The sequence below is a fragment of the Microcoleus sp. D2_18a_D3 genome (assembly GCF_036702455.1).
In the GTDB taxonomy this organism is placed as follows: domain Bacteria; phylum Cyanobacteriota; class Cyanobacteriia; order Cyanobacteriales; family Microcoleaceae; genus Microcoleus.
Genome location: NZ_JAUBTK010000030.1, coordinates 1 through 57,671, shown reverse-complemented (window position 1 = coordinate 57,671; position 57,671 = coordinate 1). Strand labels below are relative to the sequence as shown.

The window sequence follows — 57,671 nt, the reverse complement described above, 5'->3', positions numbered from 1 at the left end:
CCGTTTTGCGATTAGCGCAAACTCTACGAATTGCGTGAATCGTCATTTGAGCAGACAGCCCAGAATGCGATCGCGCTTCCTTGTAAATCAAGGACTGAACAGCAATCTGATTCGTCAGCTTTTCGGGTGTATGGGTGTTCACGTACTCACAGCATTTTGCAAAGGCAGTCAGTACCGCATTCAGCTTTTCAACCTGCTGCTGCGATACTTCCAATTTGCAAGAGACTGTAAGAACTTGGGACATTTTCAAAAAGTGAAGTTTTGCTGTTGTTATTGTAGCGTATTGGCAGCTTTCGGGGTATCGAACCCCTCAATTTGCCGCGCATTCCTCCCGACACTCACCTTTCAGGTAGAGTGCGGGACTCCTGCTGTTCTAGTTGATTTTTACATTACGCCGATAGTCATCAGTCATGGCAAATCTCAAATCTCAAATCTCAAATGGCGAAGCGCGCGTTAGCGTTGCCCGCCCCTACGGGGGCTACGCCAACGAAGAGGATCGTACTGCGCGAACCCGCAAATCCCGATTCTGTCGCACTGCGGGCGGGAGTTGCGGGGTTTTAGTGGTAGCGGGTGCAGATAAAGTGCGATCGCGCTCTTGCTGCAATTTTAGAGTTAAATTTAATAGGTTGTGTAAGGTTGTGTACGGTTTTTTCTTTACCTTATACCCCATGAATTACCGCAGAAGCAAGCTCTAATTCCGAGTCAAATATTTGTCCTGCTCGTTCATCTTTTTTGATGTGTTGCCATTCCCAGGCAAAGCAAATTTATTCCTTCTCATATCAATTCCGCGCTTCATCGTCGGGCGTAAAGTCGAATCAAGCTGCCAACAAATAATTCGCGCCATTTTCATTTTTTTGACTCACAGTCAACAGTCAACAGTCAACAGTCAACAGTCAACAGTCAACAGTCAACAGTCAACAGTCAACAGTCAACAGTCAACCGTCAACAATGATAAGGAGTGCAACCGGAATCGATTGCTAATTGCGGACAATCGGCAGAGTAATATGTACCGTAGTTTCCTTTTTATAGATACTGGTCATTGAGAACTCTCCTCCTGCCAGTTCGACAATTTTCTGGACAATTTTTAAGCCGATACCGGTGCCCTGTTGCTCATACCTCTTGCGTTCAAACTGCATGAAGGCACCAATTTTAGCAATTTGCTCTTCTGTCAGGCCATGCCCGGAGTCATGTACAGATAAATGCAGCATCTCCCCTACGACTTGACTACTAACTTTAATGGTTGTCTCTGGTGAGGAGAATTTCAGTGCATTATCAATTAATTCATGGAGAATAGTTGATAGAGATCGCTCTGATAGAGCGATCTCCGCTTCCTCAAGAGAGAACAACAGATCGTTGCTACGGTCGACCTTCTGAGCCTGGTATTTCAACTCGGTTTCAATGGCGGAAGCTGAAAATTCAGTCCGGGCAGATTCCATCTTGTGTTGTTGGCTTGCCGATAGTTCTAATCCTAAATAAATCAGGAATTTATTCGTTAATTTTTCTAGGCGACGGGCAGCCTCATGTGCCCAGCCTAAGAGCTCACGAATTTGGGTCATATCCATGTCTTCGAGCTCGTCCTTGAGCCACCCGATCGTGCCTAAGATGCCATTGAGGGGCGTATTCAGTTCGTGGGATAGAGTAGAAGCTAAGTTGCCACGCAGCTCATTGAGGGTGCTTTCCAAGACACTGATGGTATTTTCTTGGATGTGGTATAAGTTCTGGATATTATCATACTGTTGCTTGATTCTGAGCATTGAATGCACGCGAGCACGCAGTTCAATAGGATTTACAGGTTTACCGATGAAGTCGTCGGCTCCGGCAGTTAGACAATAGGCAAGGTCTGATTTTGAGCTTAATGCTGTCACCATAATGATGGGAACGGCTTGCCATTTTGACATGGCTTTGATTTGCCGACAAATCTCGATGCCGTCTATTCCCGGCATCATCACATCCAGCAAAATAAGAGCCGGATCAAATATGTCGAGGGATGCGATCGCTTCTTGCCCGCTGGCAGCATAATGCAATTGATAATCCTGCTCTGATAACAGGATTTCAATCACATCAAAGTTATCCGGCTCATCATCAACAATTAAGAGAGAGAATTGAGACATAATTGCCACGCTTTTAATAATGTAAAATTTTTGTTTTATGAGTTGATCTGATAGCCATGAGCTAGGCTGCCAAAGTTATTTCAAAAATGGCACCTTTTGGTTGATTGCTTCTGACACCAATTTCGCCCCCATGTGCCTCAACGACCATTTTGCAGAAAGCTAAACCCAACCCTATTTGAGATATCTCCGACATCAGATTTCCAATCTCGTATTTCTCAAAAATCTTGTGCCGCAATGTATCAGGGACACCTGGTCCAGAGTCTATAACCTGGATTTTGGCAGTGCCAGATGTGAGGAATTCTACAGTCACTATGATTTGACTATTGGCTGGGGAAAACTTAATGGCATTCGAGAGGAGATTATCCAGCGCTCGATGTATCATGGTGGCATCAACCGAGACTTTCCTACTGGTTTCTTCTGGTAATTGAGCGACCAGCGACTGATTTTTTTTAGCAGCGAGCGCTTCAAAGTTTGATATGGCAGACTCTATCAGCTCGCACAGATAAACCTCTGTGTAATTGAGACGAGTTTTACCGGATTCGAGTAAAGCCATTTGCAATAAATCATCAATTAATACCTGTATTGCTTGTGCTGACGAGTAAAGTCGATCCAGTTGCCTTTGTTGTTTTTCTCTAGAATACTCTACGCTTTTTAGGAGTTCCAAGCCAAGCAAGATACCAGCCAGGGGATTGCGTAAATCGTGGACTACCATTTTAACCATATCTTCCCGCAATTTTAGTAAGCTTTGCAGGTCGTCATACTGGTGCTTAATTCGCAGCATGGAGTGAACTCTGGCACGCAGTTCAATAGCATTTACAGGTTTACTAATGAAGTCGTCAGCGCCGGCTGTGAGACACTGGGCCAGGTCTGATTTTGAGTTTAATGCTGTCACCATAATGATGGGAACGGCTTGCCATTTTGGCATGGCTTTGATTTGCCGACAAACTTCGATGCCATCTATTCCTGGCATCATCACATCCAGCAAAATAAGATCCGGATCAAATATGTCGAGCGAGGCGATCGCTTCTTGCCCGCTGTCAGCGTAATGCAATTGATAGTCTTGCTCGCTTAAGAGGGTTTCAATTACATCAAAATTATTGGGATCGTCGTCAATGATTAAAACGGATGGTCTGTTCACGGGTTATCTTTAGTGAGAAGCTAAAAGTTGTTGAATAGTGCTTGCCAATTGCTTCAGCTTAACGGGTTTGGTGAGGTAATCATTGGCTCCGGCGGCAAGACAACGATCGCGATCGCCAGTCATGGCTAAGGCAGTTAGGGCAATGATCGGCAGATCAACTAAGTTTGGATCGCGGCGGATCTGCTGCATAGCTTCTAGACCATCCATACCAGGCATTTGAATGTCCATCAAAATTAGATTGGGGTTTTCAGACTTTGCCAGGGCGATCGCCTCTTCTCCATTCTTCGCCAAGAGAATGCGATAGCCTTTAGCTCTCAGGTAGCTCGAAACCGTACTGATATTGGCTTCGTTGTCTTCGGCGAGCAAGATTAAGGGAGAGCCTCCCTGCTGTTCGGGCTGGCTGGGTTCGATGCGGGGCTCTGTCTGGGGTTCCAGGGCAACAGAGGATGGCGCACCAGTAGGGGCAGTGCCCCCGTGCCTGCCCTCGAATTCGATCGCGAAGCAACTTCCTACACCCACAGTGCTGGTGAGCAACACCTGGCCGCCGTGGAGTTCGACAATGCGTTTCACCAAGGCAAGCCCCAAGCCAGTGCCTGTATATTGACGATTCAGCGCGCCATCGATTTGGATAAATGGCTGAAACAGTTTGTTGATATGTTCTGGCGCAATACCAATACCTGTATCGATGACGGCAATTCGCAGAGTCTCTTTGACCAAAAAATGGGGTGGGGAATCGGCAGAATCTGGGTCGGCCCGGCGCTGTTGACCACTAACTTCTACGGTGATGCGTCCTCCGTTAGGAGTGAATTTTACCGCGTTGTTGAGCAGGTTAATCAAGACTTGGCGCATCCGCCGTTCATCAATAAATAAGTCGGCCAGATTGAGTGGGACTTTAATCTCTAGCTGGATGCGTTTTTGCTGGGCTTGTTGTTTGATAAATGCCAGACTGGACTGACAGAGATGATTGATTGAAACTGGGGTGCAATCGAGTTCCATTTGACCCGATTCAATTTTGGCGACATCCAAAATGTCGTTGATTAACTCTAGCAAGTGAGAGCTACTGCGATCGATGGTTTGTAAAGCTTTGATTTGTTGTTCGTTCATGATGCCAAAGACTTGCTCTTGTAGCCCCTCACTCATGCCCAGGATGGCGTTGAGGGGAGTGCGGAGTTCGTGGCTCATGTTGGCGAGGAATTCGTCTTTGAGGCGGGTAGCACGGGCCAGTTCTTGGTTAGAGACTGCCAGTTGTTCGTTGCGCTCGGTGAGTTGCTGCTGGGCTTGTTGCCGTTCGGTGAGTTCTTGCTGCAACTGCTCAAATAGGCTAGCTTGTTGAACCGCGATCGCCAACTGGTTAGCAATTTGTTGCAGGAGTTGCGCTTCCGACTCTTGCCAGACTCGCTTTTCTCGGCAAGCATGGACAGCTAAAACCCCCCAGAGCTTATTGGTTTGCCCAGGGGCAACCCATCTATGGCTTTCGCTGCTTCGGACTTCTTGCAGGATAGGTGCAACGATTTTGGACTGGACTTGACCAACGCTTGCGTATTCCACCAAGCAATTAATCCCCATATCGGTCATTGTATCGGCGACGATACGGGGCTTGCCCTGATAATAGTGGTTGAGGATTTCTTGAGACCAGAGTTGGTCGTCCCAGTGGAGGTTTTTGAGCGGGGAAAACTCGGTCAACACAGATTCTTCAACTATTTGACTTCTGCCATTGCCAAATAGCCGGATTACGATGATTCGATCGCCTTGCAAGATTTCTTTGACTTGCTGTGTCACAGTCGCCAAAATTTGGTTAATATCCAACGATTCGCGAATTTGCTGGGCGATCGCTCCCAAAGTTCGCTGCCGTTCCAGTTGTAAAGCGATCGCCTTTTCTGTTTGCTTGCGGATAGCCAGTTCTGATTGTACCTGTTCGTAGAGGTAAGATTGCTGAATTGCGATCGCTAATTGGTTAGCAATTTGTTTAAGTAAATTGATTTCCCCGTCTTGCCATTGGCGCGGGCGATCGCATTGATGAACAATCAGCAACCCCCAGAGGGCTTGATTCTGAATAATTGGAACTACGAGTTTGGCTCTGACCTGGATGTCTGCTAGAAATTCGACTAAGCAAGGTATGATTGACTCGTTTTCATCTTCGCTATCGTTGAGGGCATAAACTCTTCCTTGGATATAGCGATCGTAGATCTCTTGGGGGAAAACCTCTTCTGGGAATAGAATATCTAGGAGCTTAAGCCTATTTGGCGAAACAGATTCAGCAATGGCAGCCCCCGTCCCTTCAGGAAAAACCCGATAAACCAGCGTTCTGTCTGATTGCAAGAGCTGATGGATTTCCTCAACAGTGCTATTGAGAATCTCGTCCAGATTCAGAGACGATCGCATCCGTTTAGTAATCGCTCCCAGCAAACGTTCCTGTTTTGCTTGTTGTTGCAATCTCAGTTCGGCTTCTTTGCGATCGGTGATATCCTGAAACGTGCCTACCAGACCAATAATATTACCTGAGCAGTCTCGCAGGGGAGCCTTGTGGGTTTCGATAAATAGTGGTTTACCATTCGGTAGGGTTAGCGTTTCTTCGATGCCTAATATAGATTCACCCGTTTCCATTAACCGCCGATCCATCGCACAATACTCATTCGCCTCGGCTTCTTCCTCGCAAATATCTAAATCTCTTTTACCTATACTTTCGGTCGTAGATGGCAAGCCTAGAGTTTTGGCAAACTGCTGATTGCATCCTAAAAAAACAGACTCTCGATTCTTCCAAAACACGGCGAGCGGGATAGTATCAAGTACCGTTTGCAGAAACTGCTGAGATTCCTGCAAGGCCTTCTGGGCCTGTTTGCGATCGCTGATGTCTACTAATACACAAATAGTTTGATCCTCCGAGCCTGGAAGAAGTGCGGCTCCGAGCAGGACAGAAATCCGGCTGCCATCCTTACGGTAGTATTCCTTTTCCAAGGACTCGATCTCGCCATCCTGTATCAGGCGCTCCATCGCTAAAACATCAGCGGGGAGATATTCGGGGGGGGTCATGACATCCCAATGAATCATCCCAGCATTTAGTTCCTCCCTAGTGTAGCCAACCATGTGTAAGAAGCGATCGTTGGCATCGATAATGTTCCCCTGAAAATCGGCAAACATCATGCCGCTCACACTGGAATCAAACACCCGGCGGAAGCGCATTTCACTGCTTTCCCTGGCGAGTTCAGCTTGTTTGCGATCGCTGATATCCGATAAAATTCCCTGGATGCTAATCAAATCCCCTTCAGCATTTATAACGGGTGTGGCGCTGCTTCTCACCCAGAGATAATTGCCATCTCGGTGGCGGTGTCGGAACTCATAATCACTTGACTTTTTACCAAATTTGATATTCTCCCGATAACCAGTAACCACCAAAGAGCGATCGTGTGGATGCACCAGAGATATAAACGACTTACCAATCCATGCACCCTCCTCCCAGCCAAACATCGTCTTGAATTGCGGTGACACATAAGTGAGTATGCCATCGGGTTCACATGACCAGATCAAATCCTTAGCGCCTTCTACCAGCCGCCGGAATTTAGCTTCACTCTCTGCTAATTCGGCTTCGATCTGTTTGCGATCGCTGATATCCCGGCATACACAAATCAATAATCCATCGTCTGTGAGGGTCAGGGATAGCTCTTGGGCAAAGGTAGAGCCATCTTTGCGGAGGGCGATCGCCTCTCCCTCCCAAGCGCGATCGCGCCTCAGCACCGGAAGGACTTCCCGCTCAAACCGTTCTAACTCCTGTTGGGAATACAAAAGTTTCCAAGATTTGCCCAACAATTCTTCAGGGCGTTCGTAGCCCAACAATTCTAGATGGGCTTGATTCAAATAGAGGTAGGTATCTGCTTGGAGAATCGCAATGCCCTCGATCGCCGCCTCAATTGCCGCCCGTTGTATTTTTAGGGTTTCTTCGGTTTGTTTGACATCGCTAATATCGGCAAAATAGCCAACAATCTCGGTTGGGCGACCTTGTTCATCTCGCACCAGGCGCATTCCATCCCGTATCCAAACGTAGTAACCATCGCGATGCAAAAATCGATATTCATGCTGATGAGTGTCGTACTCAAAGAGAGCCGATAGATCTGCCAAAACTCTAGGGGCATCTTCTGGGTGAAGATGGTTAGTCCAGAAGCTGGGGGTCGATACAACTTCTTCTGGCTTGTAGCCCAAAATAGTTTCGATATTTTTGCTGATGAAGGTTGAGTCATAGTCGCGATAGGGCTTACAGCTATAGATCATCGCGGGACTGGATGCCAGAAGAAATTCGAGGCGTTCTTTCAACAGGCGATTTTCTCGCTCTGTCTGTTGGCGATCGGTAATGTCTTGGATCAAAGCCAGCGAATAGAGATGTCCATCATCACCCGATAGGACAGAGATGGAAATGGAAATAGTGCGCCGCTGTCCATCTTGACGCTGGATTTCCTTTTCCACAGCGATCGGCTCCATCTGTCTACAGTTGACGATCGCCTGTTCTGGATCTTCTAGATTCGGGTACCAGGTTTGATACCACCCCAGACGGTTAATTTCTTCTAAGGTGTAACCCGTAATCACTTGCATTTGCTGATTCCAGACTGTGAAGCGGACAAAGGGAAACTCCTCAACTTGATGGAAAACGCACAGCCCTTCTGCCATGTTTTCTACAATTTGTTGACGGAAAGTATTTTCCTGCTGAAGCGTTGCTTCGGCCAACTTGCGATCGGTAATGTCGAAGCGAATGGCTAGATACTGAAAAGGTCGCCCTTGTTCGTCCACAAAGGGGACGATGGTGGTGGCAACCCAGTACAGCCTACCGTTTTTTGCCCGATTGCAAATTTCACCGCGCCAAATCTGACTGCTGTTAATGGTGCGCCACAAGTCTTGGAAGAAAGCAGGGGGATGATAGCCAGAGTTGATAATGCGATGGGTTTGTCCGAGCAGTTCATCGCGGGAGTAGCCAGAGACTACACAGAAGCGATCGTTGACGTAGGATATCACCCCTTCGCGATCGGTGATGACCACAATGGCAGACTGATCCAAGGCCTGTTTAAAGGCTGATAATTCTTGAATTAACTGCTGTCGTTGGAGTTCAGCCTGCTTGCGTCTGCTAATATCCAAGTTGACCCCAATCATGCTCTGGGGATTGCCTTGGGCATCTCGCAGGATCATACCAAAGGTTTTAATAAAGTGGAGGCTGCCATCGGGATGCAACACTCGAAACTCGGTATTAAATTCTGCCTGTCCTAAGACGGCTTGCTGGAGCAATGTTTCGGTGGCGGTGCGGTCTTCGGGATGTAGCCGGTTTGCCCAAATATCGTAAGGCTGAGGGGAATCAGATTGTTTTGTGACACCGTACAGTTCGTACATCCGCTCATCCCAAAAGACGGTGTTCTGTGCAATATCGAAGTCCCAACAGCCGATCGCCCCTGATTTGAGAGACAAAGCGAGGCGATCCGATACTTTCTTTAGTTCCACTTCTGCACGTTTGCGATCGCTAATATCTTTGGCGATGCCTAAAAAGCCGATAATTTGCTGATTGACATCCTTGAGGGCGGTGACGGATAGCGACATAGGAAATCGACAACCATCTTTGCGGATATAGCTCCACTCTTCTTCGCTGACAATACCTTGGCGTGCTTTGGCAACAAGAACCTCAAAGCCGGGGGGAATATTTTGCCCTAGTTCGGCAGATAGTGATGCTGCCCGGTCAATTACCTCATTTGCATCGTGGAAGAGTGCGGGGGAGGCTTTGCCGATGATTTCTCGAGCACTGTAACCCAGCATCTTTTCGGCTCCAGCATTAAAGGTCTGGATGATGCCAGTTGGGTCAGTGGAGATGATGGAGTAATCAGTACCATTGAGGATGGCGCGTTGCAGGCTGTTGACTTGCCAAAGCTCTTGGGTGCGTTCTGCGACTTTGGTTTCTAGCTGTTGGTTGAGTTCCTGGAGTTGTTGTTCGGCTTGTTTGCGATCGCTAATGTCTGTAGTAGTTCCTACATACCCGACTACTTGCCCGTTTGCATCCAGTTCGGGAACGGACTGCCCATATACCCAAGTCACAAGACCGTCGGGATGTTGAAAGCGATATTCGAGTTGGAAAGAGCCCTTTTCTTGGATAGATTGCTCCCATTCGGCGATGACCCAATCGCGATCGTCGGGGTGTAGCCCTTGTTGCCATCCTTCCCCGATGGCGGTTCTTGGGGTGAGTCCGCTGATCAGACACCACCAATCGTTAACATAGATGCACTTGCCCGCAGCATCAGCGCGGAAAATCCCCACTGGTACGGCTTCCACTAGGCTGACGTAGCGTTCTTCGCTTTCTTGCAGGCGGACTTCAGTTCGTTTGCGATCGCTAATGTCGGTAATGGTGCCTATATAGCCGATCCGATGTCCATTGGCATCGAGTTCGGCGACGCACTGCCCATAAACCCACGTTACCGTACCGTCGGGACGTTGAAAGCGATATTCGAGTTCAAAAGAGCGGTTTCCTTGGATAAATTGCTTCCATTCGGCAATGACCCAATCGCGATCGTCGGGGTGCACTCCTTGTTGCCATCCCTGTGCGATAGTGGCTCGTGGTCTGAGTCCGCTGAGCTGAAAGCAGCGATCGTTGACATAGGTGCATAGCCCCTCGGCATCGGTGCGAAAAATCCCCACCGGAGCAGCAGCGGCAAGGGCGGCGTAGCGTTGTTCGCTCTCGATCAGGGTGGCTTCGATGCGCTGTCGCTTTACCAGTTCATTCTGCAATTTTTGCTGGATCGTGGCTTGCCCAAGGGCGATCGCCACCTGTAGAGAAACTTGTCGCAGGAGTTCGATCTCGTCAGTCGTCCAAGAGTGTGCACTGGCTCGATAACTGGCGATCATTAATCCGCGCAGTTGTTCCTCAATCACGATCGGCACCATCAGCTTGGCGCGAATATCAAACCCCACTAACATTTCCTGATGGCACTGGGTCATTGCTTCGCCGTAGATGTCGTTGATGACGCGAATTCTGCCCTGGCGATAGGGTTCAAGCCATTCGGGGTTCATGCAAGGATCGCGGGCTTCCCTATGGAGCACCGATCGCGCCGTGTCAGTAATCGCTTCCGCAATCACCGTGCCGCTAAAGTCAGGTCGAAACTGGTAAATGATGACGCGATCGCACCCCAGAAGCGAGTGAATTTCCTGCACCGTAGTATGCAGAATATCTGACAAATTCAGGGACGAGCGGATCTGCTCGGCAATGGTATTGAGAAGTTGCTCTCGATCTGCCTTTGCTTTGAGGGCGGCTGTCCGAGCTTCCACCTGCTGCTCGAGCTCAAGGTTGCGATTTGCCAGCAGCGCCACTTTTTCCGCCTCTAGGCGCACCACTTTCTCTTCCCACTTCTGGGCCAGCTTGTATAGCTCCAGCGGGTTGAGGGCTTGCAGCAAACTGGTCTGGGTGACGATGCCTAATAGTTCTCCTAGCTCCCCTGTCACCGCCAACCGACGGATCGATCGCTGCTCCACGATCTCTTGCACAGTCCAGAGCGACTCGTCTGGCTTGACCTTAAAAATCGGTGTACTCATCACCGCTTCAGCCAGACAGGTTTCCAGGTTCAAACCCAATGTCTGAAATTGCACAATATCCCGCTCGGTGAGAATCCCCACTGGAATTTGTAGCGGTTCAGTAGAGATTCCGCCTGGGTGTACAATCATCACGGAACTGACGCGATGCTCTGCCATAAGTTGGGCGATCGCCAGTAGGGAAGAATCTGGCGCAGCACAAATCACTTCGCGGGTCATCACTTCTGCTACCATACGCAACCGCAGCAGGTCGATCGGTCGAGAGGTTTGGCGCAGACTTTCGTGAGTCACTAGGCCCACTAGGCGATCGAGTTCGTCCAGGATGGGCAAATGGCGAATCTGGTGCTGCTGGAGCAGGTTAATCGCCAAAAATAAATCGGTGAAGGCGGACTCGCGGAGGGTGACGACTGGATATGTCATCACCTCCCGGAGCGCCAAAGTCTCCAAGGAACGCTGCCCAGCACTCAGCCGCACCACGTCTCGCTCGGTCAGTACGCCGACCAATTGCTCGTTTTCCACTACCAACACGCAGCTCGATCGCGCCTCTAGGTGGAGGTCGTCGAGTTGACCGTCGGCCGTTCTAGGGGTGTTGCAGAGCGATCGCACGCCGCTCATTTGGGCGATCGCATCCATCACCGTCGTATCGGGCGAAACCACCAATGGTTCCGGGACGATCGCAGTCCTGAGTTCTATTGGAGTGAGAGCCGTAGTACGCATGAACATGAGTTTATAGGGTTTTATTGCTGATTATTTTTTTAAACTCTTCGCCTTAAAAACATGAGCTGATAGCGTAGCCTGGGGTCAGCGATAGTAACGAGAAGAGTTACTATCGCTGCACGACATTCTCTAAATATTATATTTACTTACAGTTCGCTTTTGCATGAAATGAGTTAGGGAATTTATGCAACTCTAAGGTAATGCTTTTTCCTCAGTTTCATGAGATAATAAAAAGAGGAAGTACCGCTTTTTAATCAGTTTCATGAGATAATAAAAATAGAAAATGCCGTAAACCCTTTACTCGACTATATTGAAGCTCGGAGAACCCGCCGTAACGATAAATTTTGTTGACGATTGACGATGACTGTGAATTATACAGAGCATACAGAACACTATTCCCAGAAGTGAGAACTTGTGATGCGTTTAATTACTTTCATAGAGGAATTTTCTGATATTAAGCGTAAAACACTACTAGCAATATTTCGTGTACTGGGATTAAGCAATGAACAAAAAATATGGCATTCTCTAAGCAAATTACTTGAAAATTAGAACGCTTGAGAGAAGCTAGGTTAAACCTTATTCTACCCGAACTAGCGGGACAATAAATTTTTATAATAATTATTGTTGATAAAGTAGCAAATTCAAAGAAAGGGAAGACAACCGATTATCTGAAACGATGTCACCAATCAAATAGAGTTTAAGTAAGTCGGCGAAAAAAAAACGAACTCTGTTAAACAAACAAGTGAATACACAGAATGTTTCTACTGAGGCAACTCAATAGATGGGCGCTATATTAACAGAAACCCGGTTTTTTGACACCAGTGCCTCCTGGAAGATCCGAAAGTAGAAACGAGAAACCCGGTTTCTTAGGCAAGGTAAGAGCGCCCTAATTTACAAAAATTATCACATTAAATATCAATGCGGTGCTCTCAAATCAGCCGCGAGTTAAGTTAGACTGAATTGTCAGTGCGTGAATTATTCACAGGTTAGCATCTATGCAGCTCAAACATCTAAATCAGCCTTCAAAAGACCTCTCTACCTCTTGCGAGCATCACATCAAAGACAGCCAGCCACCACAGCCCAATTATTTCGCTGACATAGCCCGTTCCTTCCGCAACCTGAGTATTCACGACAAAATCTGCCGTGGGTACGCACTGGCTCTTTGTGTTGCGATTGGGGGAACGGCTGTCGGGATGTTGGTGGGCACTTATTACTATCGAATAACTAATAATCAAGTACACATCGAGCGAGAAAGTCAGCTTTTAAATAAGTTACAGGTGGCTTTACTGCGGACGCAAAATAGCCAAGAATGGCTGATTTACGGGCTAGAGAATCCCCAAACCTTTGACCGTAAATACCAACAGTTACAAAACAATATTTCCACTTTAAAACTGTTGTTTTCAGAATTTAAAAAACCTAACAATCTAGAACAAATTGAAGGGATAGAAAAAATTAGAAAAACTGGCGATTCGCTACTAGCAAATTATATTTTTCCACTAGAAATAGTTAATAAAAAAATTAGTAAGTTGCCAAACAACCCCGCTCAACAAAGTATTAAACGTAAGTTGCTGTTGAATTTCGAGCGAGATAAGATTGGGTTGCAACTAGATAGGGCGGTTAATGATATAGCAGCAATTATCGATCGCGCCCAAGTGCAAGAAGATGCAGGGCGGAAGGAACTGCTGCGAGCGCAGGCGCTGCGGGTGCAAATAATTTTGGGTAGCATGGGACTGTCGATCGTCGTTGCAGCAGTGCTGGCGGGCTTCACCAGTCGGGCGATCGCCAAACCCCTCGCCGCTGTAACTAAAATCGCTCAGCAAGTGACGGAAGAATCTAATTTTCAGTTGCAAGTACCAGTTACCAGCACCGATGAAGTGGGAGTATTAGCAGCTTCGCTGAATCAACTGATTCAGAAAGTAAATCAGTTGCTAGAAGAATTGAAATCTGAACAACAAAGCAAGATACTTCAAAATGAGAAGATGGCAACTTTGGGGCGGATGTTAGCCGGCGTTGCTCACGAAGTTAACAACCCAATCAATTTTATCTATGCCAATATCGATCCTGCCAGAAATTATGTTGAAGATATTTTAGATTTGCTCAAAACTTACGAAACAGAAATTTCCAACCCCCCTGCCGCAGTGATCGCCAAAGGCGAAGAAATAGACATCGATTTTCTCAAAAAAGATTTGATCAAAATATTGGACTCAATGCAAGTAGGCGCTGAAAGAGCAAAAGCTATTATCTTAAGTTTGAAAGATTTTTCTCGCCTCGATGAGGCAGCCCCTCATCCCGTCGATTTACACGCCTGCATAGACAGCAGTTTGCTCATTCTCAACAGCCGCATCAAACAGGGCATTGAAGTGGTGCGACATTACGGGAATATTCCGACTGTGGAAGGCTATATGGGTTTGCTTTACCAGGTATTTGTGAATCTTCTCAACAATGCACTAGATGCTGTGGAAGAGAAAGCAAAAATGGAGAAATCCAGCTCTGAGAAGGCGAAAAAACGATCGGCTTCCGAGTCACTCCAGGAAGCACCGAGTTTTTCGCCGAGGATTGTGATTGCTACAGAATACTTGGACGACGACTCAGTGGTAGTGCGAATTTCTGATAACGGTACGGGAATAGCACCAGAGAGCCAAGAAAAAATGTTTGAAACATTCTTTACTACTAAACCGAGAGGTGTAGGCACTGGTTTGGGATTGGCAATTGGTCGCGAAATTATCGTCAAGAAACACGGGGGGACAATTAACTTTTGGTCGGAGGTTGGAACGGGGACGGAATTTTCGATCGCCCTGCCGATTAAGCATGAGAATTTAATGCAAAATACGCTCTTACAACCTCCAGTTGCTCGTGAATATAATTCCCTCGGCAACGAGAACGTGCCAACCAATCCCAAAAAAAGAGGAACTGTAAAAACTTAAAAATTATATCATTTCCGGTTACACCGGAATGATGTTGACTGTTGACGCCGTGAACAGTGAACAGTCAACCGTCAACAGTGAACAGTGAACTCGAATTTACTATTCCGATGCTAACGGATTTGATATTATTCGTTTTTATCCCTGTTTCAAAAAAGAATGCAACTGCAAGCAAGCTCCGCAATCTGATGTCATAATTCATTCCACATCTAAAATCTAAAATGGTATGAGATTGCTTACTGACTGGCTGTCGCTCCCCCACTCAAGGAGTGATAATACCCAACTCAAAACTATAGCAGTTCTCAATCTTGGTGAGGTAGGCCCTATGCCCTATGCCCTATGCCCTATGCCCTATGCCCGCTTATCAAGCGTGCACCTCATGTTACGCTCGAAAGGCTATATTTTCAGTAATCTTGAAAAACAGGAGTTGCTATAATTTTAAGTTGAGCAATCACTGTACGGAGCGAAAATGATGGGACTATTTGACCAAATTTTGAGCGCGATCGACAATCCCAACCAACAAGCAAACCCCAATCAGTTGGGCAACATTGTCGGTGCGGTAGAGCAGTTGAGCAGCAACCAGGGCGTCAATACGGGTACGACTCAGGTAGCAATGTCGGTTTTGGGCGGATACGTGCGATCGGCATTGCAAAACGTGCGATCGCAGTCAGGAGACGCACAAGCTCAACAAGTTGTCAACCAATTTAGCGGCACAAATCCCAATCCGCAAGCGGTACAGAGTTTGTTCGGCGCTGGCCAACTCACGCAGATAGTGAACGATATCGCCCACAGAACCGGTTTGAATAACGCCACAGTGCAGGCGATGATACCTGTTTTGGTGCCGCTGGTGCTGAATTTGCTAAAAACCGGCAGCAACGCCCAAAACCCAGGCCAAGGCAGCAATCCCGTTTTGAATACGTTTTTAGATTCAGATGGAGACGGTGATGTAGACATTACTGACGCCATGTCGATGGCAGGCCGCTTTTTGAATCAGCGCAGTTAGCGTTAAGATGTGGGGATAGAGATTGGCGGGCGCTCGCTCTAAATGGCAGAGTTTGACATGATGGAAAGTCTGCTCGCATAATTAACACAAATCAATGTGTAATTTCGCTCTATTATGCTTTTTTAGTGGGAGGTGACTTAGACTACTCCATCATCAGTTAAACTCTTGCTCTTTCTCTCTCTCTCTGGGCCATCTGGTTTTGCATACGATTATATAAATCAACTTGAGGATCGGAATGGGTAATGCAAGCAACTAACGCATAACGTTGCATTTCGATTTCATCGGGCTTTGCCCATTTACGATTACAACTCACAATTAGCGTCATCGAGCCGTCATCATATTTTGTGGATTTCGACGTTATTTCTACTTGTCCCCTTTGGACTGTTCCTTTCTTGCGAAGATTGGAGCCTGGAGATAGTTTGACTTCAATGCCAGAGCCATATTGTTTTATTAACTTTCCTTTTGTATTGTCTGTGGACTCATCAGGAGAACTCGTCTTGCTAGCAGCTTCATAAGCTTTTCTAACCAATTCACGATCGATTCCTTTAAAAAGTTCAAATTCCATTGTGACTCCTAGATATGAGTCTCCGCGAGTTGGGCGAGTTGGCGGATCAAATGCCAAGGTAATTGACAACATACGAGTACCTTTTACTTTGAAAAATTCAGGTGGTAACTGGGGAATTTCGTAAACATCAAAACATCCTACTTTGATCCGAACATTATCTTCTGACAGAACAACATAGTTTTCAGCAGAATACATTGCACGTTCTAAGTCAGCCTGTCCATAACCATAGATGGCTAACTGCTTTTTAATTTGTTTTGTATTTATACTTTGAGACTGCTTTTTGTTACATTGAAATTGGGGAGGAATTTCTTTAGGAAGAAGCGCAGAATTGACAATAAGCGCCCGAATTAAATTAGAACTGGCATCTGGATATTTTGTAAAAAGTTGAGCAGCCAGGTTAGCAACACGAGGAGCCGCAAAGCTTGTACCACTACAGATTTGAAATAAAGAACTTTTTAAATCTTTGGATAGAGTCACAACAGAAACACCAGCTACAGAATCTGGTAGTTGCAATTTTGATTTAGGTAAATCCAGACCTTCTTTATATTTGAGGTTTATTACAACATCTCCGCCAAAATCTACAACATCAGGCTTAATCATTCCATCGACCCCAAAACCTGTTCTAGTGAACGGAGAGGGGTATCCTGGTAGTTTGGCGATCGCCTGACGACGAACATCAGAGGGTTCTGTAATACTACCGCGACCTAATGATAAAGAACCTACCGTTATTGCAATTGCTGAAGTCGCTGGATCGATAATTCGAGCGCTCTTTTTCAGCAGATAATTTGGGTAATCAGTCCGTAGTTGCTCATCTGATTTTGCCTCTTCATAAAAAGCATTTCCTGCTGAAATCACAAAAACAATATTTTTGTGTTGGTAGTCATAAGCAATTTCATCTATTTTGGCAGCTAATCGAAACTGCTTGAGCCCCTCTCGGTAAATTTGGTCAGCGTTACCTAGCGAGATATTGATAACCTTGCAATTGGGATACTGTTCAACAAAAGCACGAATGGCTTGATCGAGTTGAGTTTCTACGAGAAGGTCTTCATCATATGCGTTTTTTTCGTTTGTCACACGGGCAGAGAATAGCCAAGCCGTTGGCTCGAATGAACGTTTTTTAATGCAGTTTTCAACATTTCCATAGATAGCAATTCCAGCGACATTAGTACCATGTCCATTTACATCATCAGCGCCGCCTTTTATAAATTCCCTTTTTACATCTGGGAATACTTCAGTTTCACCCAACACCGGAGCTATCAACGGATGACCACGCTGTACACCAGAATCAATAACCAGAATGCCACAATTATCTTCAGGTGGGGCAAGAACTTCGGGAAAATCAGAAATTGGCAGATTATAATCAGCAGTTCTTTCAAATGCAGGTTGGGGAGGGCGATCGATTTCTTTAACGATTTTCTCTTCCAGCAAAAGCTCTAAAACTTCGTGGGTGACTTTAATCCGAGCAATACACAGATATTCACCTATGTAGCTATCGCTCATTCTCATAGGAGCAGTATCGCTGGGTAAGCTCTCTAGCACTTCGGCGATATCATCTAAATACTTTCGCATCTCTGTGCGATCGCCTGTGTGCCAAAGTTCCAAATCTAAGGCGGTAAGTTCACCTAATTGTACAGGCTTTAGCTGCAACAAACGACCAATACGATCTTCACGTTCGAGGGGAACTAGCTCATCAATCGCTCCTAAGTATTCATACTTTGGGCCCTCTTGAATTTGACTATAATTTTCTAACCGTCTCTTGAATTCAGTTAGCTGATTGTCCGATGAAAAGACAACAATGGCTTTATTGGGTTCACAAGCTAGTAAATTTAGTCCTGCTTGAGTCACCATGTCTTCTGAGAAATAGCCTTTTTCAGCAATTTTGATCTTAAAAATCAATTTTGGGTCAAGACGGAAGGGGCTGGTCTTTTCCTTAACAGGCTCAATCAAGGGAGAAAGTTGATTTAATAAACGCCTACCGTGTTCGCTGACATCACGTTTTGTACCACCAAAGCCACCCCTAGCAGCAGAGCGCCGAGGTAATTCGATGTTGATTCTGGGTAATTTCAGGTGGTCAAACTTACTTACCATTAGGATTAGACGTAAATAATTACTTTGAGCTTGCTATTACACTTTGTCTCTCTAGAAAGCGCCCAATCGCCACCTCTAAATCATCAGCAGTCAGGGTACGTTCTCCTCGCAAAACCACGGCTTTAATTGCATCGGAGCAGATGCGTTCTATATCTGCTCCAGTAGCATTCTCAAGCCGATCTGCAAAAGTAGATAGATTAATTGCAGTATAACGGATTGCAGACAGATAGCGACTTAAAAGCGCCGTCCGCTGTTCAACCGTTGGATTATCGAAGAAAATAACTTCATCAAATCGTCGCCATACGGCACTATCCAGTAGTTTTTCGTGATTAGTAGCAGCAACAAATATACTTTGATTAGTCGCATTATCTATGAGCTGTAGTAAGCTATTCACGAGGCGTTTAACTTCACCATGTTCATTTAAGTTATCACGATCGCGGGCTATAGCGTCAAACTCATCGAACAAAACCAGCCACTCACCCTTTTCAATGTAGGTAAAAATTTTCTGAAGATTGGTTGCAGTTTGACCCAAGTAAGAAGAGAATACTGCTGTCAGGTTCACGTAAACAAGTGGGAGCCCCAAGGCGCTAGATAGGATTTTTGCCGTTTGGGTTTTACCACACCCAGGGGGACCACAGAAGAGTAATTTGTTTTTGGGCTTGAGGTTATAGGCTGCAAGGATATCTTGTTTACGGTTTTCGAGGACGATTTCTTGCAGGATATCAAAAATTTTTTCACTCAGGACGATGTGATCCCAAGTAAGGTCAAATTGTTTGACATCAAGCAAGGCAAGTCCAGTATCCTTGTCTTTAGGAGGCTCAGGAAATTGGTGCCAGGGAGTCGGGTTAGCAGCTAGGGGTTTGATGTATCCATTGCCGTTTTGAAGCAGCTTTTCCAAATCTCTAGCAAGTAAGAGGTGATTTTTATTTCTTTCTTCTTCAATAATTTCCATAGCGGCAGCCAAAAACCCTTCTCTCTCGTTATGAGAGAAGCTTTTGAAGAGTTTTCTGAGGGTTTCGCCACGCGCCATACTTAGAATGGGAGTTAAACAGTTTATCTACCTTAATTAAACATACTACATATTTCCTAAAAAGTCAACATTTAAAACCTAATATATATATCGATTTATTGTAGAGCTTAAATATCCACTTTAATAGCAATTAAAACTCTTTCTTTATAACTATATAAGATTTTTATTGTGAACTATTTTATGGCCTTACCCGATATTTTTTGGTATGTAAAAATTTTTAAGGAATAAAATAGCCTCAATCAAAATTAAAATACACTCACTAATTACAAGGATTGGATAAACTTTTGATGGTGCCTTTATGATATCCCGATCGTCGCTCGTAGCCAATTAATTAGATTGGGCTTTTTTAACCGCAGATATCAGCGGATGAGCGCAGATGAACGCGGATGGTATTTTATCTGCGTTTATCTGCCTTCATCTGCGGTTAAAAAAATTCCTACTTTAACCCAAACCTAAATCAGTCACAGCACCGATACTGCTAGAAGAAACCAACTTAGCATATTTAGCCAAAACGCCCCTAGTATAGCGAGGTTTAGGAGGCTGCCAAAGAGCCCGCCGCTGCTCCAATTCTGCATCCGAAACATTGAGCTGCAACAAGCGATTTTGAGCATCAATCGTAATCGAATCGCCCTCTTTTACCAGAGCAATTGTCCCGCCAACTTGTGCTTCGGGTGCAACGTGACCGACAACCATGCCGTAAGTTCCGCCAGAGAAGCGACCGTCAGTAATTAACCCTACAGAATCGCCCAAACCAGCGCCAATAATTGCCGAAGTTGGTGCTAACATTTCGCGCATCCCCGGCCCGCCTTTGGGCCCTTCGTAGCGGATGATAATCACATCTCCGGCTTGAATTTTGCCCGCTAAAATTGCCTCCAAACAATTTTCTTCAGATTCAAATACGCGCGCCGGGCCGGTAATTTGCGGTTTTTTAACGCCAGTAATTTTAGCAACTGCTCCTTCTGTTGCCAGATTTCCCCTGAGAATTGCTAAATGTCCTTGGGCGTAAAGCGGGTTGTTCCAAGGGCGGATGACATCTTGGTCGGTGCGGGGTTCGGCTGGAATATCTGCTAACACTTCGGCAACAGTTTGACCGGTAATTGTCAGCGCGTCTCCGTGCAGCAAACCCTGTTCTAGCAGCATTTTCATTACTTGAGGAATGCCGCCGGCTTTGTGCAAATCGGTTGCTACGTATTTGCCGCTGGGTTTGAGGTCGCACAGCACTGGCACTTTTGCTCGAATAGTTTCAAAATCGTCGAGGGACAACTCAACGCCGATCGCATTGGAAATGGCTAATAAATGCAGCACAGCGTTGGTTGAACCGCCGACTGCCATGATGACGGCGATCGCATTTTCAAAGGCTTTGCGAGTCAAAATTTGGCTCGGTAACAACTGTTTGCGGACAGCTTCCACCAGCACTTTTGCAGATTCGGCAGCGCTGTCAGCTTTTTCGGCATCCTCAGCAGCCATTGTCGAAGAATAAGGCAAACTCATGCCCATCACTTCAAAAGCGCTAGACATCGTATTTGCTGTGAACATTCCGCCACAGGAACCCGCACCCGGACAAGCTTTTTGTTCGACTGCATTGAGTTCTGTTTCGTCAATTTTGCCCGCGCTGAATTGGCCGACGGCTTCAAAAGCGCTGACAACGGTTAAATCCTGTCCGTTGTGGTGTCCGGGTTTGATCGTGCCGCCGTAAACAAAAATAGCAGGAATGTTCATGCGGGCGATCGCAATCATCGCCCCCGGCATATTTTTATCGCAACCGCCGACAGCCAGCACCCCGTCCATACTTTGGCCGTTGCAAACAGTTTCGATGGAATCCGCAATCACATCTCTCGACACCAGAGAATATTTCATCCCTTGAGTTCCCATCGAGATCCCGTCGCTGATAGTAATCGTACCGAACATCTGCGGCATGGCGCCGGCTTCCCTTGCACCCGCAATAGCCCGCAAAGCGAGCTCGTTCAATCCCATATTGCAGGGCGTAATCGTGCTGTACCCGTTGGCAATCCCCACAATCGGCTTAGTGAAATCGCCGTCGCCAAAACCGACTGCCCGCAGCATTGCCCGGTTGGGCGCGCGCTGCACCCCCCCAGTCACAGCTTGGCTTCTCAAATTTTCAGGCATTTTAAAATTTCCTTTCTCTGTTGACAGTTGACAGTTGACAGTTGACAGTTGACAGTTGTCAGTTGTCAACTGCCAGCTCGCCCAAAAACGAATACAAGTTTCCGATAATCGTCGTGGTGAGCCCATAATTTTAGACCAAAGTTCCGGCTCCCAGATGAATCTGTGGAGCAAATCTAAAATCTAAAATCTAAAATCGACTGACTCAGTGCCGAGCGCCGAGAGTTTTACCCTATTGTTGATTTTCTCAGAAGCTTTGATCTTTGTCAGACCTTTTAGGAGGCAGTGGCACAGCAGTGCCCGGAAAGCAATGCAAAGATTCTACAGATACTACAGCGTGCAGAGTGAATACCGTGGTTATCTGGGATGATGTGGTAACACCCATCACTCTAACGTTTAAAAAAATTGCGAGGCGAATGACATGGAGGCCGATCGAATTCTGAGGCAATATGCGGCCGGAGAAAGAAATTTTCGAGAAATTAACCTCGTTGGGGCCGACTTAAAAGGGGTAAACCTCAGCGAGGCTAACTTTACCAGATCGAATTTCCAAGACGCAAACCTCAAAGGCGCTAACCTGACGGGAGCGAACTTGCGCGAGGTGAAATTGGCAGGGGTGGACTTGACGGAAGCCAACCTCAGCGAAGCAAATCTCATCGGTACTGATTTGAGCCGCGCCAATCTCAGCGGGGCTAACCTGATGGGAGCCAACCTGCGCGGCTCAATGGCCAGAGAAGTCAACATGACTAAGGCTAATTTGACAGAAGCTAATTTGACCGAAGCCAACTTTACCGAAGCGAATTTGTTTGCGGCCAACTTAACGGACGCTAGCATGATTCGCATTAATTTGATGAAGGCAAATTTGAGTTGGTCAACTCTCAAAGCGGTAAACCTGACAAATGCCATCCTCAGCGAGTCGCTTTTAGAAAGAGCTAACCTAAATCAGGCAATTCTCAGCGGGGCGATGGTGAGCGGGGCAAACTTGGCTGGTGCAGACTTGCGCCAAGTAACGATGGTTGGAGCTAATCTCACCGACGCTAATCTGAGCAATGCTAATTTGAGAGTTGCTAATGTGAGTTGGTCAACGCTGGCAAGAGCTAATTTGAGCGGTGCTAATTTGTACCGGGCAAAGCTGTGCTGGTCTAATTTTAGCGGGGCGGTTTTGGTGGAAGCGGTTTTGATTGATGCTAATCTCAATCGAACTAACTTCCGCGATGCAGATTTGAGGCGGGCAATTATGCCGGACGGCACGACTAATGATTCTTAAAATTTGATTGGTGATTGTTGACTGTTGACTGTTGACTGTTGACTGTTGACTGTTGATTGTTGATTGTTGATTGTTGACTGTTCACTAATGACTAATGACTACTGACTAATGACTAATGACTACTGACTACTGACTACTGACTACTGACTACTGACTACTGACTAATGACTAATGACTATCACTGAATTATTGATGTTGGGTGCGGCGGGAATTTTTGCGGGAATTCTAGCTGGATTTTTGGGTATCGGCGGCGGTACGGTGCTCGTGCCTTTGTTGGTGGCTCTCAATTACGCTCCGGTGCAGGCGGTTGCTACTAGCGGTTTGTCGATCGTCATTACAGCTATTTCTGGCAGCATCCAGAATTGGCGCATGGGCTACCTCAGCTTGAGCCAAGTCGCAGGCATCGGATTTCCCGCCGTCATCACAGCACAAATCGGTGCTTATTTGGCGGGGATATTTCCGCCTTACTTGCTGTTACTTACTTTTGGGTTGTTGCTGTGGCTCAATATTTATTTGATTGAAGTTCGCAAGCGCCTGACAGCTAAGAAGAAAGCGGAAGCAGAACAAGGGGAAATAGGAGGACAAGCGGGACAAGGAGAAAATGCTCAATTACCAATTACCAATCACGAATTACCCAATAATTCAAATATTTTATTCCATCCAACTTTTGCTAAAATTGCTACCGGCAGTGCGGCGGGTTTATTAGCGGGTTTGTTCGGCGTAGGCGGCGGCGTAATTATGGTTCCCCTGCAAATTTTGCTGTTAGGAGAAAGCATTAAAACCGCAATTCAAACCAGCTTGGGCGTCATCGTCATTACGGCAATTTCGGCGACGGCGGGACACGCGGCGCGCGGGAATGTTTTGTGGGTTGTGGGGTTAATTCTTGGCGGCGGCGGTTTGTTGGGCGCGCAGGTGAGCACGCGGTTTTTGCCGAGATTGCCCGATCGTATTGTTAGTTTAGCTTTTCGATCGCTCTTGGCAATCTTATCGATTTATGTTTTCTGGCAAGCTTGGCAAAAATTTAGTAACGGGTAATTGGTAATTGGTAAGGGGTAATTGGTAAGGGGTAATTGAGAATTGGTAATTGGTAATTGAGGCAGAGCCTCCGGGTATGTATTCCCAGGCAGAGCCTGGGAACAAGGTTATGGCTACAATGACAGTTAACAATTGACAGTTGACAGTTGACAGTTGACAGTTGACAGTTGACAGTTGACAGTTGACAGTTGACTACTGACTACTGACTACTGACTACTGACTAATGACTACTGACTACTGACTACTGACTAAGTTTCTTCACGGCGCGAGTCAGACGCTGCAAATAAGGCTTGACAATTTCTTGATTTTGCCGCTGCAACTCGGAAACTTGCTGCTGCAAATGCTGAATCTCGGTTTGCAACATCCCTGTGTCTATTGTGGGTCGATCGAGCAAATCCTGTAATTGCTTGAGAGAACCTTGGATTTGATCCAAATCTACTTCGTTCGATCGCTCCTGTAACTGAGCCGTAATAGTTTTAACTTCAGTTAACTGTTCGCCCATCAATAAAAATCGGACGTTGACATTTTCCCAATCATGCTCTCTCAGGGCGCTATTTTCCAAAATGCGGAGTTTTTGCTGCAAATCCGACAGTTGCGTGTGGAAATCCTGAGAATCTGCAGGCAGCGCTTGGGCTTGGCGTTCGAGAGAGGCTACGGCAGCTTGTACCTCGGCGATGACGCCGGATTCCAAGCCGAGGAGTTTCTGCTGCAAGTCGGAGACAGCGGTGTAGAGTTCTGCAGGTTCTCCAGGTAGTATCTGAACTTGCTGCGAGCGAGGTTCTACGGAGGCCTGTACCTCCGCGATCGCAGAATTTGCCTTTTGTTGCATTTGTTGCTCGAAACGCTGGCGATTGGCGAGATTTATGGAGAGTGCTGCGGTTAAGGGGGCGGCGGCGTAGACAATTTGGCCCGACAATCCTGCAGCAATCGTGCCAATAGCTGAACCAGCAACTGAGGCGTATTCTACCAATTCTAGCCAGTCCGGCTGGTTCGGGGCACTTCTGGAAGCTGGGAATGATGCTTTTTCAATCTTCTGCATAGCCTTTTAGTCGTAGTCGGATAGATGGCGATACCGACATGATAAAAGCGATCGGCAAATAAATCAGGGCTAGTGGTCAAAATTTCCTGATTGTGGTATTTTTATTGACCGAAAGCATCCAGGATACAAGCCCCCGACTTTATCCGTGGGGTCAATGCTTCAATTCTTTAATCTAAAATCTAAAATCTAAAATCTAAAATCGATTGACCTCGTGCCGAATACGTTCTGCGTTTAAAACGCTCAGTCTCAGGTAAAATTCAGGATTAAGTCGATCGCTCAACAGTTAACCAATAAGCGTTCACCGCCGTCTGTCAGGAGTATACAGAAAATGGGTCTTAAGATTATTGAAAGCTACGATAGCAGTTTTGTCCTCGAACCCGATGCTAAAACTGCACTGTTCGGTTTATTAACCGGTGAAAGCTTTGTCAAACAAATAGCGCTACAATTGCAATGCTCGCGCATTGAGTTTGCCGAGTTACTTTTTCAGCCAGTCCCTTACAGCAGCGAGACGCCGAAGGGAATGCCTGCTGAATTTGAAAAGTATCACGAATCGAGCGATTTTGCGATCGTCAACGTCCCGCCTAATTTCATGTTCCAAGCCAAAATATTTAAACCCAGCCGCCTCTGTGCAATTTATCGAGTTTTCAAGAGTTAGGTAAAGGCTGGTTAATCTGTGGTTTAATCTAAAATCTAAAATCTAAAATCTAAAATCGGATGACAGAAGACATTCAATCTCTCGCCAGCTTAGAATTCATTCCCTACATAGACTCCGAGGGGAAATTGCCCGATTTTGTCCAGGGAAAAATCGGCGTTTACGCGATTTTCGACAGCGAGAAAGTGCTGCAATTTGTCGGCTATTCTCGCGACATTTACCTCAGCCTCAAACAGCATTTGGTACGCCAAACCCAGTATTGCTACTGGCTGAAAATCCAAACTATTGACAAGCCCAGCCGCACCATCCTAGAAAGCATTAGAGAAAGTTGGATTGCCGAAAACGGTTCCCAACCCCAAGGTAACGGTGCCGATGCGGCCAAGTGGAACGATCCCATCGACACCAAAACTGTAATGACTGCCCAAGAAACGGCAAATTATGAAGGTATCTTCGCCGATGAAATTGCCAAAGATAAATTGTTGAAAAATGTCGCGCGGCGCGTAGAGAATGAAATTTTCGCGCTGCTGAAAGCTCGCGGCGTAACTGAAGAAATCCGGTTTAATCCCAAGCTCAAAACGAGCGGATTGTTGGATTTAAAGTAAATATGCTCTCTGGTCAATTCCCCACAATCAGCTTAAGCTTTTAGTCCGCCAGTCCTCCCGCTTACCCGGCACTCCGCCAGGGAATGAATTCCACGGGGCTTATAGCAAAAGTCCTCTAAAAGAGGACTAATAAATTATTCAGTCCTCTTGAGCGAGGACTTTCGCTTTGAGGCAGGGGTTTCAACCCCTGACGGACTGACGGATTATCGGTTTTACCTCAAGTGGACACCAATAGCCCTTGCCCTGTCCATAATTTCCGTGCCGGAAACGGTAATGCCGTTTCCCTACAGATGCTCGCGTACAATCTATGTGATATATAGCGGTTCTCAAGCGTCGTGAGGTATGGGGTGAGTCCGATGCCCGATGCCCGATGCCCGATGCCCGATGCCCGATGAGCACCTCATGTTAGTGAGAAAGGCTATATCCTCTGGGTATGTTAAAGTTTAAAATGTTGAAATTTATTAAAATTTTACAGATATCGGAATCTGCACAATTAACTTGGTTCCTCGAGCCGGAGCAGAAATACAACTGATTTGACCTCGATGTTTTTCCACTACAATATCGTGACTGATTGCCAACCCTAATCCAATACCGCGGCCTACAGGCTTCGTTGTAAAAAATGGGTCAAATATCTGGTGGCGCACTTCCTCACTCATCCCACAACCGTTATCGGCAATGTGAATAACAACGGATTTATAATGGTGAGTGGCTAATTTTGAATCTTGATTGTGCAGGGCCGATTCTGACACACAACTTACTGAAGTGCTGATGGTAATTTTTCGGGGAGATGGTTGAGTTTCTAGGGCATCAATAGCATTACTTAGCAGGTTCATGAACACCTGATTTAACTCACTGGCGTAACAGGTGACTCTTGGCAGTTGGCTGTAGTCTTTAATGACCTCTATCTCACCAGCTTTGTTTGTTCCCTTCAGCCGGTGCTGCAAAATAACTAAAGTATTGTCTATGCTTTCATGAATATCCACTGGCTTGTACTTTTGTTCGCCAAGGCGGGAGAATTTCCGCAAAGACATCACTATTTCGCTAATCCGAGAAGCACCCTCTGTCATCGACTTCAGCAGTTTTGGATAATCCTCTGCGATGAATTCGGGTTGAATCTCGTCCAATTTGCCGATAATTTCTGCAACGGGCTGCGGGTAGTAATGTCGGTACAATTCGACGAGGCGAAGCAAATCTCGTGCATAGTCCGCCGCTAGAGCAATATTGCCGTAGATAAAGCTGACGGGATTGTTGATTTCGTGAGCAATTCCAGCAGCTAGCTGACCTAAAGAAGCCATTTTTTCCTTCTGTATTAACTGAGCTTGAGTTTTCTTTAGTTCAGTTACGGTTTGTTCGAGTTGCTGGGCGTAGGATTGTGTTTGCTGGAACAACTGGCGCTGCACGAGTTGATTTGAGACGCGAGCCAGAACTTCTTGTTCGTGAAACGGTTTTGTGATATAATCTATACCACCAACTTCAAAGGCTTTGACTTTATCTAATATTTCATTCAAAGCACTGATAAAAATAACTGGAATGTCCTTGGTTGTGGGAGAAGCTTTCAATGCTTGGCAGACTTGGTAGCCGTCCATACCGGGCATCATGATGTCGAGCAAAATTAAGTCAGGAGGAGTTAACTCGATCGACCGCAGCGCTAGTTTGCCGTCGGGTGCGGTGCGTGTTTTGTACCCTTGGTGCGAGAGTATTTGAGCTAAAAGTTGCAAATTAGCCGGAATATCATCAACAATTAAAATATTCCCTTTTAAGACGGGAGTTGGTTCGTAATTCATATCTCGTTCGCTAAAATAACCTTTATAGGTTTGTAGTGAGTACGATCGTCCTAGCGGGTTTTATGAGGACGGTCGTACTCACTACGAACCGGGTATAATATCAATTCTCTTTCGTTTCGGGATGGATGAAAGCTAGTATTTGATTGAACTGAAACTCGTTAGCCAATGTGGCTAGGGCGCTAGCTAAAGCGTCATTGCGATCGCGAATTTGCTCAATTTGCACCAGCATTAACTCTAAATCGCACTCAATTGTGGCTTTCTCTAAAGCTGCCAGCCAATCTGCGGGTAAAGCTGCAAGAGTCTCTGGAGTCGGAGCCTCGATTTGAGTTGACTCGGGAACACTCTCCGGTTCACCGTAAATGTAACGCACTCCCAGATGTTTGTGGAGGGTGGCAAAAATTTCTGTATCTCGAAAGGGTTTGTGGATCAAGTCATCGCAATCATCCGATACAGTAACGGTTTGCCCTTCCTCAGCGTTATCGGCACTCACGGCAATAATTGCCGTAGCTTGACCTTTAAGGGTGGCTTTAATGCGTTTGGTAGCTTCCTGTCCATCCATCACGGGCATCCACATATCCATAAAAATTAAGTGTGGCTCAAAACTCGACCACTTTTCAATAGCTTCTATGCCGTTGGTGGCTTCTTGGAGTTCAAAGTTAAAGGCAGCCAGGAGTTTGATCAGCAGTTGGCGGTTGTCGGATCGATCGTCCACAATCAAAATACGATAGCGCGGCTGATTGCGTTGCAGTGCTATCACCCGACGCGGTGGCTGTACGGGTTGAGTCGCCGGGGCATCAACGGCGCTGACGGGGATATCAAACGCGAAGGTGGTGCCGCGTCCAACTTCACTGCGTACAGTAATCACGCCGCCCATCAGCTTGATAAACTGTTGGCTGATAGCCAACCCCAAGCCTGTTCCTTGCTGAGATTTTGTTCCTGTTTTGGTTTGCACAAAGGCTTGAAAAAGCTTATCTAACTCATCAGCAGCTATGCCGGCACCCGTGTCTTCTATTTCAAAATGTAATTGGTAATTACTGATGGGTAATTGCTGATTGTTACGGTCTCTAAATGCACTTACTCTTAACCTAATTACTCCTTGTTTCGTAAATTTAATGGCGTTAGAAAGCAGATTAATTAAAACTTGGCGCAACTTCATTTGATCTGTTTGCACGTATTCGGGAGTTTCGCTAGAGCAGTCAAATATTAACTGCAATTGTCGCTCCCTTGTCTGGAGTTGAAACATCTCTGCCAGATCGTTCAACAGGCTGCTTAATTGAAATTTTGTTTGGTTGATTGTAATGCGTCCCGCCTCTATTTTGGCTAAATCTAATATTTGATTGATCAGAGCTAGCAAGTGTTCTCCGCTGCGGTTGATGATACGGATATTTTCCTGTTGTTCGCGAGTGAGGTTGGTAGAGCGCTGCATCAATTGGGAGAATCCCAGAATTGCGTTTAGCGGGGTGCGGAGTTCGTGGCTCATATTTGCCAGGAAAGTGCTTTTGGCAAGGTTGGCGGCTTCTGCGGCCCAGGCGGCTTGTTGAAGCTGTACTGCTTGCTGTTGAGTGGCTTCGAGCAATTGAGCTTGTTGTAAGGCGACTCCTAGTTGAGTGCTAATTTGCAGCCCAATATTGATTTCTGCTTCGCGCCAAGTGCGGGGTGCAGAATTTTGATAGCTGGCGAGCAAACCCCAAAGTTGACTGCCGCAAAATATGGGAAAAATAACGTAGGCTCTAGCTTGAAATTGCTCTAACAGTTCTAGGTAACAAGGACTCAACCCAGCGCTGTATATGTCTTCAATTATGCGGTAAGGAACGCCTCTAGCATACATACCACCTTGATTTCTTTGTAGATAGGTATCCAGCACTGGTTCACCGGAGGCTTGCATAGTTTTCACGGTACAGCGAGAGTCTTCGACGAGAGTGTTTGGCACATTAAAATCGTCAGGTTGTTGCATCAGAGATATCCAGCCCGCAGCCATTGACTCGGCAACAAATTCCCCACTCCAATCAGGATTAAAGCGATAGATACCGACACGATCGCAATTTAGGGTTTGTCGCAGTTCAGAGGTTGTGGTTTTGAATATTGTGTCAATATCTAAGGATTGACGGATGCGATCGATCGATCGGGCGATGGCTTGTTCCCGCTGAGCGCTTTCTCGCAAAGCTGACTCGGCTTCTTTGCGATCGCTAATATCCAAAACAGTGCCGAACAAACGGAGCAAATGCCCTTTTTCATCATAAACAGGTTTCCCTCGGACTTCTATGTAACTGAGGGAGCCATCTCTTCGGAGCAGCCGCAGATCAATTTCAAAGCTTTGCCCCGACATAGCTTGATCGCGCACCATTGTCAGATAGCGCGATCGATCTTCGGGATGAAAGCGCTCGATTAATTGTTCGTTTGGCAGCGGTTTTTGAGTCGGATCGAGTTCATAAATGCGATAGAGTTCTTGACTCCAAGTGGTTGTTTCTGTGGCGATATCGTATTCCCAACTGCCAATACGGGCAATTTTTTGGGCTTCCAGCAGTCTGGATTCGGCTAACTGGCGATCGCTAATGTCGCGCGCTACCCAAACAGCAGAGCTATCCGACAGTGGCGAAATTTTAGCAGCAAACCAAACTTCTTGGTTATTAATTGGCAGACTGTAATCAAAACTAATAGTTTGTTGGGTTTCCAATGCCTGTCGAACTTGAGCAAAATAAATCTCCTCCCTTGGCTCATGAAAAAATTGTTCGATGATGGAGTCGATCTGATTCGTCTGATAGTTGTATTGAAAAATTCCCTTGGTGGGTATAATTTGGATAGTTTCTTCTTGAACCTCAAAAATCAATACAATATCTGTAATTGACTCAAATATTTTCACAACTTGCTCAGTAGAAGTGGAAAGTTTTTGTTCGAGCAATTTGCGCTCGGCAATTTCAGATTGTAATAGTTCGTTGGCACGAGCTAAGGCGCAGGTACGTTCGACCACTTCGGCTTCTAAAGTGCGATTGTAGTCAGTTAAGATTTTTTCAGCTTGTTTGCGCTGTGCGATGTTAGAAAAAGCAGTGATGGCATAAATAATGTTTCCGCCTTCGTCGAAAATTGGTGTGGCGCGCACCTCAAAAGGAATAAATTTCCCATCTCGATAAAGTTCTACATCTTCAAGGAATACCGTTGCGCCGCGCAGTGCTCGGAATGCGGGAAGTTCTTCAGTTGGATACGGCTGGTTTTGGCGATAGATTTGATAAACTTCTACTGCTTCTTCTAAAGTCGAATCGGGGATAGTTTCTACGCCGAGCCAATGCTTGGCAGTTTCGTTGAAGTACACGACTTTACCGGAGGCATCGTGGATAGATACTCCTGCAGGTATGGCTTCGATAAATTGCTTGAGTTGGCTCTCTCTTTGCGCTAAAGCTTCATTTAAAGATTTTTGGTCTGCAAAAGCCTGTTGCAGTTGCGCGGCCATAAAATTGAAGGAATTGGCGAGTTCTCCGACTTCATCCAAGCGTTTATTTTCTAAAGGTTGCTCCCATTTTCCTTTGGCAACATTTTTGGCTGCCGTATTCAAACGCATAATTGGCTTTGTTACCCAACGGGAAGTCAACAATCCGATCGCGATCGCCAGCGGCAGTGTACCGGTCAATAACCACAATGTGTTGCGCGTATTTGCTTGAATCGGAGCCATGAAATCCGACTCTGGCACCACCACCACAATCAACCAATCCAAGCCACGGAAATCTCGATAGGGAGTGACGCGGACAAACTGCCTATCGCCCTTGCTCGCCAGGGTAAATCGCTGGGTTGTTTGCAACGTGCGGAAGTTGCCAAAGCGGTTGGCGAGTTGTCTAGCATTATCTCGCGTTCGGGCATCCTTGCTGTTGGTGGCTAGCAATGGCGTCGGTAGCTTTTTGGCTGGTGTCACCAAGGGTGTTTCTAGTGTGGATGTGGCAATCAGATTGCCCGATCGATCCATAATAAAAGTTTGTCCCGATGCAGAGAAGTGCAGCCTAGCCAGGAAGGTATTGATTGCCGAGGGCCCATTATTATCGGTGAGGCGATCGCTAATCCGTTCTCCTACTTGTTCGATTAGCTGATGCGCTACATCCTCGACTGATTCCTGACCACTTTTGAAAGAAAGAAAGCCCACTAGCCCAACTACACTTACCGTTTGCAAAACAAACGGCACAATCAGAACCGTTCGCAGCGGCAGCTTGCTAAAAAAAATGGCGGTTAGGCGGTTGAAGGGATACATGGGCATGGGTGTGAACCAATTGTGCTGGCGATCGTATTTTAACTGCTGTAGCGATTGGCGCGCCCTAAAAACTGTGAAATTTTCCGCCCGGTTCAATATAGGCAACTACTAGCGAAGATTGGACACGGGTGTAAAAATTTGCTTCTGTCAGTTCTGTTTCTAGCTGTTGGGCATTTGATTCATTTTTACTTATTACAAAAACGGTGATAAAATTTCTAATTTCTTTGTGTGTATCGGCAATCATGTCGTTAATAAAAAGCCAGCGGGAGCGGGTTTATGAGATTGTAGATTATGGGCAATTATTATTGGTGAATCCGCCCCTACAAGATTTAACATCATACAAATCCGAATCAAACGGAAATGATATTATTTGTGCGTTCATCGAACCCGATCGCCCTAATGCCCATTTGTTAACTTGGCTAAAACGGCGGCGAAGAGAGCGGGTTCGATCGGCTTTGTTAAGTGTTCGTTGTAACCAGTGGCGATCGCCCGATTGCGATCTTCTTCCCTAGCATAAGCTGTCAGCGCCACGGCCGGCAAGCGCTTGATTTGGTCGGATTCGGACGATCGCACTTTGCGGATCAGCGAGTAGCCGTCCTCAACGGCCATAGCGATATCACGGACTAAAATATCCGGCGGCGACTCCTCTCAACTGCCCCTTCTTACTCGGAGGCTGTTTGAATGGCAGTGTCACCGTAAATGTCGCACCCTGGTCTTTACCGGGACTTTCCGCAGTCACAGTGCCCCCGTGGAGTTCGACCAAGTGCTGGACGATCGCCAATCCCAGTCCCAAACCGCTCTCAGCCTTCGTTTTCGAGGCGTCTGCTTGTCGGAAGCGATCGAACACGTAGGGCAGAAACTCAGCAGAAATGCCCTTTCCGGTATCGCTGACAGTAATTTGCACGTAATTGGGTGATGAGGAATCGCTAACAGCCACCGCAGACAAGCGCACTTGCACATTTCCCCCCGAAGGCGTAAACTTCACGGCGTTAGTCAGCAAATTCCACACTACCTGCTGCAACCTCTGGGCGTCGCCCCACATCAAGCTGACTGCGGGGTCAAGTTCTAACGAAACGGTGACAGACTTGGCCTCGGCTGCCAAACGAACTGAATTATTAGCCGCCTCGATCGTCTTTACCATGTAGAACCAGCCGGGTTTCAGGGCCAGCTTGCCTTGAATAATCCGGGAAACATCGAGCAAATCTTCCACTAGCTGGCTTTGCACCTTCGACTGACGCTCAATGGCTTCCAAACCCGAAGCTAATTTATCTTTGTTGTAGGGGTGGGCGCGCAGGATCTGTGCCCACCCCTGAATCACATTTAAAGGCGTTCGCAATTCGTGGGAAAGAGAGTCTAGAAACTCGTCTTTCCGGCGGCTGATAGCTTCTGCTTCCGCCCGCGCGGCTTGTTCGCGCTCCAGCAACTGAGCGCGTTGGGCCTCGACTTGCTTGCGATCGCTGATGTCGGCGACGATCGACATACAGTTGATATTGCCGTTGCTGTCGCGGACTGGAGTTGCCCACAAACTGATGTCGATCGAGCTGCCGTCTTTCCTTTGGCGCTGGGTTTCCATGCCGGCGATCGCGTTTCCTTCGCGAATTTTTTTCAAATTAGCCGTGAATTCCTCCCGCTTATCTGCGGGAACGCAGGGCACAAATTGACCTACCGCTTCTGATTCAGCCCAGCCAAAAATCCTCTCTGCTGCTGGGTTCCACATTTTCACAGTGCCGTCGTCGCAGTCCAAAACAGTAATTCCTAGGGGACAAGCCTCAATCAAGGCTTCTAAAGTTTGATGGATGTGCGATCGCGCTGCTTCTGCTTCTTTGCGATCGCTGATATCGACGTTCACCCCGATCATCCGCAAAGGCCAACCGATCTCGCCCTGAAACACCTTAGCCCTGCAAGCAATCCAGCCCACGCTTTTGTCCGGGCGGCAGATGCGAAACTCAATGTTTAATTCCTCCCCGGACATCGCCGCAGCCTTTACCTGCTTTTGAGTAACAGCGCGATCGTCTGGATGCACCATTTCCACCCAACTTGGATAGCTGTCGATACCGCCGACCGGCAGCCCGTACAAAGCCTCTAACTCCGGTGTACACGCGATCTCGCCGGTTTCGATGTTCCATTCAAAAGTTCCGATTTTGCCCGCTTGCTGAGCGATTTTCAGCCGTTCTTGATTGTGTTTGAGTTCTGCTTCCACGCGGGATATCTCGGTCAAGTCGATGTAGAATGCGACGATCGTCTCTGGTTCGCGATCGTCCGGGTTCAGGATCGTCCCGCCCATCAGAATCGGCACGCGACTGCCATCTTTGCGGATATACTCTTTTTTGAAAGGAGTTGCGACTCCCTTAGCCCGCAGTTCCCCGGCCGCTAAGGCGTCGAGGTGCAGGTATTCGGGGGGGGTCATCCTGTCCCACCGTATGTGACCCGAGAGCAGGTCTGAGCGGGTGTAGCCGACCATGTTGAGCAGGGATTGGTTGGCGTAGGCGATGCGGCCGCTAAAATCGCCGATCGCGACTCCGAAAATATTTGACTCCAACAGCCGCCGGAATATGGCTTCGCTTTGCTGTATTACTCGTTTTGCTTGGTTGCGATCGGTAATTTCGGCTACCACGGTGCTGACTCCCAGCAGTGTTCCTGATTCATCGATCACGGGGTAAAAGCTGATTTGCCAATCCCGCAAAACTCCTGGCAGTTGCTTGGTTTCGGCCTTTACTTCCAAGTCGATCACCGGGGTTTGCGTCGCCAGCACTTGGCGGTAAATCCGCTCTACCATATCGGCCATTTCGGGAATTACATCTCTAGCGGTGCGCCCGATGTGATCTGCGATCGATCGGCCGTTGATCGCAGCGAGGCATTCGTTCAGGCGGATGTAGCGCAAATTGGTATCGACAAAGCACAGCCCGACTGGTGTGGTTTTGTAAACTAAGTCGAGTTCTGCTAGTTGGCGGCGAAGGCGTATTTCGTTTTCTCGAAGTTGGTTTTGGGCTTGTTTGCGATCGGTGATATCGAGCACGAAAAATGCTCCTTTGTCTGTGCATCCTTGGAAGTTTCCGCCGCCCACTAAAACTGGGAAGCGCGTGCCGTCTTTGCGGATGTATTCTTTTTCAAAAGGCGCGCAACTTCCTTCGGCTTCGACTTGCGCGAGGGCGATGCGATCGAGTTCTAGATATTCCGGCGCCGTGAGTTCGAGCCAGCGGATCTGTCCTGAAACTAAGTCTTCCCTCGTATATCCGATCATTTCCAGCAAGGCGTCGTTAGCGTCCGTAACTTCCCCGTTGCCATCCCAGAAACCGATGCCGATCATGTTAGATTCTACCACACTGCGGAAGCGCATTTCGCTTTCCCGCAAAGCTAATTCGGTTTGTTTGGCTGCGGTAACATCTGTGATAATTAGCCCGACTCCGATTATTTCTTCTCTTTCATTTTTCACTGGGTAGTAGTTGGCGAGCCAGTAACCGAAATATCCCGGTTTCCCATCAGGTTCGCCACTCATTTCTAAGTTTAAAACAGGCTGACCAGTTTCTAAAACTTGCTGAATTATCGGCGCAAATTTGGCTGCATGTTCTGGCAACAATTGGCGGAAGTCTTGGCCGAGATGCTGTTCTATCGGCAAACCGTTGAGTTCTGCTAATACTTGATTGATACGGATGAAGCGCATTTCGCGATCCATAAAGCAAATCGCTAGGGGAGATGCTTCTAATAGCGAGTCAATTAAGGCGAAGGATGCCGATGTTTGAGATAGTGCTTCCTGCGCTTCTGCGTAAAGTCTGGCGTTGTCGAGGGCGATCGCCACGCGGTATGCTAAATCTTCTAGCATTGCCAAGTCTTCTGCACTGTAGCGACGGCCCAACTTCGAGGTAAAGCAAGTGATGGAACCCATTACCCGCCCGCGGGCTTTCAGCGGTACGCAAGCGTGAGATCCGATATTGAGCGATCGCAATATTTCCATTTCTGCTGCATTGTCGGCTCCTGCTGCTAAAATTTCCTCATCCACTTCGGCAATTAGTTGGGATGTTCCGGTGCGGATTACCAGCGGATAGCCGTTAACAGCATTGTCTGCGATCGGACTGCGGATTCTCAAGTTATTCAGACTATCAACTATAGAGGCTTCTGCGTGAGCGGCAGCGACTCGACGCACTTTTGAGTCGGTTTCGGTCAAATGAATGCAGCACCCGTCGGCGATCGAATTTATTGCTAATTCTGCTACCTTTTGCAGCACGGTTTCCCCGTCAAACGCATCAGCCAGCATTTTGCTGACTTCTGCTAAAAATGCCGAGCGCTGCTGTTCTATTTCTGCTTTTTCCCTTGCGGTTTGCTCGATTGTTAACTGCAATCTTTGAGTTTCCGCAAGTTTTATTTCTGTGATATCGCGGGCGACAATTAAGGCGGATTCTGGTACGCCATTTTTGTCAAATTCTGGAACTACGCGGGATTGATAACTTCGGATGCCGTTGATTGAGAAAGCCTGAAATTCGATAATTTCTTCTTGACCTGTTTCTAACACTTTGTGCAGGGTTTCATCCCACATCTGGCACTGTTCCGGCGGTATTCCTATTTCTTGACTGGTTTTACCGAGGAAGAATGAAATTGGTTTTCCTTGACTTCTTTCAACTGCTTGATTGACATACATATAACGCAGTTCTTTGTCCGTGCGGATAATGATGTCTGGCGTATTTTCTAGCAGCGTTCTCAGTTGCTGTTCGCTGTTTGCCAAAGCTGCTTGCGCTTGTTGTCTTTCGGTGACATCTCTCACCGTGCCCACATATCCGATGAGTTCGCCGGAGTCCGAGAACATCGGCGATGAACAAACGTTAATCCAGCGCACAATCCCCTCTGGTGTTTGCAGGCGATACTCGATCGCATATTCCCCACCTTTCCGAGTATAATCTAGCCATCGGGTCAATACGCGATCGCAGTCTTCCGGGTGAATGCACTTCTCCCAACCGTCTCCTAAAAGTTCTGTCCAACTTAAGCCGCAAATAGCCTGACAGCGCGGGTTTGCATAGGTGTAGCGCCCCTCAAAATCAGCCATAAAAATGCCGACCGGCGAACAGGAACTTAAACAGCGAAATCGTTCTTCTTGAGCTTGCAGCGCTTCTTTAGCTACTGTCAGTTCTGCTGTCCGCTGTTTGACGCGGCTTTCTAGCTTGGTGTAGGATAAAGCCAGGGCTATCTCTGCTTCTGTGCGATCGGTAATATCAATGCCTGTTCCTATCACATATTCTACCAAACCATCGCTATTGGTCGTCACAGTATTCGACCAAGAAATTAAGCGCTTAGAGCCGTTTTTAGTGCGCCAATAGTTGTGATATTCGCTGTTAAAATGTTCGACTTTTAGCTGAGTAAAAACTGTTTTAACAGGTTCTATTTCTTCGGGAATTAAGAACAAATCCCAAACATATTTATTAACAACTTCTGCTGCCGAGTAGCCTGTAGTTTTTTCGCAAGCTTGGTTAAAGCGGACAATCCGTCCTTGACTGTCGAGAACTACAATCAAGCAAGCTGTCGTGTCAATTACTTTTGAAATAATATTACGTTCTATTTCTAGTTCTTGTTCTGCGGACTTTAAGCCAGCATACCAAGCGATAACGGCAGCAGCCAAAAGTAAGATTGCAGAACCTGCCTGGAAGGAAAACAGTAACAGAGTTGTCAGCAGTAAAGCCGTGCCGGCACTAAATGTAGCAATACTGTAAGATTTAATGGGTAAGGGCAAGACCTCAAACTCGCTCATTTTTGTTGACCTGTAGCGATGGCGCGATCGCACTATTGCTTATGTCGATGAAACAACCTTGTTAAAACTTAGTTAAAACTAAGTATTTATTTTTTCTATACAAAACCACATTTGTCGGCTCTGTGCCATCTTCCCAGAGACAGATTGGCAGCGGGATTGGTGCTGAATCAACTGCTATCATAGATTCAGGGACAAATTAGATTATCTAATTTCTGGGAGCAATAAGCGAGTGAATCACAAGCTGGCCAAAATTATCGGATTATTTTTCGCAGCCGCCACCCTCTTTGGATTCGTCGGTTACGCGCTGCAAAATCCCAACTTCGCCAGCAGCTCAGCGATGTCGATCGGCTTCCCCAATCTTACCACCCTGACCGCCGGGGCGATCGACAACAAACGATCCCAAATCTATCTCAACGGAACTTGGCAATTTGTCCCCGCAGTTGGCAACCCCCAAAACCCCCCCGTCTCCCCAAATTGGGGTTCCATCCAAGTGCCTGGAGACTGGCAAAAAGAAAACAACGAATCCGTACCCGGAATCATCACTCGCGGCAGCGGCAAAGATTGGGAAAACTTCAACAGTAAACAACTATCAAAAGCTTGGTATCAGAGAAATATAGACATTCCCGGCGACTGGACAAACCGCCGCATATTTATCGACTTAGCCAGAGTCAGCACCGATGCAGTCATATTTATCAACGGCATTAACTGCGGTCAAATCGCATGGCCCTACGGCACTATTGAAATTACCAAAGCAGCAAAACCAGGTCAAAACACCATCTCTATTTTAGTGGTGGCAGTATCCGATGAAAAGGAAAAAGCCGTCATCATGGGCCCCACAGAAATCTACACAGAAAAATCCAAGTTGCACTCGCGGGGAATCATCGGCGAGGTACGGCTTCTGAGCCTTCCCCCCGGCCCGCTAATTAGCGACGTATTCGTCCAAACTTCCACCCGAAAAAAGCAAGTTAAATTAGATGTTGAACTCAAAGACGTTGCCCAAAGCGGTCAAGTAGAAATAATCGCGCAAATGCTCGACGAAAAAGGCAAAGTAGAACAAAAATTTACCGCAACTGCCAACGTTAAAGCTAAACCAATTCAAACCGTACAATTTCAGTGGAATTGGCCAAATCCCCGTCTTTGGGATGTCGGGCAACCAAACCTTTACACCCTGCAATTAGAAGTAAAAGGCAGCGGCATAGACACGCAATACCACCAACCTTTTGGCTTCCGCGAATTTTGGATAGAAGGGCGCAAATTTTTCTTAAACGGAACTGAATTTCGGCTGCGACCAAACTTGCACTCGGATACTTGGCAAGGCGGGACAGTAGAAGTTGCTGATAGCCTAATTGAGGGCTACGTCAAAGCCGGTTTTAACATAACAGAAATGTGGCCTTGGGATCACGACGAACGCGGTAGATGGCACTTCCGAGAGTTATTTTCCGAAAGAGCAGACCTCAAAGGTTTTCCCATTATGGCTCCCGCTTTAGACATTAGTCCTATCGCGTGGAACGGTAAGTGGAAGAACCCCCTGTGGAACAACCGCTGGAAAGACCGAATGGTGACTGAAATGCGCCGCTACCGCAATCATCCATCGGTATTAATGTGGGCGACAAGTCCTAATTTTTTCGGCCACGCTGACGACCAAAATCCGCGCCGCATCGGCAAAAGAAAAGTAGAAGGAACTCTCAGTCAGTCGGAAAACGAGCGTTTGCGGGTCAACACTCCCCTAGGAAATGACGCTATAGCTGCGATTAAATCCGCCGACCCAACCAGACCTGTCATGGTACACCAAGGGGCAAACTTCGGCGATGTTTATGCGCTGAATTCTTATTTAAATATGATTCCCTTGCAAGAACGGGAAGAATGGATTTCTGAGTGGAGCAAAACCGGGGAAATGCCCTACATGGTAGTCGAGTTTGGGACGCCGCTATTCACTACAATGATGCGGAACCGCAAAGGTTTTGGTCAGGTGATTCTCAGCGAACCTTGGATGACTGAGTTTGTGGCAATTTATTTGGGCAAGCAGGCTTACGAGTTGGAAACTGCCGCTTATAAAGCTAAAATTCGCGAGCAATTTGTCAAGGGTCAGGAGTATCAAAGCTGGCATTTAAAAAAAGAGTTGGATTTTGCACCAGCTTTTCAAAAGTTGCAGCAGTTATTCAGTACAAATACTTGGCGGAGTTGGCGGACTTTTGGAATGTCTGGCGGGATGATTCCTTGGAGTGACGGACACGGTTGGGAAGTTTCCGAAGCTGGCAGAAAAAAGGTGGATATTGGGGCTTTTCAACCTGGTCGCCGGGGAGTTTATTTGAAGCAAGTCTCGAATAATCTTTTGAATTATTTGCAGCCCGAAGCTTACACTGTTCATCCTGGGGGCGAGGCAATTATGAATAATAATAGCTCGACTTTGGCTTGGATTGCTGGTGCTAGCCCGGTTTTTACTGCGAAAGATCACAATTTGTTTGTGGGCGGAAAACTGGCAAAGCAAGTAGTGTTAATTAACGATACGCGGGCGGCGCAAGAATTTTCGTTTAAGTGGCGGGTTTTGATGGGGGGGAAAGAAGTAAAAAAAGGCGAGCAAAAAGGGACGATTGAGTCGGCAGGCACGCTGTTTTTCCCAATAGACGTAAATTTGCCAAATACCATTTCTAGCAAGGCTGACGGCGAAATTCGCTTGACTGCGCGAGTGGGCGAGCGATCGCATTCTGATACATTTGCTTTCCGGGTTTTTCCCAAGCAAGCCAAAAGCAAGGATACGCTGACAATCTTCGATCCAGCGGGCAAAACCTCGGCGATGTTAAAACAATTAGGTTATCAGCTTGTACCGTGGAATGGTTCGCAAGTTTCATCGCTATTAATTATCGGTAGGGAAGCGTTTTCAAGTGGGGAAAAATTGCCAGGAAATGTAGAAAATTTTGTCCGAAACGGAGGCAAAGCAATTGTGTTTCCTCAGCGCCGGGAATGGCTGCAAAATACGGGTTTCCGGGTTGCTGTCCACGTCAGCCGCCGCGCTTATCCAGTTGACAGCAACCACCCGGCAATTAGCGGTTTAGACAGTGAAGATTTGCGGGATTGGGTGGGGGAAAGCACGCTGCTTGAAGCTTATCCAGATACCATCCAAACTGGCCCTAATTTGAGTCCGGCAAATAAACCTTGGTACGGCTGGCGTTGGGGAAATCGCGGCGGTGTCAGCAGCGCTTCTATTGAGAAACCGCACCGCAGCGGTTGGCGCCCAATTTTGGAATCTGAGTTTGATTTAGCTTATTCGCCGCTGATGGAATTGGATTACGGAAAAGGGCGGCTGATTTTAAACGAGTTGGATTTGGAAGACCATTATTCTGTAGATGCTGGGGCGGCGCAGTTAGTGCAACAAATTGTGAGTTACGCGATAAATTCTCCCGTACTTGGAAAGCCGGATAAAGTGGTTTTAATTGGGGGAGATGGAGATGCCCAAAAGTTGGAGAGTTTGGGGGTAATTTATCAGCGCGCTAGTTCGCTTTCTAATGATGTTGGTTTGGTCATTGTGGGGAGAGAAGCGAATCTGAAAGATGCAGATTTGCGCGGTTATTTGAATGCTGGCGGGAAGGCGTTTTTCTTGCCGCGTCAAGTACCTGTTGCGGGTTTGGGCGTGGGTTTGCAGCAAGCGCAGGATTTCGGGGGTTCGCTGGCGGTTCCGAGTTGGGATGAGGTGAAGGGGGTTAGCGCTTCAGATTTGCGATCGCGCTCTTTTTATGATACTTGGTTGATTAAGTCTGGGGGAGAAATCGGCGCTGACGGTTTGTTAAGTCGGGTAAAAGTTGGCAAGGGTGTGGCGATTTTCTCTCAGATTGAACCGGACAGTTTGAATGCTGATACTAAGACTTATTTGCGTTTTACTCGCTGGCGGCAAACCAGGGCAAATGCTCAGATTTTGGCTAATTTAGGGGCGAGTTTTAAGGCGGATGGATCTGTGTTTAACGGTTCTAGTCGGGAGTTTTATCACTGGGATTACAGAACGGATTTTGAGTATGGGGACGATCCTTATCGCTATTATCGATGGTAGAAGTTTTAAACCGCAGATTAACGCGGATTAACGCGGATGTTATGGAGGATATTAGAGGTCAAAGTGACGGCGGAAGCGGGGGTCTAGTTTGTCGGTTTTCTTTTGGTTGCAGGTACCGCAGAGGGTTTGCAAGTTGCTGATGTCGTTGCTGCCACCGCGCGCTAGGGGGATGATATGATCGATCGTCAGTTGGGTTTCTAGTTTGGTTTGGCCGCAGCTTTGGCATTGGTATTTATTGCGGGTGAATACATATTTTCTGACTTCTGGGGGAATGGGAATTCTGGGGGTTTTAGACATGATGATTTTTAAGCGCAGATGAACGCGAATGAACGCGGATGTTTGATGGATTAGCTGGGTGAGTTTTCTTGATTGAGAAGTTGGCGGCGCAAATCATCGAGGGGGGATTCTGGTTGGCTAGTTTCTGATTCGTTGTTTTCTGGTGTTTCTTCGACTTCGGGTTTCTCTTGGCAAAATTCTATAGTGACATTGAGTTTGAGTCTAATCTTTCCTTTCTGCCAGCCCTGAGCACCCACTCTGAGAATTTCACAATCTATACCTTCACCAAACCATTTCTCATATAAATATCTTATGTTATGTAATTTACCACCATGAAAATTACCGTCACGACCTACATCAATAATTATTTTCTGTTCGCTTAAGGAATTAGTGAGTGTCTCTCCTAACCCATGTTCAGGAAAAACTCTATTTACTGTTTCCTTGAGTTTTTCTACTTTAAGCATTGCGTTACCAAAAGATAAAGCATCATCATTGCCGCAGTTGTGCAAATCAACTTTATTTTTCATATTCATTGCTAATTTATTTAAACTGTCATCCTAACTATTTTAGAGTAGTATCTCTCTTTTGGCAAGAATCCCGGCGAATAGAATTCGCCGCTATACAAACGATGCCCGCCTTCGCGGACTAAGAATGTCTTCAACCCGCGCAGGCGGGTTTTGTCTGTGTAGCCGCGATTTCCAATCGCCTGGTTTCCAATCGCCGGATTTCCAATCATTCACCATCCACCGAAACACCATCATTTTGTCCAATTACAGGCAACAAATGCTCGTGCAACTTCATCGCCTGCAAACAACTATTAATCCCAGAAACCGCCCGATCGTACTCTTGAATCTTCTGCTCATTCTCAGCTTGCCGCCGCAGATTCCCAGCAATCTTTTCCTCCGCCTCCTGTGCCAAAGTTTGCTCCAAATAATCGCGGGCTTGACTGTATTTCTGCAAAATATCATCAGCTTGCTTTTGGGCCAGCGGCAACAAATGCTCTTTCAGCGTTTGGTTGACAGTTTGGCGGAAAGTTTGCCGAATAGTTCTAGATACTTTCGGCTCAAAATCCAGCCGCAATAATTGCCGGATTGCAGGTTGGGCGTCCACCATGTTTTCGCAGTCGAAACCTTGAGAAGTTTGCTGCAATGTTTCCCGGAATTGATAAATCGAAAATGTGCCTTCGTCGTAAAAACGGGGACTTTCTCGCACGTAGCGATCGCACTCAACCCCAGCCGCATTTACCAAAGCATCAGAAACCCGCTTTGATAACTCCTCTAACTGCTGTTCAATTCCCCCGTCGTTCCCCAACAACCGATAAAGTAATCGATAGTATTCAGACTTGCGAACGCTATCTTTCAAATACTGGAAATAATTATCAACCAGTGACTTAGTAGCCTCTACTAAAATATCTTCCAACTGATTCGCTAAATAGTAAAGTGCTTCAACTAAAACAGCAATTAAAGGTGCTGTCGCATTGCGGGGATGATTCCGCAAAGTGCGTCCGTAAGCCGCCTCAACAGAAAATCCATCTAACAATTCATCCAAGCGCCGAATCATCCGAGATTGCAATTGCCGAAAGTCTATATCGAAAATATCGCATCTGTTCATAATCATGTCATTGACTTCTTCGGCGATATGTTCCCGAAATTCCTCCCCAACTTGCTGCAATTCTTGATTTAGCCGCAAAAGTTCCTGTGCTTTCATTGCCTCAATTTCGCGGGGCTGGCTGTCCAAATTCCGCTGAATAGTTTGGTAATGTTTCCGCAGTTGAATGCACAAGTCTTCTAAATCGTCAGCGAGATTTTTGAACAGTTGCGGGCGTTTTTCTTCCGTGAGATAACGGGTGATGGCTGTGCGAAAATCTTCGATACCGCTATCTTGAATTAATTGAGCAATTAATGGTTGACCTTGTTCTGCCAGAATCCGCACGTAGTTTTCATTGGGTGTTTCGTAGCTGTTAACTGAAATGCGAAATTTGCTCGGAGATAGCTTGCCAGAATTCGCACAGTATCGGTTAAACTCGCTGACAAATTGCGGTGTTTCTTCACTATTACCGAGCAATTCAGAATCTAATTTATCATCTCCAGAAACTCGCCCTTGGCTGGTGGCAAAGATTGTATTTAAACCAAAGCGATCGCGCCCTGTGGTTCCTCGAATCAAACTCCCGTAAAATCCCAACAATCCGCTAGTTTTGTAAACTCTCGCAGTATCCCGAAAGTCGGAATTAATCAGATTTTCTAAGCGCTGTCGCAGTTGCGTGTTGTACCAAGTTTCGTCGATGCGGTTGAAAATGTAAAACAGTCGATCGCGAATTCCCGGATTTCCCCGTGTTTTTTCCATCAACTCGGTTTCTTCCGTCGTCATTTCCCCTGACGAAGCCGCTTTCAAAACGCAGACAACCGCCGAAGTATCGGGGCTTTCAATCTTATCATAAGTCAATTCTGCATCCCGCTGTACTGGCGCATCAATTCCCGGCGTATCGATAATAATATTGCCATCTTGTAGCAGCGGATGATAACAGTAATATTCAACTCGCTTGAGTACAGCACTGTTACTACCGCGACGGGCATAACTAGCAGCTTCCTTGAGATTGGAAAAGTTAAACTGTTCCATCGAATAGGTAGCGTTTTCGAGAGTTTGGATGCGATCGCGATTTGCCTCAAAACCTTCTAACAGCAGCATCAAAGCCTTAGCTTTTTTGGCTAGTTCCGATTTATTTTCGCCGCCTTCCGTTTCAATAATTATGTTACATCCCTGAGACAGCAGCGACACTACATCTCTTTGATTAATATTAAGTTCAGTAGCTAAACCTAACTGATGGCAAAGCACAGAAGCTTGCTGGCTAATCTCAAACTCGCTCAAAAAAGTGAGAACTACGCGCTCTTTTTCCGGCTCAGCAAAGGCGATATAACATTCCGTCCCTGTCGCGTGTCCTTCTGCACTGTAGAGCAATTCCCGCTCCAGCAAAGCATTAATTAACATAGATTTTCCTGCACTGAAAGCGCCAGCAAACACAATTTCAAACTCAGGAGAAATTGCCTTTTTCAGAGAAGCTTGTACCGCCGTGATATCTTGTTGTCGCAAAGACGATTCCTGACGCAGCAGTTGCACTAAAGAATCAACTTGCTCTTGCAGACTGGTGCATTGAGGGGGCATTTGAGTCATGGCGGCAGACTGCTCCTGATTGTGGGAAAATTACCTTATTGTTAATTCTCTGCTAGTTCAGGAATAATCACAACAGTAATTTTACTTATGCGATTCAGGATTGCTGAAAGTGCGATCCTCTTCGAGGGCTCCGCTAACGGCTATTCTGCGGGTACATCTTGTGTTTGCAGCCAAGCTGTTAAATCTGATATGTCGTTAAAATTTAACAAGGCATCTGCTAGATTTTCCAATTGGTCGATCGACAATTGTTGAATTTGACTGTCAACTTCGGCATCTACAGCACCTATACGGCGTTCCAATAAACGAATAATTAGTGCTAATTGTCCTGCTTTGATTCCTTCTTGTCTTCCTTGTTCTCTTCCTTGTTTGACTGCTTTAGATATTGCCCCACGCCGATCTTGGATATAAATTTCCTCGTTTTCCAATTCTGCTAGCTCCTCGCGACTCAGAGCACTTCGATTGGCTATTGTAAATGCTTTCTGAATTTCCGGCACGCTTTCCATTGTTTCGGGGACTATTTCTAAATTGCTAGCCGTTTTTAAGAAATAAATCCACTTATCGGTCAAAGTTTCTAACTCATTCAGCTCTCTTTTGAATTTGGGCAATTCAACAAACACTAATTCAATATCGTGAACCGGATAATCAACCAAAAAGTCTTTTTCCTTAAGGACAAACCGGGAAATTACTTTGGTAAAATCCTCAAACATCTCAAAATCAGTGATAGTCAAGGCAATTACTGGATTCAGCAGCACATATTTATCTGCTGTTTCTAATTGCGTAGAATAAGCTTTAGCTGCATTGTACAAAATCCGCTTTTCAAATGCCTCTACGTTCAAAACCTGCATCTCGATAATTACTGTTGTGTCATCATCTAACTGAGCTTTAATATCTAAGTAAGTCTCCTTAAGACCTCGAATTCTCGGTGCTGCATAAGGAGGGAAGATTTTTAAACTTTGGATGGTGGGCTGACCGTCATACAGCAAAGCATTCAAAAAACTAATTAGAATGTCTTTGCTATTTTCAGAACCAAAAATTTTTTTGAAGGCAAAATCTGTTTTAGGATTGATGAATGTCATCATATAGGTAATGGGTAATGGGTAATTGGTAATTGGTAATTAACTGGTTACCAGGCAGAGCCTAATAACGAGTTAATTGGCAATTAACCATTGACATCAACTCTATTATACAGACAAATCCTGGCGTGGTTTAAAAGTCTCAACCTCTCGCAACTTCTGGTACAATTCTCTTTCTTCGTCACTAATTTCTTTGGGAATTAACACCTGAATTTCTACCAATTGATCGCCCCGATCGCCATTTCCTGTCGGATAGCCCTTATTAGCCAGCCGCAACCGCTTTCCAGACGTTACTCCCGGTGGCAATTTCATCTTTACCAAGCCGTCCAGCGTCGGTACTTCAATATCTCCGCCTAACACCGCTTCGCTGGGAGTCAGTGGCAATTCGCAGCAAACATCCGACATTTCCAATCGAAAAAATGAATGGGGAGAAACCGTGATTTTCAAATATAAATCTCCCCCGCCAATACCTTGATTTCGCAAGCGAATCCGCTGGCCTGATACCATAGCAGGAGGCAGATTCACCTCGATCGCTCGCCCATCTTCCAAACGAATTCGCTCGGTACCACCCGAATAAGCCCTTTCCAAAGGCAGAGTTAGCCTCGCCTCAATATCTCTTCTGGGTTCGCGATCGACTGTTTCTCTCATTTCCCGTCGCATTTCGCGATCGGCTATATCCCTTCTGATTTCGCGATCGACTATCTCCCGTCGCATTTCCCGATCGACTGTTTCTCGTCGCATCTCGCGATCGTCTGTTTCTCGTCGCATTTCGCGATCGTCTGTTTCTCGTCGCATTTCGCGATCGTCCAAATCCCTTCTAGGTGGGCGAGAATTAGCAACATAACTCGTTTTCTTAGAAGCCGTACTCCACGGTTCAGAGGAGGCTACTCCCGCTGCATCATTCGCTGTCGCCATCCTCACTTCCCGCCGCCTTCCGAGCACTTGGTCGAGAAATTTATTAAAATCCGAGTAATCACTAAAATCGACATCTTCGGCCGGTTTTTTGCGGGTAGTTTTACTGTTTCCCCAAGTTTTAAAATTGGGAAGTCGCACCCCTTGCTTTCCTTGAAATCCTTTTTGTTTCCAGAATTTACTAAACTGATCGTATTGAGCGCGCTTGTCTAGATCGGAAAGAATATCATAAGCTTCATTAATATCCTTAAACCTATCTTCAGCAGATTTGTCCCCCGGATTTACATCAGGGTGCAACTGTCTGGCTAGCCGTCGATAGGCTTTCTTAATCTCATCAGCCGTGGCATCTTTGGGCACTCCCAAAATTAGATAGTAATTGCGAAAATTCTGCATAGTTGGAGAAGGAAGAAGGAAGAAGGAAGAAGGAAGGAGGAAGAAGGAAGAAGGAAGGAGGAAGAAGGAAGAAGGAAGGAGGAAGAAGGAAGAAGGATGAGGGATGAGGGAAGAAGGAAGGAGGAAGAAGGAAGAAGGATGAGGGATGAGGGATAAAGGAAGAAGGAAGAAGGATGAGGGATGAGGGATAAAGGAAGAAGGAAGAAGGATGAGGGATGATGTTTTATCCTTCTAGTTTGTTGATTGTACTGACAATTAATCGTGTGAGTTCATCTGCTTCTTTGATAACTGGTGAGATTTTTTCGGGCGCTGCTAACCCTACTCTTTCAGAAATCACTAGATGAGTATCCAGTTCTCTGAGCGAACCGAGAGCTATTCGCAAATATCGAATATACTCTTGTCTAGTAACACGCCCATATCCCTCCGCAATGTTAGCTGGTACTGATACAGATGCACGGCGAATTTGACTGGTAATACCATAAAGTTCAGACGAATGAAAAGATTTAGTTAATTCGTAGCAAACTTGACAAAGATAAATACCCCGCTGCCAGATGTATTGTTCTCTATGGGTCATACAACATAATTTTCTCCTTACTTATCATAGTAATCTTTATCTAATTCAAAGAAGTCTAGTGTAGGAGAGAAGAAAGAAAAAAGCCCAGAAGAATTAGGAAAAGAGCCGTCACACATTCTCTGCTGAAAATCCGCTATTTTCCTTCTTCCTTCTTCCCTCTTCCTTCTTCCTTCTTCCTTCAATTAGAGCCAATCGTCGTCATCATCCCAATCGTCGCTTTGATTTTGATAAGGGCGAGTGGGGCGATTAGCACTGCTTCTACGATCGCCCATACGATCGCCCATGCGATCGCCCATACGATCGCCCATTCGATCGCCCATTCGATCGCCCATGCGATCGCCGGCGCGATCATAGGGGCGATCGGGAATTGGATCGACAGTCGATCGCCTGTACGGCTTAGGATTGGTATAATAGCTGCTGTCATCGCTGCGCCGCTTGCTACTGTCACCCGTAAAAGTCCGCTTCACAGACTCAAAGAAATCGTCATCATCGTCATCCATCGCAAACGCTGAAACTTCCCGGCTCAAATCGTAAAGAGCATCCTGCAAATCCGAACCAACTTGGTCAACTCCTCGTTCATCATTGCGTTCCAAACTGTCTCGCAATTCCCGAATTAAAGTTTCAATTCGCTGGCGACTTCTTTGAGCAAACTGCATTCCGCGATCGAGCGCAACTTCCCGCAACTGCCGCTCGGCTTGATAAGCTAAAGCTTCAGCGCGATTGCGTTTTTCCACCTTTTCCCGCTGCAACTTATCAGCTTGAGCAAACTGTTCCGCATCGCGAATCATTTGATTCACTTCCTGCTGAGTCAGCGTCGAAGCACCTTGCACAGTAATGCTTTGTTCCCTGCCGGTAGTTTTGTCCAAAGCAGTCACCAACAGCATCCCGTTAGCGTCAATATCAAAAGCTACTTGCACCTGCGGAATCCCTCGCGGCGCCGGCGGAATTCCCGTTAGTTTAAACCGTCCCAAAGACTTATTATCTCTGCCTAATTCCCGTTCCCCTTGGATCACGTGAATTTCTACCACAGTTTGGTTATTTTCAGCAGTCGAAAAAATGTCCGATCGCCTGACGGGAATAGTAGTATTGCGAGGAATCAATTTTTTCATCACCCCGCCGATAGTTTCCAAACCCAGCGACAGCGGCGTCACATCCAACAGCAGCACATCGCGGACATCCCCACCCAAAATACCCGCTTGAATTGCCGCACCCACCGCCACAACTTCATCGGGATTCACATTTTGATTCGGCTCCCGATCGATCAAACTGCGAACAACTTCCTGCACCAAAGGAATGCGAGTCGAACCGCCGACCAACACAACTTCATCAATGCGAGAAGGACTCAAACTTGCATCAGCCAAAGCTTGTTTGACTGGCCGCCGCAACCGCTGCACCAAATCTGTGCACAGCCCCTCAAATTGACCGCGAGTCAGCCGCGTTTCCAGATGCAAAGGCCCATCTTCGTTCGCATCGATAAACGGCAAATTAATCTCCGTGACACCGACTCCCGACAGCTCAATCTTGGCTTTTTCGGCTGCTTCGATCAAGCGCTGCAAAGCTTGGCGGTTGCGACGCAAATCAATTCCTTCTTTTTCTAAGAATTGATCTGCCAACCAGTCAACAATTTTAGAGTCAAAATCATTGCCACCTAATTGAGTGTCGCCGCTAGTTGCTTTAACTTCAAATACTCCGTCTCCTACGTCTAAAATCGACACATCAAAAGTACCGCCGCCCAAATCAAACACTAAAATAGTTTGACTTTCTCGCCTCTCCAAACCGTAAGCCAAAGAAGCCGCTGTCGGCTCATTTAAAATCCGTTTGACCTCAAGTCCGGCAATTCGTCCCGCATCGCGCGTCGCCTGTCGCTGCGAGTCATTGAAATAAGCGGGAACAGTAATTACAGCCCCCGTTACCTCTTGTCCCAGATAGCGGCTGGCTTCATCGGCCAGTTTCCGCAACACCATCGCCGAAATTTCCTCTGGGGCAAAATCTTTTTTCAGGCGGGGACACTTGATTTTGATGTTCCCGTTTTCGTCGCGGCGAGTTGTGTAAGGGACGCGCTTTGATTCTGGAGTCAGTTCGGTATATTTGCGTCCGATGTACCGCTTGACGGCGTAAAAGGTGTTTTGCGGGTTGAGAACAGTCTGGCGTCTGGCCATCTGTCCCACAAGGCGTTCTCCTTCCTTTGTGAAAGCGACTACTGAGGGAGTTGTCCGCATCCCTTCTGCATTGGCAATCACAACCGGTTTGCCGCCTTCCATGACGGCTACTACTGAGTTTGTTGTTCCGAGGTCAATGCCAACTACTTTACCCATGCGTCAGTTGTCTCCTGTGGCGTTGTGTGTAACTTTTTCAATATAAGCGTTAAGTATGATTGCACTTATTGTACCGCGTCGAGAAGCGGGGGCTGCAGGGGGATTGCCTCACTTGGGGCTAGCGGCTGGGTTTGGTTGGGTACGATCGCCCTTTTTTCCCTACGGTTTGGCGCAGCAACCGAGGAGTAAATTGATTAGAATGGAGAGCAAAAGTTATACCGATCGTCAACATAGAGGTAGCCTGAATGACCGGAGAAGATTTAATGCTAGTTTATGAGGAGAAGTGGATGCCAATCATGTATTCCACTGAGCCGATCGATCGCGAAAAAGCGGCAGAAGCAGTTAAAGAAGCTTACCGCATAATTGAAGAAAAAAAACCGGAAATTATTTTTTGCAATAGCCTCTACGAAGGTGCCCATCTTGTTATTAGTGGGGACCAATCAATTAATCAGCTCTCCGAAGAATTCGGAGTCAACCTTTATCAGCAATTTTGCGAACAACGGCACAATTATGTGGACTGCCTCGTCCCAAAACAGATTTCATTGCAGTTATTTGCCCAGCTTTTGAGGAAATTAGGTAGTAATAGTAGTAATATTCCCTATGATATTTTTAGTAACGTAGAAAAAATATTGGCTCCAATTAATTATTATTTAGACAGTGAATATAAACACAAATATATCGACCCTATAAAAATGGCAAGATATATGGCAGTTTGTGACTTCTTTTTTGCCGAATTAAAGTGCAATAATCCTAATAGTATAAACTGGCAAAAACTGCTATTTTTTACAACCCACTGCGGCTGGATTTTTCCATATAAAAAAGTTTGCATTGTTTGCGATCGCCCCCGCATCCTCTCCTTCGACAGCCAACACCGCCTCCACGCCGAAGGATCGCCCGCCATTCAATTTGCTGACGGATACAGCCTCTATTCCTATCACGGCGTCACCTTACCCGAAAAATACGGAAAAATCTACCCCAACGAGTGGCAACCCAAATGGCTGTTATCAGAAGAAAACGCCGAACTCAAGCGAGTGCTAATTCAAGGAATTGGTTACGATCGCATAGCCCGCGAATTAGCAGCCGTTGAATTAGATACTTGGCAAGAATACACTTTATTAAAAATTGATACAAACGTTGACGTAGAGCCGATTTATCTGTTAAAGATGACTTGTCCCAGCACCGAATTTATTCACGCTTTACGAGTGCCACCCGATATCAACTCAGCCAGAGAAGCAATTAAATGGGTGAATTGGGGAGTCGATTACGAAGAATTTTCAGTACAAACTTAAGGAGGCAAGAGTTATGCAAAGTATTAAAGTACGATCGCGGGTTGGTTCCGACGGGATGTTGCATTTGCAAATCCCCGGTGGTATCAAAGATACAGATTTGGAAGTTATTGTAATTTTCCAGCCTATAGCAACTGCAACTGAGGCTAAAACACCGGAAGATTTAGGCTGGCCGCCCGGTTTTTTTGAGACAGTAATAGGAAGCTGGGAGGGAGAACCGCTTGTTCGTCCTGAGCAGTTGGAATATGAAATCCGGGAAGAATTGCTGTGATTTATCTTTTAGACACCAATACTTGCATCCGTTTGTTAAATCCCGACCGCAACTCATCGGTATCTCGCCGACTAGCAATGATGCGGTCAGGTGATGTAGCAATATGCTCTGTAGTTAAAGCAGAACTTTACTGGGGTGCTTTTAAAAGTTCTCGTCAAGATAGCAATCTAGCTAGACTAGAACGTTTTTTCAATGAGTTTGTAAGCTTGCCCTTTGATGACCAGTCTGCCCTAATTTACGGTCAAATTCGCGCTCAATTAGCTGCATCTGGAACACCCATTGGCCCTAATGACCTTTTGATTGCCTCTATTGCTCTTGCCAACAACCTAATTCTTGTAACTCACAATACCCGCGAGTTCAGCCGTGTTGAGGGTTTGCGTCTGGAAGATTGGGAGATAGAGGCATGAGTTAGATGTATCGAGTTCGCCTACAATCACAATCTCGCTCCAACAATGCCTGCAATCAAAATAAAATTATGAAATTCACCCTTGATGTCGAAAACAATCCCGCAGGCTGGCCGGATCACACTCAATTACCAGAATCCGACGGCACTTTTGTGAAAAACTTTCAAGAACATCCCCAAAGCATTCTGTTAACAGATTCAATTACTCCCGTTTTGCAAAGAATCCACGCTGACGGGAACTATTGCATCGGTCAAGACAGCGGCATTTATTGGCGATTAACTGAGCCGCTAGAACGGGGTGCGGAAGCACCGGACTGGTTTTATGTGCCTAATGTCCCGCCAACAATTGACGGTCAATTGCGCCGTTCTTATGTGATGTGGCAAGAATTCGTAGCACCGTTAATTGTGTTAGAATTTGTATCGGGTAATGGGGCAGAAGAACGGGACAGAACGCCTTTATTGCGATCGGGTGAACAGGAAACTAAGCCGGGTAAATTCTGGATTTATGAAAATGTCATCCATCCGGCCTTTTACGGAATTTATGAAGTAACCAAGGCTAGCGTTGAAGTCTATCACCTCATCGAAAATAGGTATCAATTGGTCGCTGCAAATGAGCGCGGTCATTATCCGATCGCACAGTTAGGAGTGGAATTGGGAATTTGGCAAGGTATATATCAAAATGTGGAATTACCTTGGTTGCGCTGGTGGGATAGTGCAGGGAATCTGTTGTTATCTGGATCTGAAAGAGCAGAACAAGAGCGGCAAAGAGCCGATCGCGCCGAAGACCAATTAGAGCAACTGCGCGCTCAGTTGCGATCGGCCGGAATTGAACCGCAATTGTGAGCAGGTTTGTAGTGAGGACTTTAGTCCTCATCTATAAGTTTTTAAGGACTAAAGTCCTTACTACAAACTTTTTTATTTACAACTAATATAACAGAGGACACCTAGTGCCGCGCATTTTTGACAACATTGAACTGCAACTGCTACCAGCATTGCGAGACACCATTAAACTCTCCTATCGGGCAGATTTTTGCGTTGGCTATTTCAATCTTCGGGGATGGCGGAGAATTGGCGATTTAATCGAAGCTTATGTGGGAAATCAAGGAGCCTGCTGCCGCCTTTTGGTGGGAATGCAAAGTTTGCCAGCCGATGAATTGAATGCTAGTTTTAGCCTGATTTCCCATCACAGCGGGATTGACAATAATGCCATTATTCGGCTCAAAAAACGGATGGCTGAGGAATTTCGCCAGCAGTTGACGATAGGGGCTCCCAGTGATATTGATGAGCAGGGATTACGCAGGTTGAGCTATCAGATTAAAACTGGAAAAGTTGTTGTTAAATTATTTCTAGCTTATCACCTACACGCTAAGCTTTATCTCGTTCACCGTCACGATCCCAACACTCCGATCGTCGGTTTTTTGGGCAGCAGCAATCTGACTTTATCGGGACTATCGAAACAAGGGGAATTGAATATTGATATCTTAGATTCAGATGCTTGTAATAAGTTGCAAAAATGGTTTGACGATCGCTGGGAAGAATATGGCTGTGTTGATATTTCTAAAGAACTCGCAGAAATTATCGATCGCAGTTGGGCGAGATCCGAACTAATTCCACCTTATCACATCTATCTCAACATTGTCTATCATTTGTCCCGCGAGGCGATCGCAGGTATTGCTGAGTTTCAGATTCCCCGCGATTTTAAGGGTTTATTTAAATTTCAAGAAGAAGCTGTTAAGCTAGCCGCCCGCCACATTACCAAACGGGGAGGCGTGATTATTGGCGACGTTGTAGGTTTGGGCAAAACTTTAGTCGGAACTGCGATCGCCAAAATTTTACAAGAAGACTGTTTCTTGGAAACCCTGATTATTTGTCCCAAAAACTTAGTCAAAATGTGGCAAGAGTATGCAGACAAATATCGCCTGCTTGCGAAAGTCTTATCCATCAGTCTGGTACAGCAAGAATTGCCAGAATTGCGCCGCTATCGAGTTGTGTTAATTGATGAAAGTCACAACCTCAGAAACCGCGAAGGCAAGCGATATCGAGCGATTCAAGAATATATTGCCATCAATGAAAGTAAATGTATTTTGCTTTCAGCAACTCCCTACAACAAAACCTATTTAGATTTATCTTCTCAGTTGCGGCTGTTTATTCCTGAAGACCAAAATTTAGGACTGCGGCCCGAAGCTTTGCTCAATCAATTGGGCGGAGGCAGTCAAGGAGAGTTAGAATTTATTAAGCGGCATCAATGTTCCGTGCGCTCTTTGGCTGCTTTTGAAAAAAGCGAACATCCTGATGATTGGCGAGATTTGATGAAGCACTACATGGTGAGGCGCACTCGCTCGTTTATCAAAGAAAATTATGCGGAAACTGACGCAGAGAAGAAGCGCAAATATCTAGAATTTGTAGATCGCACGCGATCCTATTTTCCCGATCGCCTTCCAAAAACCATTAAGTTTTCCTCGGAAAGTTCCGCAACTAACTCCCAGCTTGACTTTGAGGAAATTGTCGAAGTCATCAATGCACTAAATCTGCCGCGTTACGGGCTGGGAAATTACATCGCCAAAAAACCCAGACAACAGCCGACTGAAGCAGAACAGCGCCAGTTAAATGCCCTATTTCGTGGGGGTCGCCGATTAATGGGATTTTCGCGGACAAACTTGTTTAAACGCCTAGAAAGCAGTGGCAGTGCCTTTATTCAGTCGATCGAGCGCCACATCCTGCGGAATTTTATCTATTTATATGCGATCGACCAAAACTCCGATATCCCGATCGGCACTCAGGATGCAGACTTGTTGGATACCCGCAACAGCGATGAAGATGCTGATTCAGTGGTGGTTAGCAGTTTTGAAAGCGAAGAAATCGAAGATGATGCGGGCGAAGTTTTAGATATCGAAGCCCAATTGCTGTCAAGCGAAAAGAGTTTTAAACAGCGGGCAGAAGTAGTTTATCAAGAATATAAAACGCGCTATAAACGCAGGTTTAAATGGCTAAAATCAGACTTTTTTGATACCAAGAAGTTAAAACGGGATTTGCTAGCAGATGCCCGCTGTTTAATGGAAGTATTGCAAACTTGCAGTGCATGGCATCCTCAAACAGATGAAAAGTTAGCTGCTTTGGTGAAATTGCTCACAGAAACTCACCCCCATCAGAAAATCTTAATTTTTACTCAGTTTGCCGATACAGTCCGCTATCTAACGGATAATTTAACTGCCTTAAATATTGCCGGTGTTGCATCGGTGACAGGTAAATCAAAAGACCCCACAGAAGTCACATTCCGGTTTAGTCCGACTAGCAACGGCAAGCGCGAAAAAATCTCACCAGAACAAGAATTGCGAATCTTAATTACCACCGATATTCTGAGTGAAGGTCACAACTTGCAAGACAGTGCGATTATCGTTAATTATGACTTACCTTGGGCAATTATTCGGTTGATTCAGCGGGCGGGAAGGGTGGACAGAATCGGTCAACAAGCCGATCGCATTTTGTGCTATTCGTTTTTGCCAGACGAAGGAGTCGATCGCATTATCAACCTGCGCGAAAGACTGCGCCGGCGCTTGCAAGAAAATGCCGAGGTTGTCGGAACTGATGAGACATTTTTTGAGGACGATGCACCTCAAGTCATTCTCGATATTTACAATTAAAAATCAGGGATTTTAGATGGCGAAGAAGATGCCGAGGTTGACTTAATATCCGAAGCTTTTCAAATTTGGAAAAATGCCACTGACAACAACCCAATTTTGAAAAAAACCATTGAGTCAATGCCAAATGTAGTTTATTCAACTCGCAATCATACTCCCGCACCGTTGCAACCAGAAGGAGTTTTATTGTACATGAAAACCGCCGAGGGAAATGATTCGTTAATTTGGGTCGATCGCGATGGCAATAGCGTTAGTCAATCGCAAGTCGGCATCTTAAAAATGGCAGCTTGTGACGAATCGACACCAGCAATTCCCAGAGACAAACAGCATCACGAATTAGTCACAAAAGGTGCAGAGTTGATAGCAGAAGAAGAGTTAACTGCGGGCGGACAATTGGGCCGACCTTCCGGGGCCCGGTTCCGAACATACGAACGTTTGAAGAGTTACTTTAAGGAAATGAATGGTACAATATTTGCATCCGATGATTTGTCAAAAGCCATTGATGAAATTTATCGCTATCCCCTGCGCCAGTCGGCAATTGACACGTTGAATCGGCAGTTAAAAAGCGGTATTGGCGATCGACAATTAGCCGAATTAGTCGTGGGTTTGCGGATGGATGACCGTTTGTGTATAGTTAGTGAAGATGGAGACAAACGGGAACCAATGATTATTTGTTCTTTAGGCTTGTTTCAGGAGAAATAAGATATACAATGACTAATATAAATTTCATGGGTCATTGCACATATCCCGATCCCCCTAAATCCCCCTTAATAAGGGGGACTTTGAGAATATTTCTTGTCCCCCCCTTATTAAGGGGGGTTAGGGGGGATCGAGATTTCGCCTAAAACTAAATAGAGTCAAGATTTAACGTTAAGTTGTCACACGCACCCAAGAAACCGGGTTTTTTCCGAGATTAAAGGCTATCAACCAGTATTTTTGTAAAAACCCGGTTTCTGATTTATCGACTGCGCCCAAGAAACCGGGTTTTTATCGAATTAAAGACTATAAATCAGTATTCTCGCAAAAACCCGGTTTCTGATTTATCGACTGCGGCCGTTAGGATGTATAATGAAAAATAGCTTTATTTTAAGAGTAAAGATGTATGACGCTATCAATTGAGCCTCAATCCAAGCTTTCTCTGGCAGCATTCTTAAATTTACCAGAAACAGAACCGGCGAGTGAATACATCGACGGTTCTGTTTATCAGAAACCGATGCCTCAAGGAAAACATAGTCTGATTCAAACAGAGTTTGCCTCTACGATTAATCAGCAGGGTAAACCCAGAAAACTCGCTTTAGCTTTGACTGAGTTACGCTGCACATTTGGGGGACGTTCTTTAGTGCCAGATATTGCAGTTTTTGAATGGTCTCGCATCCCTGTTGATGAGAATGGAGAAATTGCTAATCGATTTGAAAGTCATCCCGATTGGGTGATTGAAATTCTTTCACCAGAACAGTCTCCCAATCGTGTAATTAACAAGATTATTTTTTCGATCCAGCACCAAACCAAATTAGGTTGGTTCATCGATCCTCAAGATCGCTCTATCATGGTATTTCAACCGAATCAGTTACCAGAGGTCAAGTATGACAGCGATATGTTACCGATTCTCAATGTATTGAGCGATTGGCAAGTGCGAGTTGCAGATATTTTTAGTTTTTTAGGTTCTTCCTTACTTGGTATGCTAAATCAATAGCTAAATCAGTCAAAAAAATTGAAAAAATATGTCAAAATATCAAT

At 46.1% G+C, this 57,671-nt stretch carries 37 protein-coding genes (1 of these 37 running past the window's edge); 16 read left to right on the top strand and 21 right to left on the bottom strand.

From position 1 onward, the window contains the following. Positions 1-244, bottom strand: the 5' portion of a protein-coding gene (locus QUB06_RS15950) for an RNA-guided endonuclease TnpB family protein (RefSeq protein WP_333436091.1). It extends 953 nt beyond the left edge of the window; 244 of the gene's 1,197 nt are visible here — the first part of the coding sequence; the start codon lies at positions 242-244; its stop codon lies off the left edge, out of view. Positions 245-410: 166 nt separating this feature from the next. Here QUB06_RS15950 and QUB06_RS15945 point away from each other — a divergent pair, with 166 nt between their 5' ends. Next, positions 411-695 carry a hypothetical protein gene (locus QUB06_RS15945; RefSeq protein WP_333436090.1) on the top strand — a complete coding sequence of 95 codons (285 nt, stop codon included), beginning with the start codon at positions 411-413 and terminating at the stop codon, positions 693-695. On the opposite strand, the gene QUB06_RS15940 is transcribed toward QUB06_RS15945, so the two are convergent. The 4 genes from QUB06_RS15940 to QUB06_RS15925 form a co-directional block, all read right to left on the bottom strand. Next, a complete protein-coding gene (locus QUB06_RS15940; RefSeq protein WP_333436089.1) occupies positions 692-844 on the bottom strand; it encodes a hypothetical protein in 153 nt (50 codons plus the stop codon). The genes QUB06_RS15945 and QUB06_RS15940 overlap by 4 nt on opposite strands. Positions 845-977: 133 nt before the next feature. Further along, complete coding sequence (locus tag QUB06_RS15935; RefSeq protein WP_333436088.1) at positions 978-2,111, bottom strand: hybrid sensor histidine kinase/response regulator; 1,134 nt, start codon at positions 2,109-2,111, stop codon at positions 978-980. Between the two features lie 61 nt (positions 2,112-2,172). Then, positions 2,173-3,249 carry a hybrid sensor histidine kinase/response regulator gene (locus QUB06_RS15930; protein ID WP_333436087.1) on the bottom strand — a complete coding sequence of 359 codons (1,077 nt, stop codon included), beginning with the start codon at positions 3,247-3,249 and terminating at the stop codon, positions 2,173-2,175. Positions 3,250-3,258: 9 nt separating this feature from the next. After that, on the bottom strand, positions 3,259-11,517 hold the full coding sequence (locus QUB06_RS15925) for a PAS domain S-box protein (protein ID WP_333436086.1): 8,259 nt from the start codon (positions 11,515-11,517) through the stop codon (positions 3,259-3,261). Between the two features lie 989 nt (positions 11,518-12,506). On the opposite strand from QUB06_RS15925, the gene QUB06_RS15920 reads away from it, so the two are divergent. Together QUB06_RS15920 and QUB06_RS15915 are read left to right on the top strand one after the other, a co-directional pair. Next, the gene (locus tag QUB06_RS15920; protein ID WP_333436085.1) at positions 12,507-14,435 is read left to right on the top strand and encodes an ATP-binding protein; all 1,929 of its coding nucleotides are present in this window, start codon (positions 12,507-12,509) and stop codon (positions 14,433-14,435) included. 469 nt (positions 14,436-14,904) lie between these two features. Continuing rightward, positions 14,905-15,435, top strand: a complete 531-nt coding sequence (locus QUB06_RS15915; protein ID WP_333436102.1) for a hypothetical protein — start codon at positions 14,905-14,907, stop codon at positions 15,433-15,435. Positions 15,436-15,592: 157 nt separating this feature from the next. Here the strand turns inward: QUB06_RS15915 and QUB06_RS15910 are convergent, their stop codons facing one another. The 3 genes from QUB06_RS15910 to ilvD all read right to left on the bottom strand — a co-directional run bounded on the left by QUB06_RS15910 (position 15,593) and on the right by ilvD (position 21,245). Continuing rightward, positions 15,593-18,088, bottom strand: coding sequence for a S8 family peptidase (locus tag QUB06_RS15910; RefSeq protein ID WP_333436084.1), 2,496 nt, complete (start codon positions 18,086-18,088; stop codon positions 15,593-15,595). A 19-nt stretch (positions 18,089-18,107) separates the two neighbouring features. After that, complete coding sequence (locus QUB06_RS15905) at positions 18,108-19,118, bottom strand: ATP-binding protein (RefSeq protein WP_333436083.1); 1,011 nt, start codon at positions 19,116-19,118, stop codon at positions 18,108-18,110. 441 nt (positions 19,119-19,559) lie between these two features. Continuing rightward, positions 19,560-21,245, bottom strand: coding sequence for a dihydroxy-acid dehydratase (gene ilvD, locus QUB06_RS15900; RefSeq protein WP_333436082.1), 1,686 nt, complete (start codon positions 21,243-21,245; stop codon positions 19,560-19,562). 418 nt (positions 21,246-21,663) lie between these two features. On the opposite strand from ilvD, the gene QUB06_RS15895 reads away from it, so the two are divergent. Further along, positions 21,664-22,506, top strand: coding sequence for a pentapeptide repeat-containing protein (locus tag QUB06_RS15895; RefSeq protein ID WP_333285719.1), 843 nt, complete (start codon positions 21,664-21,666; stop codon positions 22,504-22,506). A gap of 171 nt (positions 22,507-22,677) precedes the next feature. Then, positions 22,678-23,541, top strand: a complete 864-nt coding sequence (locus QUB06_RS15890) for a sulfite exporter TauE/SafE family protein (protein WP_333436081.1) — start codon at positions 22,678-22,680, stop codon at positions 23,539-23,541. Positions 23,542-23,782: 241 nt separating this feature from the next. Here the strand turns inward: QUB06_RS15890 and QUB06_RS15885 are convergent, their stop codons facing one another. Beyond that, positions 23,783-24,580 (bottom strand): hypothetical protein, encoded by a 798-nt coding sequence (locus QUB06_RS15885; RefSeq protein ID WP_333436080.1) that lies wholly within the window; start codon positions 24,578-24,580, stop codon positions 23,783-23,785. A gap of 328 nt (positions 24,581-24,908) precedes the next feature. On the opposite strand from QUB06_RS15885, the gene QUB06_RS15880 reads away from it, so the two are divergent. Continuing rightward, positions 24,909-25,235 (top strand): hypothetical protein, encoded by a 327-nt coding sequence (locus QUB06_RS15880; RefSeq protein WP_333436079.1) that lies wholly within the window; start codon positions 24,909-24,911, stop codon positions 25,233-25,235. Positions 25,236-25,294: 59 nt separating this feature from the next. Beyond that, positions 25,295-25,834 (top strand): GIY-YIG nuclease family protein, encoded by a 540-nt coding sequence (locus QUB06_RS15875; protein WP_333436078.1) that lies wholly within the window; start codon positions 25,295-25,297, stop codon positions 25,832-25,834. A gap of 461 nt (positions 25,835-26,295) precedes the next feature. Here the strand turns inward: QUB06_RS15875 and QUB06_RS15870 are convergent, their stop codons facing one another. The 5 genes from QUB06_RS15870 to QUB06_RS15850 form a co-directional block, all read right to left on the bottom strand. After that, on the bottom strand, positions 26,296-27,618 hold the full coding sequence (locus QUB06_RS15870; RefSeq protein WP_333436077.1) for a response regulator: 1,323 nt from the start codon (positions 27,616-27,618) through the stop codon (positions 26,296-26,298). A 100-nt stretch (positions 27,619-27,718) separates the two neighbouring features. Continuing rightward, positions 27,719-31,855 (bottom strand): ATP-binding protein, encoded by a 4,137-nt coding sequence (locus QUB06_RS15865; protein WP_333436076.1) that lies wholly within the window; start codon positions 31,853-31,855, stop codon positions 27,719-27,721. 58 nt (positions 31,856-31,913) lie between these two features. After that, positions 31,914-32,093 (bottom strand): hypothetical protein, encoded by a 180-nt coding sequence (locus QUB06_RS15860; RefSeq protein ID WP_333436075.1) that lies wholly within the window; start codon positions 32,091-32,093, stop codon positions 31,914-31,916. 152 nt (positions 32,094-32,245) lie between these two features. Then, complete coding sequence (locus QUB06_RS15855; protein WP_333436074.1) at positions 32,246-32,458, bottom strand: hypothetical protein; 213 nt, start codon at positions 32,456-32,458, stop codon at positions 32,246-32,248. 7 nt (positions 32,459-32,465) lie between these two features. Continuing rightward, positions 32,466-37,583 (bottom strand): PAS domain S-box protein, encoded by a 5,118-nt coding sequence (locus QUB06_RS15850; RefSeq protein WP_333436073.1) that lies wholly within the window; start codon positions 37,581-37,583, stop codon positions 32,466-32,468. Between the two features lie 229 nt (positions 37,584-37,812). Between QUB06_RS15850 and QUB06_RS15845 the strand changes: the two genes are divergently transcribed. Then, positions 37,813-41,625: a glycoside hydrolase family 2 TIM barrel-domain containing protein gene (locus tag QUB06_RS15845; protein ID WP_333436072.1), complete on the top strand. Its 3,813-nt coding sequence runs from the start codon at positions 37,813-37,815 to the stop codon at positions 41,623-41,625. A gap of 51 nt (positions 41,626-41,676) precedes the next feature. Here the strand turns inward: QUB06_RS15845 and QUB06_RS15840 are convergent, their stop codons facing one another. The 7 genes from QUB06_RS15840 to dnaK all read right to left on the bottom strand — a co-directional run bounded on the left by QUB06_RS15840 (position 41,677) and on the right by dnaK (position 50,336). Next, positions 41,677-41,922, bottom strand: a complete 246-nt coding sequence (locus tag QUB06_RS15840; RefSeq protein ID WP_015179287.1) for an HNH endonuclease — start codon at positions 41,920-41,922, stop codon at positions 41,677-41,679. 50 nt (positions 41,923-41,972) lie between these two features. Continuing rightward, on the bottom strand, positions 41,973-42,428 hold the full coding sequence (locus tag QUB06_RS15835) for a KGK domain-containing protein (protein WP_333249407.1): 456 nt from the start codon (positions 42,426-42,428) through the stop codon (positions 41,973-41,975). Between the two features lie 205 nt (positions 42,429-42,633). Then, on the bottom strand, positions 42,634-45,069 hold the full coding sequence (locus QUB06_RS15830) for a dynamin family protein (protein WP_333436071.1): 2,436 nt from the start codon (positions 45,067-45,069) through the stop codon (positions 42,634-42,636). A gap of 140 nt (positions 45,070-45,209) precedes the next feature. After that, positions 45,210-46,145, bottom strand: coding sequence for an Rpn family recombination-promoting nuclease/putative transposase (locus QUB06_RS15825; protein WP_333436101.1), 936 nt, complete (start codon positions 46,143-46,145; stop codon positions 45,210-45,212). A 105-nt stretch (positions 46,146-46,250) separates the two neighbouring features. Beyond that, on the bottom strand, positions 46,251-47,447 hold the full coding sequence (locus QUB06_RS15820; protein ID WP_333436070.1) for a J domain-containing protein: 1,197 nt from the start codon (positions 47,445-47,447) through the stop codon (positions 46,251-46,253). Positions 47,448-47,670: 223 nt separating this feature from the next. Then, positions 47,671-48,021 carry a four helix bundle protein gene (locus tag QUB06_RS15815; RefSeq protein ID WP_333436069.1) on the bottom strand — a complete coding sequence of 117 codons (351 nt, stop codon included), beginning with the start codon at positions 48,019-48,021 and terminating at the stop codon, positions 47,671-47,673. A 182-nt stretch (positions 48,022-48,203) separates the two neighbouring features. After that, the gene (gene dnaK / locus QUB06_RS15810) at positions 48,204-50,336 is read right to left on the bottom strand and encodes a molecular chaperone DnaK (protein WP_333436068.1); all 2,133 of its coding nucleotides are present in this window, start codon (positions 50,334-50,336) and stop codon (positions 48,204-48,206) included. A gap of 55 nt (positions 50,337-50,391) precedes the next feature. On the opposite strand from dnaK, the gene QUB06_RS15805 reads away from it, so the two are divergent. The 8 genes from QUB06_RS15805 to QUB06_RS15770 all read left to right on the top strand — a co-directional run bounded on the left by QUB06_RS15805 (position 50,392) and on the right by QUB06_RS15770 (position 57,627). After that, a complete protein-coding gene (locus QUB06_RS15805) occupies positions 50,392-50,613 on the top strand; it encodes a hypothetical protein (protein ID WP_333436067.1) in 222 nt (73 codons plus the stop codon). Then, the gene (locus tag QUB06_RS15800) at positions 50,582-51,625 is read left to right on the top strand and encodes a DUF6745 domain-containing protein (protein ID WP_333436066.1); all 1,044 of its coding nucleotides are present in this window, start codon (positions 50,582-50,584) and stop codon (positions 51,623-51,625) included. The genes QUB06_RS15805 and QUB06_RS15800 overlap by 32 nt, the downstream gene beginning before the upstream one ends. A 13-nt stretch (positions 51,626-51,638) precedes the next feature. After that, the gene (locus tag QUB06_RS15795; RefSeq protein ID WP_333436065.1) at positions 51,639-51,893 is read left to right on the top strand and encodes a hypothetical protein; all 255 of its coding nucleotides are present in this window, start codon (positions 51,639-51,641) and stop codon (positions 51,891-51,893) included. Then, positions 51,890-52,300 (top strand): type II toxin-antitoxin system tRNA(fMet)-specific endonuclease VapC, encoded by a 411-nt coding sequence (gene vapC / locus QUB06_RS15790; RefSeq protein ID WP_333436064.1) that lies wholly within the window; start codon positions 51,890-51,892, stop codon positions 52,298-52,300. The genes QUB06_RS15795 and vapC overlap by 4 nt, the downstream gene beginning before the upstream one ends. Positions 52,301-52,368: 68 nt before the next feature. Next, positions 52,369-53,139 (top strand): Uma2 family endonuclease, encoded by a 771-nt coding sequence (locus QUB06_RS15785; RefSeq protein WP_333436063.1) that lies wholly within the window; start codon positions 52,369-52,371, stop codon positions 53,137-53,139. Between the two features lie 104 nt (positions 53,140-53,243). Beyond that, positions 53,244-55,937: a helicase-related protein gene (locus QUB06_RS15780; protein ID WP_333436062.1), complete on the top strand. Its 2,694-nt coding sequence runs from the start codon at positions 53,244-53,246 to the stop codon at positions 55,935-55,937. Positions 55,938-56,054: 117 nt separating this feature from the next. Continuing rightward, a complete protein-coding gene (locus QUB06_RS15775; protein ID WP_333436061.1) occupies positions 56,055-56,636 on the top strand; it encodes a hypothetical protein in 582 nt (193 codons plus the stop codon). 400 nt (positions 56,637-57,036) lie between these two features. Further along, entirely contained in the window at positions 57,037-57,627 is a 591-nt protein-coding gene (locus QUB06_RS15770; RefSeq protein ID WP_333436060.1) for a Uma2 family endonuclease, read from the top strand. Positions 57,628-57,671 lie beyond the last annotated feature (44 nt).

Bases quoted from the DNA above. Each gene is read 5' to 3' on its own strand.
- QUB06_RS15920 (WP_333436085.1), top strand. From the start codon at position 12,507: ATGCAGCTCAAACATCTAAATCAGCCTTCAAAAGACCTCTCTACCTCT.
- QUB06_RS15940 (WP_333436089.1), bottom strand. From the start codon at position 844: ATGGCGCGAATTATTTGTTGGCAGCTTGATTCGACTTTACGCCCGACG.
- dnaK (WP_333436068.1), bottom strand. From the start codon at position 50,336: ATGGGTAAAGTAGTTGGCATTGACCTCGGAACAACAAACTCAGTAGTA.
- QUB06_RS15770 (WP_333436060.1), top strand. From the start codon at position 57,037: ATGACGCTATCAATTGAGCCTCAATCCAAGCTTTCTCTGGCAGCATTC.
- QUB06_RS15860 (WP_333436075.1), bottom strand. From the start codon at position 32,093: ATGATTGCCGATACACACAAAGAAATTAGAAATTTTATCACCGTTTTT.
- QUB06_RS15885 (WP_333436080.1), bottom strand. From the start codon at position 24,580: ATGCAGAAGATTGAAAAAGCATCATTCCCAGCTTCCAGAAGTGCCCCG.
- QUB06_RS15855 (WP_333436074.1), bottom strand. From the start codon at position 32,458: ATGGCCGTTGAGGACGGCTACTCGCTGATCCGCAAAGTGCGATCGTCC.
- QUB06_RS15815 (WP_333436069.1), bottom strand. From the start codon at position 48,021: ATGACCCATAGAGAACAATACATCTGGCAGCGGGGTATTTATCTTTGT.
- QUB06_RS15890 (WP_333436081.1), top strand. From the start codon at position 22,678: ATGACTATCACTGAATTATTGATGTTGGGTGCGGCGGGAATTTTTGCG.
- QUB06_RS15775 (WP_333436061.1), top strand. From the start codon at position 56,055: ATGCCAAATGTAGTTTATTCAACTCGCAATCATACTCCCGCACCGTTG.
- QUB06_RS15820 (WP_333436070.1), bottom strand. From the start codon at position 47,447: ATGCAGAATTTTCGCAATTACTATCTAATTTTGGGAGTGCCCAAAGAT.
- QUB06_RS15795 (WP_333436065.1), top strand. From the start codon at position 51,639: ATGCAAAGTATTAAAGTACGATCGCGGGTTGGTTCCGACGGGATGTTG.
- QUB06_RS15800 (WP_333436066.1), top strand. From the start codon at position 50,582: ATGACCGGAGAAGATTTAATGCTAGTTTATGAGGAGAAGTGGATGCCA.
- QUB06_RS15805 (WP_333436067.1), top strand. From the start codon at position 50,392: ATGATTGCACTTATTGTACCGCGTCGAGAAGCGGGGGCTGCAGGGGGA.
- QUB06_RS15895 (WP_333285719.1), top strand. From the start codon at position 21,664: ATGGAGGCCGATCGAATTCTGAGGCAATATGCGGCCGGAGAAAGAAAT.
- QUB06_RS15910 (WP_333436084.1), bottom strand. From the start codon at position 18,088: ATGGTAAGTAAGTTTGACCACCTGAAATTACCCAGAATCAACATCGAA.
- QUB06_RS15875 (WP_333436078.1), top strand. From the start codon at position 25,295: ATGACAGAAGACATTCAATCTCTCGCCAGCTTAGAATTCATTCCCTAC.
- QUB06_RS15915 (WP_333436102.1), top strand. From the start codon at position 14,905: ATGGGACTATTTGACCAAATTTTGAGCGCGATCGACAATCCCAACCAA.
- QUB06_RS15935 (WP_333436088.1), bottom strand. From the start codon at position 2,111: ATGTCTCAATTCTCTCTCTTAATTGTTGATGATGAGCCGGATAACTTT.
- QUB06_RS15840 (WP_015179287.1), bottom strand. From the start codon at position 41,922: ATGTCTAAAACCCCCAGAATTCCCATTCCCCCAGAAGTCAGAAAATAT.
- QUB06_RS15850 (WP_333436073.1), bottom strand. From the start codon at position 37,583: ATGAGCGAGTTTGAGGTCTTGCCCTTACCCATTAAATCTTACAGTATT.
- QUB06_RS15835 (WP_333249407.1), bottom strand. From the start codon at position 42,428: ATGAAAAATAAAGTTGATTTGCACAACTGCGGCAATGATGATGCTTTA.
- QUB06_RS15785 (WP_333436063.1), top strand. From the start codon at position 52,369: ATGAAATTCACCCTTGATGTCGAAAACAATCCCGCAGGCTGGCCGGAT.
- QUB06_RS15945 (WP_333436090.1), top strand. From the start codon at position 411: ATGGCAAATCTCAAATCTCAAATCTCAAATGGCGAAGCGCGCGTTAGC.
- QUB06_RS15905 (WP_333436083.1), bottom strand. From the start codon at position 19,118: ATGGCGCGTGGCGAAACCCTCAGAAAACTCTTCAAAAGCTTCTCTCAT.
- QUB06_RS15865 (WP_333436076.1), bottom strand. From the start codon at position 31,855: ATGCCCATGTATCCCTTCAACCGCCTAACCGCCATTTTTTTTAGCAAG.
- QUB06_RS15825 (WP_333436101.1), bottom strand. From the start codon at position 46,145: ATGACATTCATCAATCCTAAAACAGATTTTGCCTTCAAAAAAATTTTT.
- QUB06_RS15830 (WP_333436071.1), bottom strand. From the start codon at position 45,069: ATGACTCAAATGCCCCCTCAATGCACCAGTCTGCAAGAGCAAGTTGAT.
- QUB06_RS15925 (WP_333436086.1), bottom strand. From the start codon at position 11,517: ATGTTCATGCGTACTACGGCTCTCACTCCAATAGAACTCAGGACTGCG.
- QUB06_RS15880 (WP_333436079.1), top strand. From the start codon at position 24,909: ATGGGTCTTAAGATTATTGAAAGCTACGATAGCAGTTTTGTCCTCGAA.
- QUB06_RS15870 (WP_333436077.1), bottom strand. From the start codon at position 27,618: ATGAATTACGAACCAACTCCCGTCTTAAAAGGGAATATTTTAATTGTT.
- ilvD (WP_333436082.1), bottom strand. From the start codon at position 21,245: ATGCCTGAAAATTTGAGAAGCCAAGCTGTGACTGGGGGGGTGCAGCGC.